At 59.7% G+C, this 55,950-nt stretch carries 51 protein-coding genes; 23 read left to right on the forward strand and 28 right to left on the reverse strand.

The window, feature by feature from the left end; translation table 11 throughout:
• Positions 1 to 31 precede the first annotated feature (31 nt).
• The 6 genes from HNQ83_RS12175 (at position 32) to HNQ83_RS12200 (ending at position 7,578) form a co-directional block, all read left to right on the forward strand.
• On the forward strand, positions 32 to 2,155 hold the full coding sequence (locus tag HNQ83_RS12175) for a TonB-dependent receptor domain-containing protein (RefSeq protein WP_175389182.1): 2,124 nt from the start codon (positions 32 to 34) through the stop codon (positions 2,153 to 2,155).
• Between the two features lies 1 nt (position 2,156).
• Entirely contained in the window at positions 2,157 to 3,089 is a 933-nt protein-coding gene (locus HNQ83_RS12180) for an ABC transporter substrate-binding protein (protein ID WP_175389183.1), read from the forward strand.
• Entirely contained in the window at positions 3,086 to 4,987 is a 1,902-nt protein-coding gene (locus tag HNQ83_RS12185; RefSeq protein WP_175389184.1) for an ATP-binding protein, read from the forward strand. The genes HNQ83_RS12180 and HNQ83_RS12185 overlap by 4 nt, the downstream gene beginning before the upstream one ends.
• A gap of 247 nt (positions 4,988 to 5,234) precedes the next feature.
• The gene (gene fabA / locus HNQ83_RS12190) at positions 5,235 to 5,750 is read left to right on the forward strand and encodes a 3-hydroxyacyl-[acyl-carrier-protein] dehydratase FabA (protein WP_003227150.1); all 516 of its coding nucleotides are present in this window, start codon (positions 5,235 to 5,237) and stop codon (positions 5,748 to 5,750) included.
• A gap of 11 nt (positions 5,751 to 5,761) precedes the next feature.
• Positions 5,762 to 6,982, forward strand: coding sequence for a beta-ketoacyl-ACP synthase I (gene fabB, locus HNQ83_RS12195; protein ID WP_007957797.1), 1,221 nt, complete (start codon positions 5,762 to 5,764; stop codon positions 6,980 to 6,982).
• Positions 6,983 to 7,389: 407 nt separating this feature from the next.
• On the forward strand, positions 7,390 to 7,578 hold the full coding sequence (locus HNQ83_RS12200) for a hypothetical protein (RefSeq protein ID WP_175389185.1): 189 nt from the start codon (positions 7,390 to 7,392) through the stop codon (positions 7,576 to 7,578).
• Between the two features lie 69 nt (positions 7,579 to 7,647).
• On the opposite strand, the gene HNQ83_RS12205 is transcribed toward HNQ83_RS12200, so the two are convergent.
• The 8 genes from HNQ83_RS12205 to HNQ83_RS12240 all read right to left on the reverse strand — a co-directional run bounded on the left by HNQ83_RS12205 (position 7,648) and on the right by HNQ83_RS12240 (position 17,225).
• A complete protein-coding gene (locus HNQ83_RS12205; protein WP_175389186.1) occupies positions 7,648 to 8,190 on the reverse strand; it encodes a DUF2058 domain-containing protein in 543 nt (180 codons plus the stop codon).
• 28 nt (positions 8,191 to 8,218) lie between these two features.
• The gene (gene mazG / locus HNQ83_RS12210; RefSeq protein WP_175389187.1) at positions 8,219 to 9,052 is read right to left on the reverse strand and encodes a nucleoside triphosphate pyrophosphohydrolase; all 834 of its coding nucleotides are present in this window, start codon (positions 9,050 to 9,052) and stop codon (positions 8,219 to 8,221) included.
• 124 nt (positions 9,053 to 9,176) lie between these two features.
• The gene (gene relA, locus HNQ83_RS12215; protein ID WP_175389188.1) at positions 9,177 to 11,420 is read right to left on the reverse strand and encodes a GTP diphosphokinase; all 2,244 of its coding nucleotides are present in this window, start codon (positions 11,418 to 11,420) and stop codon (positions 9,177 to 9,179) included.
• 123 nt (positions 11,421 to 11,543) lie between these two features.
• Positions 11,544 to 12,896, reverse strand: coding sequence for a 23S rRNA (uracil(1939)-C(5))-methyltransferase RlmD (gene rlmD / locus HNQ83_RS12220; protein WP_175389189.1), 1,353 nt, complete (start codon positions 12,894 to 12,896; stop codon positions 11,544 to 11,546).
• Positions 12,896 to 13,798, reverse strand: coding sequence for a cysteine synthase CysM (gene cysM / locus HNQ83_RS12225; protein WP_175389223.1), 903 nt, complete (start codon positions 13,796 to 13,798; stop codon positions 12,896 to 12,898). The genes rlmD and cysM overlap by 1 nt, the downstream gene beginning before the upstream one ends.
• 109 nt (positions 13,799 to 13,907) lie before the next feature.
• Positions 13,908 to 14,930 (reverse strand): YhcG family protein, encoded by a 1,023-nt coding sequence (locus HNQ83_RS12230; protein WP_175389190.1) that lies wholly within the window; start codon positions 14,928 to 14,930, stop codon positions 13,908 to 13,910.
• Between the two features lie 182 nt (positions 14,931 to 15,112).
• Positions 15,113 to 16,516 (reverse strand): sensor histidine kinase, encoded by a 1,404-nt coding sequence (locus tag HNQ83_RS12235; protein WP_175389191.1) that lies wholly within the window; start codon positions 16,514 to 16,516, stop codon positions 15,113 to 15,115.
• The gene (locus HNQ83_RS12240) at positions 16,506 to 17,225 is read right to left on the reverse strand and encodes a response regulator transcription factor (RefSeq protein WP_175389192.1); all 720 of its coding nucleotides are present in this window, start codon (positions 17,223 to 17,225) and stop codon (positions 16,506 to 16,508) included. Before HNQ83_RS12240 ends, HNQ83_RS12235 begins: the two co-directional genes overlap by 11 nt.
• A 215-nt stretch (positions 17,226 to 17,440) precedes the next feature.
• On the opposite strand from HNQ83_RS12240, the gene HNQ83_RS12245 reads away from it, so the two are divergent.
• The 4 genes from HNQ83_RS12245 to HNQ83_RS12260 all read left to right on the forward strand — a co-directional run bounded on the left by HNQ83_RS12245 (position 17,441) and on the right by HNQ83_RS12260 (position 22,297).
• The gene (locus HNQ83_RS12245) at positions 17,441 to 20,194 is read left to right on the forward strand and encodes a response regulator (RefSeq protein WP_175389193.1); all 2,754 of its coding nucleotides are present in this window, start codon (positions 17,441 to 17,443) and stop codon (positions 20,192 to 20,194) included.
• A gap of 194 nt (positions 20,195 to 20,388) precedes the next feature.
• Positions 20,389 to 21,381, forward strand: a complete 993-nt coding sequence (locus tag HNQ83_RS12250; protein ID WP_175389194.1) for a 2-hydroxyacid dehydrogenase — start codon at positions 20,389 to 20,391, stop codon at positions 21,379 to 21,381.
• A gap of 77 nt (positions 21,382 to 21,458) precedes the next feature.
• Positions 21,459 to 21,893 carry a hypothetical protein gene (locus HNQ83_RS12255; protein WP_084321985.1) on the forward strand — a complete coding sequence of 145 codons (435 nt, stop codon included), beginning with the start codon at positions 21,459 to 21,461 and terminating at the stop codon, positions 21,891 to 21,893.
• Positions 21,893 to 22,297, forward strand: coding sequence for an META domain-containing protein (locus HNQ83_RS12260; RefSeq protein WP_121105496.1), 405 nt, complete (start codon positions 21,893 to 21,895; stop codon positions 22,295 to 22,297). Before HNQ83_RS12255 ends, HNQ83_RS12260 begins: the two co-directional genes overlap by 1 nt.
• Before the next feature lie 72 nt (positions 22,298 to 22,369).
• On the opposite strand, the gene HNQ83_RS12265 is transcribed toward HNQ83_RS12260, so the two are convergent.
• Complete coding sequence (locus tag HNQ83_RS12265; RefSeq protein ID WP_175389195.1) at positions 22,370 to 22,837, reverse strand: TlpA disulfide reductase family protein; 468 nt, start codon at positions 22,835 to 22,837, stop codon at positions 22,370 to 22,372.
• Between the two features lie 114 nt (positions 22,838 to 22,951).
• On the opposite strand from HNQ83_RS12265, the gene arsC reads away from it, so the two are divergent.
• From arsC to HNQ83_RS12280, 3 genes are read left to right on the forward strand one after another with little or no spacing between them, the layout of a single operon-like run.
• Positions 22,952 to 23,305 carry an arsenate reductase (glutaredoxin) gene (arsC, locus tag HNQ83_RS12270; RefSeq protein ID WP_175389196.1) on the forward strand — a complete coding sequence of 118 codons (354 nt, stop codon included), beginning with the start codon at positions 22,952 to 22,954 and terminating at the stop codon, positions 23,303 to 23,305.
• Positions 23,302 to 23,898, forward strand: a complete 597-nt coding sequence (wrbA, locus tag HNQ83_RS12275; protein WP_175389197.1) for an NAD(P)H:quinone oxidoreductase — start codon at positions 23,302 to 23,304, stop codon at positions 23,896 to 23,898. The genes arsC and wrbA overlap by 4 nt, the downstream gene beginning before the upstream one ends.
• 2 nt (positions 23,899 to 23,900) lie before the next feature.
• Positions 23,901 to 24,326, forward strand: coding sequence for a DUF2069 domain-containing protein (locus tag HNQ83_RS12280; protein ID WP_175389198.1), 426 nt, complete (start codon positions 23,901 to 23,903; stop codon positions 24,324 to 24,326).
• 88 nt (positions 24,327 to 24,414) lie between these two features.
• Here the strand turns inward: HNQ83_RS12280 and HNQ83_RS12285 are convergent, their stop codons facing one another.
• Positions 24,415 to 25,089 (reverse strand): DNA-3-methyladenine glycosylase I, encoded by a 675-nt coding sequence (locus HNQ83_RS12285; protein WP_175389199.1) that lies wholly within the window; start codon positions 25,087 to 25,089, stop codon positions 24,415 to 24,417.
• Positions 25,090 to 25,249: 160 nt separating this feature from the next.
• Positions 25,250 to 26,074 (reverse strand): tRNA 2-thiocytidine(32) synthetase TtcA, encoded by an 825-nt coding sequence (gene ttcA, locus HNQ83_RS12290; RefSeq protein ID WP_046817736.1) that lies wholly within the window; start codon positions 26,072 to 26,074, stop codon positions 25,250 to 25,252.
• A gap of 372 nt (positions 26,075 to 26,446) precedes the next feature.
• Between ttcA and HNQ83_RS12295 the strand changes: the two genes are divergently transcribed.
• Both HNQ83_RS12295 and HNQ83_RS12300 read left to right on the forward strand, forming a co-directional pair.
• Positions 26,447 to 27,049 (forward strand): Yip1 family protein, encoded by a 603-nt coding sequence (locus HNQ83_RS12295; RefSeq protein WP_175389200.1) that lies wholly within the window; start codon positions 26,447 to 26,449, stop codon positions 27,047 to 27,049.
• Between the two features lie 158 nt (positions 27,050 to 27,207).
• Positions 27,208 to 27,702, forward strand: coding sequence for a SprT family zinc-dependent metalloprotease (locus tag HNQ83_RS12300; protein WP_175389201.1), 495 nt, complete (start codon positions 27,208 to 27,210; stop codon positions 27,700 to 27,702).
• A 117-nt stretch (positions 27,703 to 27,819) separates the two neighbouring features.
• Here HNQ83_RS12300 and HNQ83_RS12305 read toward each other — a convergent pair whose 3' ends face one another.
• Together HNQ83_RS12305 and HNQ83_RS12310 are read right to left on the reverse strand one after the other, a co-directional pair.
• Positions 27,820 to 29,001, reverse strand: coding sequence for a CaiB/BaiF CoA-transferase family protein (locus tag HNQ83_RS12305; RefSeq protein WP_175389202.1), 1,182 nt, complete (start codon positions 28,999 to 29,001; stop codon positions 27,820 to 27,822).
• Positions 29,002 to 29,145: 144 nt separating this feature from the next.
• Entirely contained in the window at positions 29,146 to 30,480 is a 1,335-nt protein-coding gene (locus tag HNQ83_RS12310; protein WP_175389203.1) for a dicarboxylate/amino acid:cation symporter, read from the reverse strand.
• Positions 30,481 to 30,819: 339 nt separating this feature from the next.
• Here HNQ83_RS12310 and HNQ83_RS12315 point away from each other — a divergent pair, with 339 nt between their 5' ends.
• Complete coding sequence (locus HNQ83_RS12315; protein WP_175389204.1) at positions 30,820 to 31,833, forward strand: AraC family transcriptional regulator; 1,014 nt, start codon at positions 30,820 to 30,822, stop codon at positions 31,831 to 31,833.
• 148 nt (positions 31,834 to 31,981) lie between these two features.
• Here HNQ83_RS12315 and HNQ83_RS12320 read toward each other — a convergent pair whose 3' ends face one another.
• Genes HNQ83_RS12320 through HNQ83_RS12330 form a run of 3 tightly spaced genes read right to left on the reverse strand, consistent with a single transcriptional unit; the run spans position 31,982 to position 34,384 of the window.
• Complete coding sequence (locus tag HNQ83_RS12320; RefSeq protein WP_175389205.1) at positions 31,982 to 33,328, reverse strand: ATP-binding protein; 1,347 nt, start codon at positions 33,326 to 33,328, stop codon at positions 31,982 to 31,984.
• Positions 33,325 to 34,002, reverse strand: coding sequence for a response regulator transcription factor (locus tag HNQ83_RS12325; protein ID WP_175389206.1), 678 nt, complete (start codon positions 34,000 to 34,002; stop codon positions 33,325 to 33,327). The genes HNQ83_RS12320 and HNQ83_RS12325 overlap by 4 nt, the downstream gene beginning before the upstream one ends.
• Before the next feature lie 55 nt (positions 34,003 to 34,057).
• A complete protein-coding gene (locus tag HNQ83_RS12330; RefSeq protein WP_175389207.1) occupies positions 34,058 to 34,384 on the reverse strand; it encodes a hypothetical protein in 327 nt (108 codons plus the stop codon).
• A 143-nt stretch (positions 34,385 to 34,527) separates the two neighbouring features.
• Here HNQ83_RS12330 and HNQ83_RS12335 point away from each other — a divergent pair, with 143 nt between their 5' ends.
• Positions 34,528 to 35,319 carry a dienelactone hydrolase family protein gene (locus HNQ83_RS12335; RefSeq protein ID WP_175389208.1) on the forward strand — a complete coding sequence of 264 codons (792 nt, stop codon included), beginning with the start codon at positions 34,528 to 34,530 and terminating at the stop codon, positions 35,317 to 35,319.
• A 195-nt stretch (positions 35,320 to 35,514) separates the two neighbouring features.
• The gene (locus HNQ83_RS12340; RefSeq protein ID WP_218585538.1) at positions 35,515 to 36,240 is read left to right on the forward strand and encodes a 4'-phosphopantetheinyl transferase; all 726 of its coding nucleotides are present in this window, start codon (positions 35,515 to 35,517) and stop codon (positions 36,238 to 36,240) included.
• Positions 36,241 to 36,349: 109 nt separating this feature from the next.
• On the opposite strand, the gene HNQ83_RS12345 is transcribed toward HNQ83_RS12340, so the two are convergent.
• Both HNQ83_RS12345 and HNQ83_RS12350 read right to left on the reverse strand, forming a co-directional pair.
• On the reverse strand, positions 36,350 to 37,960 hold the full coding sequence (locus HNQ83_RS12345; RefSeq protein ID WP_175389210.1) for an ATP-binding protein: 1,611 nt from the start codon (positions 37,958 to 37,960) through the stop codon (positions 36,350 to 36,352).
• Positions 37,957 to 38,679: a response regulator gene (locus HNQ83_RS12350; protein WP_175389211.1), complete on the reverse strand. Its 723-nt coding sequence runs from the start codon at positions 38,677 to 38,679 to the stop codon at positions 37,957 to 37,959. Before HNQ83_RS12350 ends, HNQ83_RS12345 begins: the two co-directional genes overlap by 4 nt.
• Before the next feature lie 731 nt (positions 38,680 to 39,410).
• Between HNQ83_RS12350 and HNQ83_RS12355 the strand changes: the two genes are divergently transcribed.
• On the forward strand, positions 39,411 to 42,305 hold the full coding sequence (locus tag HNQ83_RS12355; RefSeq protein ID WP_175389212.1) for a ribonucleoside-diphosphate reductase subunit alpha: 2,895 nt from the start codon (positions 39,411 to 39,413) through the stop codon (positions 42,303 to 42,305).
• 250 nt (positions 42,306 to 42,555) lie between these two features.
• Here HNQ83_RS12355 and flgE read toward each other — a convergent pair whose 3' ends face one another.
• From flgE to HNQ83_RS12385, 6 genes are all read right to left on the reverse strand, one after another.
• Positions 42,556 to 43,881, reverse strand: coding sequence for a flagellar hook protein FlgE (gene flgE, locus HNQ83_RS12360; RefSeq protein WP_175389213.1), 1,326 nt, complete (start codon positions 43,879 to 43,881; stop codon positions 42,556 to 42,558).
• A gap of 31 nt (positions 43,882 to 43,912) precedes the next feature.
• A complete protein-coding gene (flgD, locus tag HNQ83_RS12365; protein ID WP_175389214.1) occupies positions 43,913 to 44,635 on the reverse strand; it encodes a flagellar hook assembly protein FlgD in 723 nt (240 codons plus the stop codon).
• A 15-nt stretch (positions 44,636 to 44,650) separates the two neighbouring features.
• Complete coding sequence (flgC, locus tag HNQ83_RS12370; protein WP_007937507.1) at positions 44,651 to 45,094, reverse strand: flagellar basal body rod protein FlgC; 444 nt, start codon at positions 45,092 to 45,094, stop codon at positions 44,651 to 44,653.
• Positions 45,095 to 45,097: 3 nt separating this feature from the next.
• Positions 45,098 to 45,505, reverse strand: a complete 408-nt coding sequence (gene flgB, locus HNQ83_RS12375; RefSeq protein ID WP_150772853.1) for a flagellar basal body rod protein FlgB — start codon at positions 45,503 to 45,505, stop codon at positions 45,098 to 45,100.
• Positions 45,506 to 45,857: 352 nt separating this feature from the next.
• Positions 45,858 to 46,685, reverse strand: coding sequence for a protein-glutamate O-methyltransferase CheR (cheR, locus tag HNQ83_RS12380; protein WP_175389215.1), 828 nt, complete (start codon positions 46,683 to 46,685; stop codon positions 45,858 to 45,860).
• A gap of 46 nt (positions 46,686 to 46,731) precedes the next feature.
• Positions 46,732 to 47,664 carry a chemotaxis protein CheV gene (locus HNQ83_RS12385; protein WP_015096472.1) on the reverse strand — a complete coding sequence of 311 codons (933 nt, stop codon included), beginning with the start codon at positions 47,662 to 47,664 and terminating at the stop codon, positions 46,732 to 46,734.
• A gap of 83 nt (positions 47,665 to 47,747) precedes the next feature.
• Here HNQ83_RS12385 and flgA point away from each other — a divergent pair, with 83 nt between their 5' ends.
• The 4 genes from flgA to HNQ83_RS12405 all read left to right on the forward strand — a co-directional run bounded on the left by flgA (position 47,748) and on the right by HNQ83_RS12405 (position 50,370).
• Entirely contained in the window at positions 47,748 to 48,509 is a 762-nt protein-coding gene (gene flgA, locus HNQ83_RS12390) for a flagellar basal body P-ring formation chaperone FlgA (RefSeq protein WP_175389216.1), read from the forward strand.
• Positions 48,510 to 48,688: 179 nt separating this feature from the next.
• A complete protein-coding gene (gene flgM / locus HNQ83_RS12395) occupies positions 48,689 to 49,015 on the forward strand; it encodes a flagellar biosynthesis anti-sigma factor FlgM (RefSeq protein ID WP_175389217.1) in 327 nt (108 codons plus the stop codon).
• A 48-nt stretch (positions 49,016 to 49,063) separates the two neighbouring features.
• Complete coding sequence (locus tag HNQ83_RS12400) at positions 49,064 to 49,531, forward strand: flagella synthesis protein FlgN (RefSeq protein ID WP_175389218.1); 468 nt, start codon at positions 49,064 to 49,066, stop codon at positions 49,529 to 49,531.
• A 92-nt stretch (positions 49,532 to 49,623) separates the two neighbouring features.
• Complete coding sequence (locus tag HNQ83_RS12405) at positions 49,624 to 50,370, forward strand: flagellar brake protein (protein ID WP_175389219.1); 747 nt, start codon at positions 49,624 to 49,626, stop codon at positions 50,368 to 50,370.
• 64 nt (positions 50,371 to 50,434) lie between these two features.
• On the opposite strand, the gene HNQ83_RS12410 is transcribed toward HNQ83_RS12405, so the two are convergent.
• The 4 genes from HNQ83_RS12410 to HNQ83_RS12425 all read right to left on the reverse strand — a co-directional run bounded on the left by HNQ83_RS12410 (position 50,435) and on the right by HNQ83_RS12425 (position 55,621).
• Complete coding sequence (locus HNQ83_RS12410) at positions 50,435 to 51,799, reverse strand: MFS transporter (protein WP_175389220.1); 1,365 nt, start codon at positions 51,797 to 51,799, stop codon at positions 50,435 to 50,437.
• 70 nt (positions 51,800 to 51,869) lie between these two features.
• A complete protein-coding gene (locus HNQ83_RS12415) occupies positions 51,870 to 53,111 on the reverse strand; it encodes a glutamine synthetase family protein (RefSeq protein ID WP_175389224.1) in 1,242 nt (413 codons plus the stop codon).
• A gap of 216 nt (positions 53,112 to 53,327) precedes the next feature.
• Positions 53,328 to 54,020 carry a sensor histidine kinase KdpD gene (locus tag HNQ83_RS12420; RefSeq protein WP_175389221.1) on the reverse strand — a complete coding sequence of 231 codons (693 nt, stop codon included), beginning with the start codon at positions 54,018 to 54,020 and terminating at the stop codon, positions 53,328 to 53,330.
• Positions 54,017 to 55,621, reverse strand: coding sequence for a response regulator (locus HNQ83_RS12425; protein ID WP_175389222.1), 1,605 nt, complete (start codon positions 55,619 to 55,621; stop codon positions 54,017 to 54,019). The genes HNQ83_RS12420 and HNQ83_RS12425 overlap by 4 nt, the downstream gene beginning before the upstream one ends.
• Positions 55,622 to 55,950: the final 329 nt, after the last annotated feature.

A 55,950-nucleotide genomic window follows, 5' to 3' on the forward strand; every position in this document is an offset into this window, starting at 1 on the left:
GCGCGCCATCGATTAATAACAAGGATGTGTTGTGTCATTGGCTTCGCCTCCACCCCGCTCGCCGCTGGTTCTGGCACTGGTGTTCAGCTCACCCTTGCTGGCCGACGACTTGTTCCTCGACAACGACCCGCTGCCGCAAGTGCTCACGGCCACGCGCCTGAAACAATCGCCGGCGGCCGTACCGGGAAGCATGACGGTGATCGACAACACCCTGATCACCGCCAGCGGCGCCCGTGACATCAGCGAAGTGCTGCGCCTGGTGCCGGGCATGATGGTCGGCAATATCAGCGGCAATCAGGCGGCGGTGAACTATCACGGCACCAATGCCACCGAAGCGCGACGCATGCAGGTGCTGATCGATGGCCGCTCGGTCTACCGTGCTGGCTTGTCCACCGTGGACTGGAGCGACATTCCGGTGGCCATGGAAGACATCGAGCGCATCGAGGTTTTCCGCGGCCCGAACACCGTCAGCTATGGCGCCAATGCACTGATGGCGGTGGTCAATATCATCACGCGCAACCCGGCCGACAGCCACGGTACGCGACTGAAAGTCACCCGTGGCCAGCGTGGCATCAACGACTTTTATGCCAGCCAGGGCGTGGGTTGGGATGACGGCGACTTGCGCCTGAGCCTGTCCGGCCAGCAGGACGATGGCTTCGACACCGACCGCAACGGCGCCGATTACCGTGACAGCCGTCGCTTGAATCGCTTCAACCTCGCCGTCAGCCAGACACTCAATGAACAGCAAAGCATTGATTGGCAATTGAACGCCAAAGAAGGCAGCAACCAGCGTCCGTATACCTACCGCCCGGTGTTTTCCGGGATTACCAGTTCGGGGAACAATTCCGACGTCAACGCCAAGGACTACGCTGGTTCGCTGCGCTGGAACTACGACATCAACCCCGATCACAGCCTGTATATCCAGGGCTCGGCCCAGCACTGGGATCGCCAGCAAACCTGGCGCGCCTGCGATGCCGAGGTGTCCTTCAGCCCACAGCTGACCGAACTGTGGCAGCTCAACCCGAACTACACCGAACGCCTGGCACGCAACATTGAGCGTTTCATCGGCCCCGGTGCACCCGCCGGCGATCCTGCCCAACAGGCATTGGCCAATCAGGTCCTCGACCAATGGCGCAACGGCGCCCGGCAGACCGTTTGCGGTGACATCGACCAAAGCACCCGGGAGACACGCTATGACCTTGAGCTCCAGGACACCCTGAGTCTGTCCGATAGCCTGCGACTGGTCAGCGGCTTGAACTATCGTTACGACCGGGCAGACTCAGAGACCTATTTCAATGGCACCCTCGACGACACCACCTGGCGGGCATTCGGCCAACTCGAGTGGCGCGCCAGTGAACACTGGTTGCTGCAAGGCGGCGCCATGTTCGAAGACACACAGTTGATCGGCAGCTCGCTGACCCCGCGAGTGGCGGTCAATTACCTGATCAACCCGCGCCACGGTCTGCGCGCGGTCTATTCAGAAGCCATCCGTTCGCCGGACATGTTCGAGAACAGCGTCAACTGGAGTTACCGGGTCACCAACCTGCAACCCGGCGCGTATGGCCAGTCCAGCGCCCGCTATTTCGTCAGGACACGCGGGCCCGGCGATCTAGACCAGGAACATATGCGTTCCCGGGAACTGGGCTACAACGGCTATTTTGCCGAGTGGGGGCTGGCGGTCGATCTCAAGCTGTTCTACGACGAAATCACCGGCATGATCAGCGAACCGCTGCGCAACAATCAATTCATCGCCAGTAACAGCAACAAGGCACGCTTTTCCGGGGCGGAAACCCAAATCGACTGGCGAATCGGCAATGCCGACCGACTGCGCCTGACCTACGCCTACGTCGATGCGGACGCGAGCAATCCGCAAGATACCCAACAGACCGCGCGCAACAGTGGCTCCGCCGGTTGGCTGCGGGACTGGGGTCATGGCTGGACCAGTGCACTCTTCTATTATGGCGACGACGCCCTGAACGGTTACCGCTTCGAGCGGGTTGATACACGCATCGCCAAACGCATTGGCCTGGGCAAGGCCAGCCTGGAGCTGGCCGGTGTGCTCCAGCAGCGCCTCGACAATCAGCCCACCACCTTCATCGACAACAACTACGACGAGCGTCGCGTGATGTACTTCAGCGCGGAGCTGGCGTTTTAAGATGGCCCATCGTCAGCCGCGCAAGACGCCAGGTATCGGCCGCCTGCTGGCGATGCTGTGCCTGGTGATCGGCGGTTGGTTGAACAGCCTGACAGCCCATGCCGAAGACATTCTATTGACCGGTACCGACGACAGCCCCGGCGTGCAATCCTTCATCCAGGCCTTGCGCGAACTGCGCCCTGGCGACCGCGTACGCTTCCAGCCGCTGGCCGATCTGCCGGCACCGAGCAAACTCGCAGGCGACATCCGTTTGATTCTGCTCGACTTGCCAAGCCTCGACTGGCGCCTGCAAGACGCTCGAGGCCCGGCGACGCTGGTGCTGCGCATCAGCCGACTGCAGGCACGCCAGCATCTGGGGGAAAACCCGCCTCCGTACCTCAGCCTGCTCTGGAGCGATCCGCCACTGGAGCGCCAATTGCACTTGACCCGATTACTGTTGCCCCAGGTCAAGCGGGTCGGCGTGCTGTATGACAGCCACAGTGAATTTCTGTTGAACGAGCTGCGCCGGGCCGCCCGCCCATTGGGGCTTGAGGTGGTGACCGAGCGCTGGGACAACATCCACGACAGTCGCCCTTTGCAAACCTTGCTGAACAACAGCGATGTGTTGCTGGGCCTCGACGACCCTGACTTGTTCAACCCGAAAACCGTAAAAAACCTGCTGCTGAGCAGCTATTCGCGACAATTGGCGCTGATCGGGCCCAACGCCGGGTTCGTCAAGGCCGGGAGCCTGGCCAGCACCTACAGCGATCAGAGCGATTGGCTGGCCATTCTCGATGAACTGCTCGACCAGCCGCCCGCCACGTGGCCGCGCACCTACTATCCGCCTCGCTTCAAAGTCTCAAGCAACCCGCAGGTGGCTCGTTCATTAGGTATTGAACAGATAAACGAAGCGTCTGTCGCAACACTGTTGGCTGAAAGAGAACGCCGCCCATGACCTTCCGTCGCCGTTGGGACATCAACACCCGGACCCAGCTCATCAGCCTCGGCCCTGCCCTGCTGCTGACATTAATGTTGATCAGTTTCTTTACCTTCGTGCGGATCCAGGATTTGCGCCAGGAGCTCAACCATACCGGCCAACTCATTGCCAACCAGCTGGCGCCGGCCACTGAATACGGCGTGATTTCGGGCAACAACGAGGTACTGGAAAGCCTGCTCAAGGCCACGCTGGCCACGCCCAACGTGCGTTTTCTGGAAATACAGGACAGCGCCAACCGGATTCTGGTGTACGTCGAGCAACCCTCGGCCAACCATGCCCGCCCGCATCAGGTTGAGGTGTTCCAGGCGCCAGTGCGGTTGCAACGGATCCCGCTGCACAATGATTTTTTCCAGGACAGCAAGGCCGCCAACAGCGCCCCAGCCGAGGATTACCTCGGTCGGGTGATCGTCGGCTTGTCCAATGATGCATTCAGCCAGCGTCAGCAGGAGATCCTGCTCAAGGCCGCGATCCTGGCGTTGTTCGCCCTGCTGTTTACCTTCGTGCTCGCCCGGCGCCTGGCGGGCAGCCTGTCGCAACCGATCCGCGATATCGGCAACGCGGTCAAGGCCATCCAGGACGGCGACTACAAGACGCCCCTGCCCATTGTCGATGACACCGAACTGGGCGCCCTCTCGCAACACATCAATAACCTGGCCAGCGGTCTGGAGCAGGCCAGCCGCGAACAGCACCAGGCCATGGCGCAGTTGATCCAGACCCGCGAAGAAGCGGAAAAGGCCAACAACGCCAAGTCGGATTTCCTGGCGATGATGAGCCATGAACTGCGCACGCCCATGAATGGCGTCCTGGGCATGCTGCAACTGCTGGAAACCACCGAGATGACCCCGGAGCAGGTCGAATACGCTGCGCTGGCTTCGGAGTCGACCGAGCATCTGCTCAAGGTCATCAATGACATTCTGGACTTCTCGCGTATCGAGCGCTCGGAGCTGGAACTGGAACACATTCCGTTCAACCTCGCCGACCTGATCGGCGCCTGTGCACAGTCGTTCCAGCACAGTGCCGCGCAACGCGGGCTCGATCTGCACTTGCAGATTCCGGAGGATATGCGGGGGTTGCAGGTTCAGGGCGATCCGACGCGGATCCGACAGATTCTGGTCAACCTGATCGGCAACGCACTGAAATTCACCGAGCAGGGCCGGGTGTCCATCGAACCGCAATGGCAATCACTGGATCACGAACTGTTGTGGTTCACCTGCACCGTGCGCGACAGTGGCATCGGCATTGCGGCCGACAGCCTGGAATTGATGTTCAATGCGTTTCAGCAAGCCGACAGTTCTATTTCAAGACGTTACGGCGGCACCGGCCTGGGCCTGCCGATCGCCCGCACCCTCGCCGAACGCATGGGCGGGACCCTGCGTGCCCAGAGCGAAGAAGGTTACGGTTCGGTGTTCACCCTGGAAATCCCGTTGGCGCTTTATCAACAGCCACTGCCTGTACTGACGCCGCGAGCGCCAACAGGTAATGGCGACGGTGACGGGCGCAATGTGCTGCTGGTCGAAGACAATCCGGTCAATCAGACGGTTATCGAAGCGATGTTGCGCAGTCTGGGCTTTACTGTCAGCGTCGCCGTCGATGGCGCGCAGGCGGTGCGCAGTGCCGAAAGTCTGATTTTCGAAGCGATCCTGATGGACTGCCGATTGCCGGTCATCGACGGTTACGAGGCGACCCGGCAGATTCGCCAACTGCCCGGTTGCAACGACTTGCCGATCATCGCGCTGACCGCCAATGCCTTGCAGGGCGATCGCGAAGCCTGTTTGTCGGCGGGGATGAACGATTACCTGGCCAAGCCCTTCAAACGAACTGATCTTCAGCAAATTCTGCAGCGATGGGTGCAGTAGTACAGGCCTTTCGAGCATCTGCGACTGGCGTGAAAGACGAAAGTGCGGCAGTCTTAGGCACCCGAACAGGCCCGAAAAGGGGCTTGAATAAAAATTTCAGTGCACAAGTGTACTTTCATGTCCTTGGTGCTGTGACTTTCACCACAACGCAATAGTCTATGAGTAGGCTGCCGGTTCGAGGCATGAACGCTTCGATCGGCCGGGAAGATTTGCCCCACCTGCCGCATGGGACTATTGAGGAGCTCGCATGACCAAACAAAACGCCTTTACCCGGGAAGACCTGCTGCGCTGCAGTCGCGGTGAGCTGTTCGGCCCAGGTAACGCGCAACTGCCCGCCCCTAACATGCTGATGGTTGATCGCATCACCCTGATCAGCGAAGAGGGTGGCAAGTACGGCAAAGGTGAATTGGTCGCCGAGCTGGATATCAATCCGGACCTGTGGTTCTTTGCCTGCCATTTCGAAGGCGATCCGGTGATGCCAGGCTGCCTGGGCCTTGACGCCATGTGGCAACTGGTCGGCTTTTTCCTGGGCTGGCAAGGCCTGCCAGGCCGCGGTCGCGCCCTGGGTTCGGGCGAAGTGAAATTCTTCGGCCAGGTCCTGCCGACCGCCAAGAAAGTCACCTATAACATTCATATCAAGCGCGTCCTGAAGGGCAAGCTGAACCTGGCCATTGCCGACGGTTCGGTCACTGTCGACGGTCGCGAAATCTACACCGCCGAAGGCCTCCGGGTTGGCGTGTTCACCTCCACTGACAACTTCTAAGGGTTATCCGCATGCGCCGCGTCGTTATCACTGGTCTGGGCATTGTTTCGTGCCTGGGCAATGACAAAGAGACCGTCTCCGCTAACCTGCGTGCAAGCCGCCCTGGCATCCGGTTCAACCCGGAATATGCCGAAATGGGTCTGCGTAGCCAGGTTTCCGGCTCCATTGACCTCAACCTTGAAGAACTGATCGATCGCAAGATTTATCGCTTCGTCGGCCACGCGGCGGCTTACGCCTACCTGGCCATGAAAGACGCCATTGCTGACTCCGGCCTGACCGAAGAGCAAGTCTCCAACCCGCGTACCGGCCTGATCGCCGGTTCCGGTGGCGCGTCCACGCTGAACCAGATGGAAGCGCTGGATATCCTGCGCGAAAAAGGCGTCAAGCGCGTCGGCCCATACCGTGTAACGCGGACCATGAGCAGCACCGTTTCCGCATGCCTGGCCACCCCGTTCAAGATCAAGGGCCTGAACTACTCCATCGCTTCTGCCTGCGCCACCAGTGCTCACTGCATCGGTACCGCCATGGAACAGATCCAGATGGGCAAGCAGGACATCGTGTTCGCCGGTGGCGGTGAAGAAGAACACTGGAGCCAGTCGTTCCTGTTCGACGCCATGGGCGCGCTGTCCAGCAAGCGCAACGACACCCCGGAACAAGCCTCCCGTGCCTACGACGCCGACCGTGACGGTTTCGTCATCGCTGGTGGTGGCGGCATGGTCGTGGTTGAAGAGCTGGAACACGCTCTGGCCCGTGGCGCGAAAATCTACGCGGAAATCGTTGGCTACGGCGCGACTTCCGATGGCTACGACATGGTTGCCCCAAGTGGCGAAGGCGCGATCCGCTGCATGCAGCAGGCGCTGTCCACCGTCGACACCCCGATCGACTACCTGAACACCCACGGCACCTCGACCCCGGTCGGCGACGTCGCGGAAATGAAAGGTGTGCGTGAAGTGTTCGGCGACAAGGCTCCGGCCATCAGCTCCACCAAGAGCCTGTCGGGTCACTCCCTGGGCGCAGCCGGCGTTCACGAAGCGATCTACTGCATGCTGATGATGGAAGGCAACTTCATTGCCGGCTCCGCCAACATCGACGAGCTGGACCCGGAAGTGGCCGACCTGCCGGTGCTGACCAAGACCCGCGAAAACGCCACCATCAACACCGTGATGAGCAACAGCTTCGGTTTCGGTGGCACCAACGCCACGCTGGTACTGAAGCGCTGGGAAGGCAAGTAATTTCCCGCCGCTGAGCCGCACATGAAAACGCCCCGACTGGTTCGGGGCGTTTTTTTTCGTCAGCTATAAACACAACTTCCTGTGGGAGCGAGCCGGTTCCGGGCGGCGTTCCGACGAAAGCGGTGTGCCAGGAGACATTAATGCTTGAAGGTACCAGCCTCTTCGCGAGCAGGCTCGCTCCCACAGGGTCGGTGTATTGCCCGCAGATCTTCGGCGTGAACATGAAGCTTTTGTCATGCGACTCAACGGCCTGCGGCTGAATGTCGCGGATTACGCGGGCTGCAGGACTGTTTCCATTTTTGTAAAAAACCCTTTCCAATCTCGATCATTTACTTAGCAGGCTAACAAAACCTATAACAGAGTCCTGCACATGCCTTGCTGCAGATAACAGAGATTGGAGCTAGCAGATGACTGTAAAAGTAACTGAACGCGACGATTCACATATGTCCCATGAAGGCGTAGCCGCCGGCATCCGGATCTGGGATGTGTACCAGCAAGACCTGCTGGTCGGGATGTTCCACTCCGAGAAAGACGCCCACAACTACAAGGCCGAACTGGAAACACTGGAGCAGCAACGAGAACGACGCTCCGCTTGAATAATGACAGCATTGAAACGACAAACCCCGCCATGAGCGGGGTTTGTCTTTGTTGCAGTCTTCAGTCAATCACCACATCAGATCATCTGGGATCTGATAAGCCGCGTACGGATCGTCTTCGGTAGCGACTTCCTCGGTCTTGACGTTCATCTGCACGATGCGCTGTGGATCGCGCTCCTGAATCTTCAGGGCAGCTTCACGGGGGATGACTTCGTAACCGCCGGCGTGATGCACGATGGCCAGTGAACCGTTGCTGAGCTTGTTGCGCATCAGCGTGTTCACCGAAATGCGCTTGACCTTCTTGTCGTCAACGAAGTTGTAGTAGTCCTCGGTCGTCAACTTCGGCAGGCGCGTGGCTTCGATCAATTGCTTGATCTGTGCGACACGGGCCTTGGCCTCGGCTTTTTCCTGTTGCTGACGATTGAGCTCCTGATCGCGCTTGACCTTCTCGGCCATGGCTTCCTGGGCCGCTCGCTGCTGGGAATCATCCAGTTCGATCTGGCCCTTGTGGGCCAGGCGCTGTTGTTTCTGCTTGTCTTTGCTGACCTGCTTGGCCTGCTTCTGGTTGACCAGCCCTGCTTTGAGCAACTGGTCGCGAAGGGAAATGCTCATGGTGCTTATTACTCACTTAGGCAACTGCTCAACCGCAGCTGGGCACATTCTTTTCCTGACGTTTGGCTTCGCCCCACAGGGCGTCCAACTCTTCGAGGGTGCAATCTTCCATGGGACGGTGGGTGTCGCGCAATGCCTGTTCGATAAAACGGAAGCGTCGTTCAAACTTGCTGTTGGCGCCCCGCAGCGCGGTTTCCGGGTCGACCTTGAGGTGCCGAGCCAGATTGACCACGGAAAACAGCAGGTCGCCGACTTCATCGGCAATTGCCGCCGGGTCGTTGTCGGCCATTGCTTCGAGTATTTCATCGAGCTCTTCACGGACCTTGTCCAGCACCGGCAAGGCATCGGGCCAATCGAAACCAACCTGCCCTGCGCGCTTTTGCAATTTGGCCGACCGGGACAACGCCGGCAGTGCGGCGGGGACGTCATCAAGCAAGGACAGCTGTTGCGGCGCGGCGGACTTCTCGGCACGCTCCTCGGCCTTGATCTCTTCCCAGCGCTGCTTGACCTGCTCCTCACTCAGGCGCGGGACATCCAGCGGAGCGTACAGATCACCGGTGGGAAACACGTGGGGATGACGGCGGATCAGCTTGCGGGTGATGCTGTCGACCACGCCATCGAATTCGAAGCGCCCCTCTTCCCGGGCCAACTGGCTGTAATAAACCACCTGGAACAACAGATCGCCCAGCTCACCCTGCAAGTGATCAAAGTCACCACGCTCGATGGCGTCGGCGACTTCGTAGGCTTCTTCAAGGGTGTGCGGAACGATGGTGGCGTAGGTTTGCTTGATGTCCCACGGGCAACCGTACTGCGGATCACGCAGGCGGCTCATCAGGTGTAGCAAATCTTCAAGGCTGTACATTATTTATGTCTCACCACAAAAACCTGTGGGAGCGAGCCTGCTCGCGAAGGCAGACTGTCAGGCAACACGGATGTCGACTGGCGGATCGCATTCGCGAGCAGGCTCGCCCCCACATTAATCATCTTCAAGGCGTACGGTTACGCCGCGTTTCGATGATGTTCGGCAATTGGGAAATCCGCCCCAGCAACCTGCCCAACGCGTCCAGCCCCGGAATCTCGATGGTGAGGGACATCAACGCCGTGTTGTCCTCCTTGTTCGAGCGGGTGTTGACCGCCAGCACGTTGATCCGCTCGTTGAGCAGCACCTGGGAAACGTCACGCAGCAGGCCCGAACGGTCGTAGGCACGGATGATGATGTCCACCGGATAGGTGAGCACCGGCACCGGCCCCCAGCTGACCTGAATGATCCGCTCCGGTTCCCGACCGGACAGTTGCAGCACCGAGGCGCAATCCTGGCGATGGATACTCACGCCACGGCCCTGGGTGATGTAACCGACGATTGCATCCCCCGGCAGCGGCTGGCAGCAGCCGGCCATCTGGGTCATCAGGTTGCCGACGCCCTGGATCTGGATGTCGCCGCGCTTGCCCGGTTTGTAGCCGGTGGCCTTGCGCGGAATCAGCTCCAGCTGTTCGTTGCCGCGCTCCGGTTCCACCAGTTGCTGCGCCAGATTGACCAGTTGCGCCAGGCGCAAGTCACCGGCACCCAGGGCGGCAAACATGTCTTCGGCGGTTTTCATGTTGGCCTTGTCGGCCAGCTTGTCGAAATCCACCGCCGGCAGGCCGAGGCGATTGAGCTCACGCTCAAGCAGGGTTTTACCCGCAGCGACGTTCTGATCGCGCGCCTGCAATTTGAACCAGTGAACGATCTTCGCCCGTGCTCGCGAGGTGGTGACATAACCCAGGTTCGGGTTCAGCCAGTCACGGCTCGGGGTGCCGTGCTTGCTGGTGATGATCTCGACCTGTTCACCGGTTTGCAGGCTGTAGTTGAGCGGCACGATGCGCCCGTTGATCTTGGCGCCACGGCAGTTGTGGCCGATTTCGGTGTGCACGCGGTAGGCGAAGTCCAGCGGTGTCGCGCCCTTCGGCAGGTCGATGGCGTGGCCGTCCGGGGTGAAGATGTACACACGGTCGGGTTCGATATCGACTCGCAGCTGTTCCGCCAGGCCACCAATGTCACCCAGCTCTTCGTGCCACTCGAGCACCTGGCGCAGCCAGGAAATTTTCTCTTCGTAGTGATTGGAACCGGACTTGACGTCGGTGCCTTTATAGCGCCAGTGCGCACATACGCCGAGTTCTGCCTCTTCGTGCATCGCGTGGGTACGGATCTGCACTTCCAGCACCTTGCCCTCGGGCCCGATCACCGCCGTGTGCAGCGAGCGGTAGCCGTTTTCCTTGGGGTTGGCGATGTAGTCGTCGAACTCTTTCGGGATGTGCCGCCACAAGGTGTGGACGATGCCGAGCGCGGTGTAGCAGTCGCGCATTTCCGGCACCAGCACGCGAACGGCGCGCACGTCATAGATCTGGCTGAACTCCAGACCCTTGCGCTGCATTTTGCGCCAGATCGAATAAATGTGTTTGGCCCGGCCGCTGATGTCCGCCTCGACACCGGTGGCCTGCAATTCGTTTTTCAGTTGGCTCATCACGTCGCTGATGAAGCGCTCGCGATCCAGTCGCCGCTCATGGAGCAACTTGGCGATCTGTTTGTACTGGTCGGGCTCGAGGTAACGGAAGGACAAGTCCTCCAGTTCCCACTTGATGTGACCGATGCCCAGGCGATGGGCCAGCGGCGCATAGATGTCGAAGACTTCGCGGGCGACGCGATTGCGTTTTTCGTCGTCGGCGGTTTTCACCGCACGGATCGCGCAGGTGCGTTCAGCCAGCTTGATCAGGGCGACGCGAACGTCGTCGACCATGGCCACCAGCATCTTGCGCAGGTTTTCTACCTGACCTTGAGTGCCCAGCACCAGGGATTTTCGGGGGCTCAGGCTGTCGCTGATCGCCGCCATGCGCTGCACGCCGTCGATGAGTTTGGCCACCACCGGACCGAAGCGCTGGCTGACCGCCGGCAACTGGATCTGGCCTTCGCGTACGCCCCGATACAGGACCGCGGCGACCAGCGAATCCTGATCGAGCTTGAGGTCGGCGAGGATCTCGGCGATCTCAAGGCCGGTGCGGAAACTGGAGTTGCCTTCGGACCATAAATTCTTCGCCGCATTGGCTTGTTGCTCAGTCTCGCGAGCGTACTCGCAGGCTTCTTTCAAGGCTTCGCGATCCAGTGCCAGATCGACACTGACCGCATGATCGAGCCAAGCCTCGAGATTGATACTGCCGTCGGTGTTGATCGGCTGGTGTGCTCTCACCTGTACCATCTTGCTTACCTTCCCTACGACGCAGATTCAATGCGTCAGAATCGCTGACCTTCGTTGCCCGTGAGCCGACGTCGGGCTGATGCGCGGCTGCACGGGCGGGCCAGTCGGACCAGACGAGCCATCCTAGCTCGCTTCAAATAACGCCATGGCCTCGACATGCGCCGTCTGAGGAAACATATCGAGAATCCCGGCACGTTTTAACCGGTAGCCCTGCTTGATCAATTCAACCGTATCGCGCGCCAGCGTTGCCGGGTTGCACGACACATACACCAACCGCTCGGCGCCCAGCGATTTGAGTTTGCGCACCACCTCGAAAGCACCGTCACGCGGTGGGTCCAAGAGTACCGCACAAAAGCCTTCACGCGCCCATTCGGCATCGGTCAAAGGCTGGGATAAATCGGCCTGAAAAAAATGCACGTTATGCAGATTGTTGCTAACGGCATTCGCGGCTGCCCGCTCGACCATCACCTGCACCCCTTCCACCGCCACCACTTCGCGAACGGTTTGCGCCAGCGGCAAGGCAAAGTTGCCCAGACCGCAGAACAGGTCGAGGACTCGCTCATCCGCCGTCGGCTTCAACCATTGCAATGCCTGGGCCACCATGGCTTCGTTGACCCCGGCGTTGACCTGGACGAAATCCCCGGGTCGATACGCCAGATCCAGGCTCCACTGTTCCAGACGATAGCCCAAGGATTGACCGGCCTCGACCGGCTGAGGTTCACCGTCGCCGTGCAGCCACAACTGGGCTTCATGGAACGCGCAGAAATCCTTGAGGATCGTCAGGTCGGCATCGGACAACGGCGCCATGTGCCGCAGCAAAACCGCCAGCGAAGAACCGCTGAACAATTCCACATGCCCGAGTGCCTGCGGCTTGCTCAAACGCCGCAGCATCTCCGGCAAGCGGGTCATGATCGGCTGCAAGGGTTGTACCAGCACCGGGCATTCATCGATGCCGACGATGTCCTGGCTGCCGGCGGCGCGGAACCCGACTTCAAGCTTTTTCGCTTTCATGTCCCAACGCACCGCTATACGGGCGCGACGACGGTAAGCGAATTCAGGACCACTCAGAGGCGCGGCCCATTCTTCGGGCTCGACACCGGCGACCCTGGACAGTTGCTCGGCGAGCATGCGCTGTTTCAGGGCGAGTTGTTCATTGTGAGGCAGATGCTGCACGCTGCAACCGCCGCAGCGGCCAGCATGGGCGCAGGGTGCCGGGCGGCGCAGTTCGCTGGCCTTCAAGACCCGCTCGGTACGCGCCTCGACCACTTTGCCGTGGGCACCGAGCACGCGCGCCTCGACTTCTTCACCGGCCAAGGCGCCGATGACGAACCAGGTACGGCCTTCAAAAAACGCGATACCACGGCCGTCGTTAGCCAGGCGCTCGATGGTCAGGCGCTGCTTTTTACCGGTCGGGACTTGCGGGGCCTTGCTGCCGCCCGTGGGCTGGAAGCGCAGGCCTCTCTCATGCTTGGCCATCAGTTGGGCGCGTCGAAAATGCCGGTCGACAGGTAGCGGTCGCCTCGGTCGCAGATGATCGCGACGATCACCGCGTTTTCAACTTCCCTGGACAGACGCAACATGGCAGCCACCGCACCACCCGACGACACACCACAGAAGATGCCTTCTTCGCGGGCCAGACGACGGGTCACGTCTTCGGCCTCGCTTTGCGCCATGTCGACGATCCGATCCACGCGATCGGCCTGGTAGATCTTCGGCAGGTATTCCTGGGGCCAGCGACGAATGCCTGGAATCGCCGAACCTTCCATGGGTTGCAGACCGATGATCTGCACGTTGTCGTTCTGCTCTTTCAAGTAGCGCGAAACGCCCATGATGGTACCGGTGGTGCCCATGGAGCTGACGAAGTGGGTGATGGTGCCTTCGGTCTGACGCCAGATTTCCGGGCCGGTGGTGGTGTAGTGCGCTTCCGGGTTGTCACCGTTGGCGAACTGATCCAGCACCTTGCCGCGGCCTTCGGCTTCCATCTTCTGCGCAAGGTCTCGGGCGCCTTCCATGCCTTGTTCCTGGCTGACCAGGATCAGTTCGGCACCGTAGGCGGTCATGGCGGCCTTGCGTTCGGCACTGGAGTTGTCCGGCATGATCAGGATCATCTTGTAACCCTTGATCGCGGCGGCCATGGCCAGCGCGATCCCGGTGTTACCCGAGGTCGCTTCGATCAGCGTATCGCCGGCATGGATCTGCCCGCGCAGCTCGGCGCGGGTGATCATCGACAGCGCCGGACGGTCCTTGACCGAACCCGCCGGGTTGTTCCCTTCGAGCTTGAGCAATAGGGTGTTGCTGGTGGCGCCGGGCAGGCGCTGCAAACGAACCAGCGGAGTGTTGCCGACGCAATCGGCGATGGTTGGGTACTGCAAGGTCATGGCGTAATTCGCAATCCAGACTGCGGGGGCGCCTATCATACCGGCAAACCTTGCCAGCCCATATCACGCAAAGTGTGGTGCTTATGGTTTATGGGAATAAGCGGCTGAATCAGCCCTCTCCTGTTTGTGCGACATTCAAGGCATAAAATTCATGCAGCTTGGCCTGCAGCAACTGTTTGTCCGGCAGTTGGACCTGATACTCGGCAATCAGCGCTGGTGACAGACTGCGGTTAAGGGCGTATTCGACGACTTCATCATCCTTGCTGGCACAGAGCAAGACACCGATTGCAGGGCTCTCATGAGGTTTGCGTTCTTCGCGATCCAAGGCTTCTAGATAGAAGCCCATCTTGCCCAAATACTCTGGTTCAAAACGCCCGACCTTGAGCTCGATGGCCACCAGGCAGTTGAGACCGCGGTGAAAGAACAGCAAGTCCAGCGCAAAATCACGCCCGCCGACTTGCAACGGGTATTCGGAGCCGACAAAGCAGAAATCGCGACCAAGCTCGATCAAAAACTCCTTGAGACGCGCCAGCAAGCCCTGATGCAGATCCGTTTCGGCGTGGGCGCCGGGCAGGTCGAGAAACTCGAGCATGTAGGCGTCACGGAAAATCTCAAGTGCCGAGGGGTGGGTGTGTTTCAGAATTGCGGAGACTTTTGCCGGCTCGGTCACGCTGCGTTCAAACAGCGCCGCCTTGAACTGGCGCTCCAGCTCGCGCTTCGACCATTTTTCCTGGATAGCCATATGCAGGTAAAACTCCCGCTCTTCCGGGAGTTTGCTTTGACTGAAGATGACCAGATTATGGGTCCAGGGTAATTGTCTCACCAGCGGTGAGACTTTCTCGTCGTTCCGGTAAGTCTCGTAGAACTGACGCATGCGAAACAGATTGGGCCGGGTAAAACCACGCAGCCCCGGCTGAGTCTGAGCCAGATGCTCGGCCAGTTGACCGACCACGGAATCACCCCATTCGGCTCTCTCCAGCTTGCGGCTGATGTAAGCCCCAACCTGCCAGTACAACTCGATCAGTTGGGTATTGACCGCCTGCATGACCTGTCGCCTGGCGCTTTGAATCAGTGCAAGCACTTCATTGAAGCGATCGTCGGTTGTACGGCCGGGCACCTGGGGTACGGTCATGCATGACTCCTTGAACATGAGGAAAGCGTGAGCTTAAACCGCCAAGGATGTTTGAAATGACCGGTGAAACCCTTTGGGAAAAGTCGTACAGAATCTCGGGAGCGCTCCGGTAAAATCAGGGTACTTGTTGTTGCGAGGGCCCCTTCGCGAGCAGGCTCGCTCCCACATTTAATCCTGGTTGTTCACACTCTCTGTGGTCGACACACATCCACTGTGGGAGCGAGCCTGCTCGCGAAGGCATCATCCGCCACCAGGCGCATATTCATCCGCAACCCCCTCCCGGTGTTCTCAGCCCAAAGTCTGCCGCCCTGTCGCTGCACGGCATTCCTGGCAATGCTCAAGCCCAACCCGAACCCGCCATCCCCCGGCCTCGAACCATCGAGACGGGTGAAGGGCAAAAAGATCCGCTCCAGATCCGCGTCCGCCACACCGCCGCCCTGATCCTCCAGCCACAGATGCCAGTACTTGCCATCACGTTGTCCACCCAGCGTGACCACGCCGCCCTCGGGTGAATGTCGAATCGCGTTACGCAACATGTTTTCCAGCGCCTGGGCCAGGGTATTGAGGTGACCGCGCACCCAGCAGGACGAATCCACCAGACACTGCAACTGCCCGTCCGGCCAGCAACTTTCATAGCAGGCGTTTTCCGTGAGCATTTCCCACAGGGCCTGGACCTGAATGGCTTCGTCGGGCAAACGGGTTCGCTCGGTGTCGAGCCAGGCCAGCTGCAGCGTGTCTTCCACCAGCCGTTGCATGCCATCGACTTCGCGGCCAATGCGTTCGCGCAAGGCATCCAACCCCTGCTCGCTTTCGCTGGCCACCCTCAGGCGACTGAGCGGCGTGCGCAATTCGTGGGACAGGTCGCGCAGCAATTGCTGCTGCAAGGCGACGGTGCTTTGCAGACGCTCGGACATATGATCGAACGCCCTGCCCAGTTCGCCCAACTCATCTGAACGTTTGGTCGTGCGAATCGACAATCGGACATTCAATTGGTCGGCACGCCAGGCATTGGCCTGGGCGCGCAGGTGGTTCAGCGGCACCACCAGCAAACGATAAAGGCCGACGCAGAGCAGCAAGGTGAACAACCCTGGAATCACGCCGTTGGTGATCACGCGCCAGAACACCCGATAGTGCCCGGGCACAAAACGGTCGGGCAATTCGATCACCAGACTGCCGGCAGACGGGTCGCCAGGAAACGGCACACGCATCCATGGCCGGCCTTTCTTGTGGATGGGCCAATCCAGGCCCCGCAGAAAGGTCAGGCGCTCGATTTCCTTGTCCGTCAGCGTATAGCTGCTCAACGACTGTAAATCACCGCCGATGACACCCACCCAACTCGTTTCACGGTGGCGCATGCTCTGCAACCAGTTATCGACGCCCACCTGTTGGCGCTGCTGCCACGCTTGCTCGGCTTCGGCGGCATAGCGCGTCAGCGTGCCGCGCGCTTCATCCGACAGGAACTGGTTGCGTTGTTCCATGTAACGGCCCCAGGACCAGCTCAGCCAGATCATCAGCAGACAGAACGCCACCAGCAAACAGGCCAGCTTCCAGAACAGCGAATGCCGCCCCGGCAATTTACATTTCATCGCCGGCACTCAGGATGTAGCCCTTGCCCCACACCGTGCGCACTTCGCGCTCGGTGTAGCCGATGGCCTTGAGCTTGCGACGGATCTGACTGATGTGCATGTCCAGGCTGCGGTCATGGGCTGCGTAGCCCCGTTGCAACACATGCTGATAAAGGAAGGCCTTGCTCAACACTTCATCGCCATTGCGATTGAGGGTTTCCAGCAACCGATACTCGCTGCGGGTCAGGCCGGCCGCCCTTGCGCCATAGAAAACCTCGAACAGCTCATCGTCGAACCGCAGGCTGTCCGCCACCGGCGCAATGACCGTCGGCGTCGGTCGACGATCCAGCGCCACCCGGCGCAGGATCGCCTCGATGCGCACCCGCAGTTCAGCCATGCTGAAGGGCTTGGGCAGGTAATCATCAGCCCCCAGGCGAAAGCCGCTGATGCGGTCCGCCTCGGCACCCAGCGCCGACATGAGCAGCACCGGCGTGGAATGGCTCTGGCGTAGTTGCGTCAGCACGGACAACCCGTCCAGGCCAGGTAGCAGAATGTCCATCAGTACCACATCGAAGGCTTGCTGGCGGGCAGCATCCAGGCCTTCCTGGCCGTTCTGGCACCAGGTCACCTGAAAGCCGCTACGGCCCAGGTGCTCGTGAACATAAGCACCGAGCACAAGGTCGTCTTCGATGGAAAGGATGCGGGGATGGCCGACGGCGTTGGGAGTCATGAGTATCTGCAAATAATTCTCAGTTGGTAATTATTCAAGATTGCGTCGCCCGGGGCAAGCCAGAGGACCGGCCGAGACTTGAAAGTGCCGATTCGACCGACGAATGACGACTTCAATTTTACGGAGATTGCCTGCCTTCAAATCGCTACACTGCGCAAGTGGCGCGTGCCGGATGCATGTGCAGGTCTATAGATAGCCGGATGCAGGAGAGAGGCGTGCTCAAGAAACTGGGAATCAAAGGCCGCGTGCTGTTGCTGACGCTGTTGCCGACCAGCCTGATGGCGTTGGTCCTGGGCGGCTATTTTACCTGGATGCAGCAATCGGACCTGCAAACCCAACTCATGCAGCGCGGCGAAATGATCGCCGAGCAACTGGCGCCGCTGGTGGCGCCGGCCATGGGACACAAGAACACCGAACTGTTGGAGCGCATTGCCACCGAGTCGCTGGAACAACCGGACGTGCGTGCCGTGACGTTCCTCGCGCCGGACCGCACGCCGCTGGCCCACGCCGGGCCGACCATGCTCAATCAGGCGCCTCTGGGCGACGGCTCGCAGATGCTGCGTCGCAGTGGCAGCGACGCGACACGTTACCTGCTGCCGGTGTTTGGCAAACACCGCAACCTGGCCGGTGACCTGATTCCCGATGAAGCCGACCGCCTGCTGGGCTGGGTCGAACTCGAACTGTCCCACAACGGCATGCTGCTGCGCGGCTACCGCAGCCTGTTCGCCAGCCTGATGATGATCGCGGCGGGCCTGGGGGGCGCTGCATTGCTGGCCTTGCGCATGGGCCGCACGATCAATCGGCCGTTGAGCCAGATCAAGCAGGCCGTGGCCCAGCTCAAGGACGGTCATCTGGAAACCCGCCTGCCGCCCCTCGGCAGCCAGGAGCTGGATGAACTCGCGTCCGGCATCAATCGCATGGCCGGCACCCTGCAGAACGCCCAGGAGGAACTGCAGCACAGCGTCGACCAGGCCACCGAAGACGTGCGCCAGAACCTGGAAACCATCGAGATCCAGAACATCGAGCTCGATCTGGCGCGCAAGGAAGCGCTGGAGGCGAGCCGGATCAAGTCGGAATTCCTGGCCAACATGAGCCACGAAATCCGCACGCCGCTCAATGGCATTCTCGGCTTCACCCATCTGCTGCAAAAAAGCGAACTGACCCCGCGCCAACTCGACTACCTGGGCACCATTGAAAAGTCCGCCGACAGCCTGCTGGGGATCATCAACGAGATCCTCGACTTCTCGAAAATCGAGGCCGGCAAACTGGTACTCGATCACATTCCGTTCAACCTGCGCGACCTGCTGCAGGACACGCTGACCATCCTCGCCCCCGCCGCCCACGCCAAGCAGCTGGAACTGGTGAGCCTGGTTTATCGCGACACGCCGCTGTCGCTGGTGGGCGATCCGCTGCGGCTCAAACAGATCCTCACCAACCTGGTCAGCAACGCGATCAAGTTCACTCGCGAAGGCACCATCGTTGCCCGCGCCATGCTGGAAGAAGAGCACGAAGACAGTGTGCAGCTGCGCATCAGCATCCAGGACACAGGCATCGGCCTGTCGAACCAGGATGTGCGCGCGTTGTTTCAGGCGTTCAGTCAGGCCGACAATTCGCTGTCCCGGCAACCCGGTGGCACTGGCCTGGGGCTGGTGATTTCCAAGCGATTGATCGAACAGATGGGCGGTGAAATCGGCGTCGACAGCACGCCGGGCGAAGGTTCGGAGTTCTGGATCAGCCTGAGCCTGCCGAAAACCCGCGACGACGCCGAGGATCTGCCCGGCCCGCCCCTGTCCGGCCGACGCGTGGCGGTGCTGGAAAATCACGATCTGGCTCGCCAGGCGTTGCAGCACCAACTGGAGGACTGCGGTCTGGCGGTCACCCCGTTCACCACCCTCGAAAGCCTGACCAATGGCGTGACCGCCGCACATCAGACCGATCAGGCGATTGACCTGGCGGTGCTGGGTGTCACCAGTAATGACATGCCCCCGGAACGCCTCAACCAGTCCATCTGGGACCTCGAACACCTGGGCTGCAAAGTGCTGGTGCTGTGCCCGACCACCGAACAGACCCTGTTCCACCTCTCGGTGCCCAACCCCCACAGCCAGCTCCAGGCCAAACCGGCCTGCACGCGCAAGTTGCGGCGCGCGCTGTCCGATCTGGTCAACCCGCGCCAGAACCGCAGCGAACCCGGTGAACCGGTCTCCAGTCGCGCACCGAAAGTGCTTTGTGTCGACGACAACCCGGCCAACCTGCTGTTGGTGCAAACCCTGCTCGAAGACATGGGCGCCAAGGTGCTTGCGGTGGAAAGCGGTTATGCCGCCGTCCGAGCGGTGCAGACCGAGACCTTCGATCTGGTGCTGATGGACGTACAGATGCCGGGCATGGACGGACGCCAGAGCACCGAAGCAATCCGCCAGTGGGAGAGCGAACGGCATTGCACACCGCTGCCGATCGTCGCCCTCACCGCCCATGCCATGGCCAATGAAAAACGTGCGTTGCTGCAAAGCGGTATGGACGACTACCTGACCAAGCCGATCAGCGAACGGCAACTGGCACAAGTGGTGTTGAAGTGGAGTGGCCTGGCCCTGCGCAACCAGGGTCCGGAACGCACTGGCGAGAGCCATGGTGGCGCCTATGACCTGCAGGTACTGGATCACGAAGAAGGTTTGCGCCTGGCCGCCGGCAAGGCCGATCTGGCCGCGGACATGCTGGCGATGCTGCTGGCATCGCTGGAAGCCGATCGTGAAGCGATCCGCCAGGCGCAGGAAAGCCGTGACCACAACGCCCTGATCGAGCGCGTTCATCGCTTGCATGGCGCCACCCGCTATTGCGGCGTACCGCAACTGCGCGCCGCCTGCCAACGCAGCGAAACCCTGCTCAAGCAACAGGATCCGAAGGCTTTCGGCGCCCTTGAAGAACTCGACCGGGCGATCAATCGCCTCGCCGCCCAGGCACGCATCAATGCCTGACGCAGCGCAAGTGCGCCATGATCCCTTAGCGCTAAGCTCACCGCGAAACTTGTAGGAGCGAGCTTGCTCGCGATGGTCGACAACGATAACGCGTACATACAGGATGAACGCGTCGTCTTTGACTCCATCGCGAGCAAGATCGCTCCTACAGAATTGGAAGAAAGCCTTCAAGACTCACTCGCCCGGAGGACAGCATGCGCACGATTCTTTTCAGCAGCCAGACCTACGACCGCGACAGTTTCCTCGCCGCCGACCTGCCAGCCGGCATCGAGCTGCACTTTCAAGCGGCGCGCCTGAGTCTGGACACGGTGGCATTGGCGGAGCATTTCGAGGTGGTCTGCGCTTTCATCAACGATGACCTCGGCGCCCCGGTGCTCGAGCGCCTGGCCGCTGGCGGCACGCGCCTGATCGCCCTGCGCTCGGCCGGTTACAACCATGTCGACCTGGCGGCGGCGAAACGCCTGGGAATAGCCGTTGTGCGCGTACCGGCCTACTCGCCTCACGCTGTGGCCGAGCACGCGGTGGCGCTGATCCTGGCGCTGAACCGCCGCTTGCACCGCGCCTACAACCGCACCCGCGAAGGCGATTTCAGCCTGCACGGGCTGACCGGTTTCGATCTGGTGGGCAAGACCGTCGGCGTGGTCGGCACCGGGCAGATCGGCGCGACCTTCGCCAAAATCATGAACGGCTTCGGCTGCCAGTTGCTCGCCTACGACCCATACCCGAACCCACAGGTCGAAGCACTGGGTGCCCGGTATCTGAGCTTGCCGCAACTGCTGGCCGAAGCGCAGATCATCAGCCTGCACTGCCCGCTCAACGAACAGAGCAAGCATTTGATCAACCGCGAATCGCTGGCGCACATGCAACCCGGTGCGATGCTGATCAACACCGGCCGCGGTGGCCTGGTGGACACGCCTGCGCTGATCGACGCCTTGAAGGAGGGTCAGCTCGGTTATCTAGGGCTGGACGTGTATGAAGAAGAGGCACAGTTGTTCTTCGAGGACCGTTCCGACCTGCCCTTGCAGGACGATGTACTCGCGCGACTGCTGACCTTCCCCAATGTCATTGTCACCGCGCACCAGGCCTTCCTGACCCGCGAAGCCCTGGGTGCGATTGCTGCGACCACCTTGCACAACATCGCGGCCTGGAGGGCGGGCAAGCCCGAGAATCGTGTAGAAGGCGACTGAACCTGATCGAAGGTCATCTGCCCGCGTCATGCTGCGCGTATGCCCGTGCTAGCATATCGCGCATATTTGGAGGACCCATGGTCGAACACGATTTCCGCTACAGCCTGATGAACCCGCAACACACCCTCACCGAATGCCGCGCCCTGGTGCCGGGGCGCTATCAAGTCACCGGCAACGGTGGCTCGATTCGCAACAATGACGTGCTGGTCGTGACCCTCAAAGGTGCCAAGGACTTGTCCATGCGCCTGACCGTCGAAACGGTGCGCCACTTGATCAATCCGCCCGGCCAATGGGTCGCGGTGGCCAGTGGTCCGGTGTTCGGCGAACTGGCGATTCACACGTGGCAAGTGAACTGCGACAGCTGCGCCAAGGAGCTGAGTTTCGAGTTCGCGGTTGATGCCAAACTGGGCAACAAGGCTGAAAAACCAGCGGCCACCGCGCGGATTGCCGAGTTGGGCTGGAAGTCCGTTGGCGAGAAACATCTTTGCCCGAAATGCCAGGAGCCCGCGTGATGAAACGCCTCGCCCTGGCCGGTATGGTCGGTGCAAGCCTGCTGGGTTGCGCCGCCGAGCCTGTGCAATTGCAACAAAACCGCAGCTACATCCTGGAATGGATCGGCGAGCGCCCGCTGATGGATTACAGCCACCTGACCATCACCCTCGGTGAAGACGGTCGCGCCTACGGCAATGGCGGCTGCAACCACTGGTTTGCGCCGTACACGCTCGAAGGCAACAAGCTGAGCTTCGGCAAGATTGGCAGCACCCGCAAACTCTGCGCGCCGGCCCTGATGGAGCAGGAAAAACGCTTCCTTCAGGCCCTGGAAAACGTGCAGCGCTGGGACGTCTCGTCGATCGAGCAGATGCGCTTCTGGCCAGCTGAAGGCAAGCCGCTGCGTTGGTGGCTCGAAGAGGGTTGATCGACCCACTTCCTGGTGAAATCTGTGGCGAGGGAGCTTGCTCCCTCGCCACAAAAGCTCTCTCGCCACAGGTCAGTTTTTAGCCTGCAACGCCTCCAGCTTCGCCATTACCCCCGCCGCCGTCTGCTCCCCCATCAACTGTTCCCGCACCTTGCCCTTGTTGTCGATGATGTAGGTCACCGGCAATGCCTCGCTGCGCGGCAATTCGAACAACTCGGCCGGGTCCTGCGCCAGCACAGTGAATTTGATGCCTAGCTTCTCGCTCGCGCTCTTGAGCTCTTCGCCCTGCACATTGTCGAAGTTGACCCCGAACACACCGATCCTCTTGGCCTTGAGCTGCTCGGCCAGAGTGTTCAGTTCCGGAATCTCGGTACGGCACGGGCCGCACCATTCGGCCCAGTAATTGAGTACAAGCCATTGCTTGTCCAGGCGCTCGGCAGCGACCTTCTGCCCATTCTGATCGATCCCGTAGTCGTTACCGCAGCCCCCCAGCATCAACGTTCCGATGATCGCCAATGCCGCTGCCAGTCGCCTTGTCATGTCGTGATCCTTGTGGAAAAAAGAATACTGCCGCGACCCATTGCCTCCCAAGGTTCTGGATTACGCGTTGCACAGTTAGAATAGCCGCCACCTTACACAAGATGCGACCCGCTCATGACCGATCTGACGCTTTATCACAACCCGCGCTGCTCGAAATCCCGCGGTGCGCTCGAACTGCTCGAAGCCCGTGGCCTGACACCGACTGTGGTTCGCTATCTGGAAACCCCGCTGGATGCCGCACAAATCCAGAACCTGCTGACCAAGCTGGGGATCAGCGCCCGGCAACTGCTGCGCACTGGCGAGGACGAGTACAAAGCCCTCAACCTGGCTGACAGCAGCCTCAGCGAAGCACAACTGATCGCCGCCATCGCTGCGAATCCGAAACTGATGGAGCGACCGATTCTCGAAGTCGGCGACAAGGCCGTCATCGGCCGTCCACCGGAGCAGATCCTGGAGCTGTTGCCGTGAGCGCGCCGTACATTCTGGTGCTGTATTACAGCCGCAGCGGCTCGACCAACGAGATGGCCCGGCAGATTGCCCGTGGTGTGGAACAGGCCGGCCTTGAAGCGCGGTTGCGCACGGTGCCGGCGATTTCCACCGAATGCGAGGCCGTGTCCCCGGACATTCCGGACGAAGGCGCGCTCTACGCCAGCCTCGACGACCTGAAAAACTGCGCTGGCCTGGCACTGGGCAGTCCGACCCGTTTCGGCAACATGGCAGCACCCCTCAAGTACTTCCTCGACGGCACCAGTAACCTGTGGTTGACCGGCGCCTTGGTGGGCAAGCCGGCCGGCGTGTTCACCTCCACCGCGAGCCTGCACGGCGGCCAGGAAACCACCTTGTTGTCGATGATGCTGCCGTTGCTGCACCACGGCATGCTGATCACCGGCCTGCCCTACAGCGAGTCGGCATTGCTGGAGACCCAGGGCGGTGGCACGCCTTACGGCGCCAGCCACCACGCCGGGGCCGATGGCAAAAGCGGTCTGGATAGCCACGAAGTGGCGCTGTGCCGCGCGCTGGGTATGCGCCTGGCCAAGACAGCCCAGAAACTGGAGGGCTGAGCATGGCCAAGAAGCCAAAGATCCTGCCCGCCATCGAATGGCTTGAACCCCGTGTCCGGGCCATGCGCGTCATCAGCCTGCTGTGTTTTTTCGGTCTGGTAGGGCTGCTGTGCATCTACTACCTGCTGGTCGCCGACTTGCACGGCGCCCGGCCTTGGGTGATTTTGCTGATCGAACTGGTGCCGCTGCTGCTGTTGGCACCCGGCATGATCGTCGGCAGCCCGCGTGGGCATTCGTGGATGTGTTTTGTGGTGAACCTGTATTTCATCAAGGGCGCATTGGCCGCGTATGACCCGAATCGACAGATCTTCGGTTTGCTGGAGATGGGCGCGAGCCTGGCGGTGTTCTGCTCGGCACTGCTGTATGTGCGGTGGCGGTATCAGTTGAATCGAAAGTTGGCGGGTGAAGGCGAAATTTCCGTCGCCTGACACATCGCTTTCGCGAGCAGGCACGCTCCCACAGGGACCACGTGAAATCTGTGGGAGCGAGCCTGCTCGCGAATGGGGCAACCCCGTCTTAATGGTTGACGGTATAAGCCAGCATCATCGAGATCTGGCTCATCGGCCGTCCGCCACTCTCCTCGTACCACTGATTGAACACGTCCTGCACCAACGCCAGGTCGCGCAGGCTGCTCGGCACCTTGTCGATGATGTTCTGTGCATTCAACGCCGCCACGACGTCGTAGCTCGGCACGAAAGTGTCCTTGCCGACCATCCGCAGAAAACGCGGAGCCGACAGACCGCCCAATTGATGGCCGCGTTTCTTCAGGAACGTCCACAACCCGACAATATCGGTCACCGGCCAATCGGCGATCATCGCGCCAAAGCTGCCCTTTTCATGGGCCACATCCAGCACGAACTGTGCGTTGCGCGGCACACTCTTGAGCTTGCCCAGGTGGCGGATAATCCGTGCATCCTGCATCAGGCGCTCCAGGTGTTCGGCGCTCATCAGCACGACTTTTTCCGGGTCGAACTTGAAGAAGACTTCCTCGAAGGCCGGCCACTTGGCGTCCACCAGGCTGTGCTTGAGACCGGCACGGAATACACGCAGGGCCATGGTCGACAGGTAGCGATCATCGGTGATGTCACGCAATTGCGCCGGTGTCCTGGGAACGGGCAGATGGGCTTCCAGCTCAGCCGCCGAACCGAAACGGTTCAGGCAGTACTCGTTCAGCCACTTGTAGTCGCGCATGCCCTCTCCCGGGAAACTGAAAACCTATACCTGTGAACAAAAACCTGTGGGAGCGAGCCTGCTCGCGAAAGCGTCGTGTCAGCCGACATCAATGTTGAATGACACACCGCCTTCGCGGGCAAGTCGAATCGTCGCACCGCCGCTCCCACAGTGATGGTGTTTAAAGATTGACGACGTTGACGAAGCGCGAAGCCGCGCTTTCATCGATTTTCAGACTGGTGAAGTCAAACAAATTGCGGTCCGCCAGTTGCGACGGAATCACGTTCTGCAGGCTGCGGAAGATGCTTTCGGTGCGGCCCGGGGTCTTGCGTTCCCAGTCCTGCAGCATTTCCTTGACCACCTGACGCTGCAGGTTTTCCTGGGAACCGCAAAGGTTGCACGGGATGATCGGGAATTGCTTGAGGTCCGAATAGGCCTGGATGTCTTTTTCGTTGCAGTAGGCCAGTGGACGAATCACCACGTTGCGACCGTCGTCGGCGCGCAATTTTGGCGGCATGGCTTTGAGCGATCCGTTGAAGAACATGTTCAGGAAGAACGTCTCGACGATGTCGTCGCGATGGTGGCCCAGGGCCATTTTGGTCGCGCCGATTTCGTCGGCAAAGGTGTAGAGCGTGCCGCGACGAAGGCGCGAGCACAGCGAGCACGTGGTTTTGCCTTCCGGAACCAGCTCCTTGACCACCGAATACGTGTCTTTCTCGACGATGTGGTACTCGATGCCCAGCTCTTTCAGGTAGGCCGGCAGCACGTGCTCGGGGAAGCCCGGCTGCTTCTGGTCCATGTTCACGGCCACGATCTCGAACTTGATCGGTGCGACCTTCTGCAAGTGCATCAGCACATCAAGCATGGTGTAGCTGTCCTTGCCGCCGGACAGGCAGACCATGACCTTGTCGCCGTCTTCAATCATGTTGAAATCGGCGACAGCCTCACCGGCCTGGCGGCGAAGGCGCTTTTGCAGTTTGTTCTGGTTGACCGTAAGAGTGCCCATGACGCGAAATCCGTGAGGTGTGACGAAAGGCGGGCATTTTACGCAAAAACACCGCCAGGGCGAAGTGCCCGCTATCTCCCTGTGGGAGCGATCTCGCTCGCGAATGCCGTGTGTCATCCAATTAAGATGTCGACTGACATATCGCTTTCGCGAGCGGGCTCGCTCCCACAAAGATCCATTGACAGTCCCGGTAGCGATTAGCAACAGGCTTTACAGCGCGATTTGCTCTAAGCCCTATCACCTGTAGGGTTAACTCCTTCCTATACTGCGTCTTAAGGTCGCATACAAATCCAGACCTATTACTTACTTGGCCGCATTGGCCCGTAGGCGCTCCACTGGGGGGCGACGGTAAAAACAAGAGGAGTGACTGGCATGATCCATCACGTAGTGGGGCTCTTCACCCACCCTGACCAAGAATGGAAAGAAATCCGTGGCGACCAGGAGGAAAGCATCAGCCACATGTACCTGACGCACACGCTGATTCTGGCGGCGATCCCCGCCGTGTCCGCGTTCATCGGCACCACACAGGTCGGCTGGGTGATTGGCAATCGAGCGCCGGTGATGTTGACGATGGAAAGCGCCCTATGGATGTCGATCATGTCGTACCTGGCGATGCTCGGCGGCGTTGCCGTAATGGGTGCGTTCATCCACTGGATGGCTCGCACTTATGACGCCAACCCTAGCCTGGCCCGCTGCATTGCATTTGCGACCTATACCGCAACACCGTTGTTCATTGGTGGTCTGGCGGCGCTGTACCCACACTTGTGGCTGGGGATGATCATCGGCACCGCCGCGATCTGCTACACCGTCTACCTGTTGTATGTCGGATTACCGACGTTCATGAACATTCCAACTGACGAGGGCTTCCTGTTTTCCAGTTCGGTGCTCGCCGTAGGCCTGGTGGTGCTGGTGGCCATCATGGCGTTTACAGTTATTGTCTGGGGACTCGGCGTGGGGCCGGTCTACACCAACTAGCAACTCACCACCCAAAAACTAGATCTGCCAACACAGGCCGCCGCAAGGCGGCCTTTTAATGCTTGAACAACAGGCGCGGCAACGACCATTCGGCGCTTGGGCGATTCGCAAGGCCCGGGGGTTGCGGCATACTCGACGTCTCTGGAGATCCATCAAGCATGCTCGAGCAACTCAATACCCGCGTCGAAGACTGTTTCCAACAAGCCGAATCCTTTTTCAAACGACCTTTCAAACGCCCCGTGGTGAGCCTCAAGCTGCGCGGGCAAAAAGCCGGCGTTGCGCACTTGCATGAGAATCTGCTGCGCTTCAACCCGCAGTTGTACCGCGAGAATACCGAAGACTTCCTCAAACAGACCGTGGCCCACGAAGTCGCGCACCTGATCGCCCATCAACTGTTCGGCGACCGCATCCAGCCCCATGGCGAAGAGTGGCAATTGATCATGCGCGGCGTGTACGAACTGCCGCCCAATCGTTGCCACACCTACGACGTCAAACGCCGCAGCGTGACCCGCTACATCTACAGATGCCCATGCCCAGACAGCGATTTCCCGTTTTCGGCCCAGCGCCATGGCCTGGTGCGTCAGGGGCGGCGGTATTTATGCCGGCGGTGCCGCAGCACGTTGGTGTTCAGTGGGGAAATGCGGGTCGAGTAAGCATTGCTTTGCTTGTAACGGCCCCTTCGCGAGCAGGCTCGCTCCCACACTGGATCTATGTCTCACTGAAGATCCCCTGTGGGAGCGGGCTTGCCCGCGAAGAGGCCGGTCCAGGCGCTAGAGAATCACCTTGGCGCGCCGCAATGCTTCAATCCGCTCAGCCCCAAACCCCAACTCCCCCAACACCTGATCCGTATGCTCCCCCAACGCTGCGCCAATATGCCTGGGCTGCGGCAATCCTTCGGAAAACTTCAACGGGCAAGCCATCTGCGCCTGGCTCGAGCCATCGCCACGCGGCACCTGGGTCACCAGTTCCCGTGCCCGCAACTGCGGATGTCCCACCGCTTCCCCAAGGCTCAACACCGGCTCGACACAGGCATCCAGCTCGGCAAACAGCGCGCTCAACTCGGTAAAGTCATGCTTCTCGAATTCGACCCTCAGCGCATCCTTGAGCTTCTTCTGCTGCGCCGGTTGTGGTGACAGGCCCAGGCTCGCCAGTTCTTCCAGCCCCAAGGCCACACACAACTGCTTCATAAAGCCCGGTTCCAGGCTGCCCACCGAGAGCCAGCGTCCATCCCGCGAGCGGTAATAGTCGTAGAAGCTGCCGCCATTGAGCACCTGGTCTTCCCGCCCCGGTTCGATACCGCAGGCCAGGTACCCGGCACCGGCCATGGCGTTCAGGCTGAAAGCGCAGTCGGTCATGCTCACATCCAGATGCTGCCCTTGCCCGGTTTGCTGCCGGGCGATCACCGCCGCCAGCAGACCGATCACGCCGTGAAGCGAACCTCCGGCCACATCCGCCACCTGCGCGCCCAAAGGCAACGGACCACTGTCGACGCGGCCGGTGTAGCTCGCCAGCCCGGCCAGTGCCAGGTAATTGATGTCATGGCCAGCGCGATCCTTGTAGGGACCGGTCTGGCCATAGCCGGTGATCGACACATAAATGAGCTTCGGATTGATCGCCTTCAAGGCCTCATAACCCAGGCCCAGGCGCTCCATGACGCCGGGGCGGAACTGCTCCAGCACGATGTCGTAGTCCTTGAGCAGCTGCTTGATCACCTCCAACGCCTCAGGTTGCTTGAGGTCCAGGGCCAGGCTGCGCTTGTTGCGATTGAGGTAGGCGTGGCTGGCCGATACGCCTTGATCATGGGGTGGCAGCACGCGCAGCAGGTCCATGCGGGTCGGCGATTCAATGCGCAGCACCTCGGCGCCCATGTCCGCCAGCAATAACGAGGCGAATGGCCCCGGCAGCAATGTCGAGAAATCCAGAACCTTGAGTGATGCCAGTGGACCGAGCATGAATGTTCCCCCTGAATGATGCCCCCAGACTAGGCAGCCCGGCGCACAGGAGCAATCACCTTATGTGCCAGTGACGCTGACAGTTGCGCTCACGTCGCAGGCAATAAAAAACCCGCCGAAGCGGGTTTTTCATGACATCAAGGCTTACTTGGCGTTCGACGGGGTTGCCCCTTCGACGTGGCCCAGAACATCGTCTTTAGGCTCGTCGGCAATGCCGCGACCGCCAGATGCCAGCTCCGCTTGCAGCACGTCGGTGTCCAGCTCCTTGACCCACTTGGCCACAACGATGGTGGCAACGGCGTTACCGATCAGGTTGGTCAGCGCGCGGGCTTCGGACATGAAGCGGTCGATACCCAGGATCAGCGCCAGGCCGGCAACCGGCAGGTGGCCAACGGCGGACAGGGTGGCCGCCAGAACGATGAAGCCCGAACCGGTCACGCCAGCGGCGCCTTTGGAGGACAGCAGCAGCACCACCAGCAGGGTGATCTGGTGGGTGATGTCCATGTGGGTGTCGGTGGCCTGGGCAATGAACACGGCCGCCATGGTCAGGTAGATCGCCGTACCGTCGAGGTTGAACGAGTAACCGGTCGGGATCACCAGACCCACGACGGATTTCTGCGCGCCCAGACGCTCCATCTTGATCAGCATGCGTGGCAGCACCGATTCCGAAGAAGAAGTACCCAGCACGATCAGCAGTTCTTCACGGATGTAGCGGATCATTTTCAGCACGCTGAAACCGTGCATGCGGGCAATGCCACCCAGCACGATCAGGATGAACAGCAGGCAGGTGATGTAGAAGCAGGCCATCAGTTGACCCAGTTGCACCAGCGAGCCGACACCGTAGGCACCGATGGTGAAGGCCATGGCACCGAAGGCACCGATGGGCGCTAGCTTCATGATCATGTTGATGATGTTGAACATCACGTGGGCGAAACGATCGATGAAGTCCAGGATCGGCTTGCCATAGGCGCCCAGGCGATGCAGGGCGAAACCGAAGATCACCGAGAACATCAGCACTTGCAGGATGTCGCCCGTGGCGAACGCACCGACGATGGTGCTCGGAATCACGTTCAGGAGGAATCCGACGACGCTCTGATCAGCACCGGCAGCGACATATTGAGCGACTTTCGAGGCATCGAGCGTGGTGACGTCGATATGCATGCCATTGCCCGGCTGCACGATGTTGACCACCACCAGACCGACCAGCAGGGCGATGGTGGAAACGATTTCGAAGTAAAGCAGCGCATAACCGCCGGTCTTGCCGACCGATTTCATGTCCTGCATGCCAGCGATACCGCTGACGACGGTGCAGAAGATGATCGGCGCGATGATCATTTTGATCAGCTTGATGAACCCGTCACCCAGCGGCTTTACGGCCACACCGAGTTGTGGATAGTAGTGACCGAGCAAGATACCGATGACAATTGCAACGATCACCTGGAAATACAGGGATTTGTACAGTGGCTGACGAGTCGTCATTGCAAAGTTCCTCAAGAGTGCACGCTGACAACATCCATCTGTTGCCCACGCCACCTCATTTGCGAACCCTCCTGCACTGGAGGGATTTGTTTTTTCGAGCTGCGCGACGGCAGGCATCTGCCAGTTGTATCGCAAAGCCCGTGCCACCTTCCGCGAATCCCCTGCAAGCCTTTTGATATCAGGGGTTACAGGTTTTCTCTTGCCACCGAACGGTCACGACGCAGTGGCGGATTTCCGCCCTTGAGCCAAAACACATCCTGCAATTTGGCGGATATCCGCCTTGTTCATCATCTGAAACCACGGCTACCATCCGTCGTTCAATGGACGGATTTGCCGGTTATGCGCGAACGCACCATCGCCAGTCATTTCGCCCGTGCTGTCCTGCGCGGCGCGCAACGCAAGGGCTACGATTATTCGGGTCTGTTACAGCAATTGGGGATCAGTCCCGAATTGCTCGACGAGCCGCGGGCGCGTATCGCACCGGAGCAGTTCACCCAACTGATCCAGGCACTTTGGCTGGCACTGGACGACGAATACCTGGGTTTTGGGCAAGCGCCGAGCAAAGCGGGTAGCTTCGCGATGATGTGCCATGCGGTGATTCACTGCCGCAATCTGGAGAAGGCACTCAAGCGCGGCATATTGTTTTATAGCCTATTCCCCGGCGCCCCGCGCCTGACCCTGACGCGCGAAGACGAAATGATTCGCCTGAGCCTGGACGATTCGCCGCTCTGGGACCCGGACCACTTCCTCACGGAATATCTGTTGGTGATCTGGCACCGTTTCGGCAGCTGGCTGATCGGCCAACGCATTCGCCTGGAGCAGGCCACATTCAGTTATCCGCGGCCTGAACACGGGGCGGAATACGATTTGCTGTTTTCCTGTCCGCTGTATTTTCTTACCGAGCAAAACACCACGACGCGCAGCAGCCTGCTGTTTCACAGTCGCTACCTTGATATGCCGCTGCTGCAGGACGAGCGCACCCTCAAGCATTACCTTGAGCGCTCGCCGGCCGATCTGCTGTCGCGACCGGATGACGGCCACAGCCTGAGCAGTCAGTTGCGGCGTTTACTCAGCCGCGACAGCTCGCCCTGGCCAGACCTGGAAGCCGTGGCCGCGCACCTGCACATCAGCCCACAGACATTGCGTCGGCATCTGCGCGAAGAAGGCACCAGTTTTCAAGAATTGAAGGATCATTTGCGCCGCGACATCGCGATCTACCACCTGAGTCGCAACGATCTGCCCTTGCAGCAGATCGCCGAGCAGCTGGGTTTTTCCGAGCCGTCGGCGTTTCATCGGGCGTTCAAGAAGTGGACGGGGCTGACACCGGGGGCTTACCGGGCGCAGGAAAGCTGAGATTTGCGGAGGATTGACGGGCCCCTTCGCGAGCAGGCTCGCTCCCACAGTAGATCTCCAGTGTTCACATATTTTGTGTTCACAGCAGATCAAATGTGGGAGCGAGCCTGCTCGCGAAGAGGCCAGTGAGAGCACAATCCATTCAGGATCACACCACCGGAAACTGAATCCGGAACGCCGCCCCGCCCATGGGTGAATCGCCCAACGTCAGTTTGGCGCTGTAGCTTTCGATGATGTCCTTGACCACCGCCAGGCCAATGCCTTGCCCGGGATGTTGCCGATCCAGCCGCTCACCTCGTTGCAGGATTCGCGCACGCTGGTCGGGCGGTACGCCGGGGCCGTCGTCTTCGACGCACAGCTCTATACCACTCATCGTCTGCCGCACGCTGATGCGCACTTCGCCCAGGCACAGGCGATAGGCGTTCTCCAGCAGGTTGCCCATCATCTCCAGCAAGGCGCCCTGCTCGATCGGCACGTAACACTCCTGCGGCAAATCCAGCGCCACGCGCACGCGCTTGTCACGGTAGACCTTGTCCAGCGTGTCGCACAGGCTTTGCAGCACCGGTTGCAGGCGTACCTGATGACGCACCAGACCGCTTTTACGCAGGCTGGCGCGCTGTAATTGGTAGCTGATCTGCTGGCTCATGCGCTCGATCTGGGTTTGCAGCACCCAGGCCTGATCGCGGTCTTCGGGGCGTTGCGCCATGTCTTCGCTGACACCCTGGAGCACCGCCAACGGAGTTTTCAGGCTGTGCGCCAGATCGTCCAGGGAATCACGGTAACGACTGCGCTGTTCGCGTTCACTGTGCAACAGGCGGTTCAGAGAGCCGGTCAGGCGCAGCAGTTCGCGGGGATGTTGTTCGCTGAGGCTTTCGCGGGCACCGCTTTCGATTTCGTCCAGTTCCTGGCTGAGCCGGCGCAATGCCTGCAAACCCCAGGTCAGGCCGATCCAAAGCAGCGCCAGCAGCACCAGCAACGCCGCGCCGAAGCCCAGATAAAGGTTTTCCCGCAGGCCCTCGAGGGTCTGTTCGTACTCGCGAACCGGTTGCAGCGCGACAATACTGAATGCCGCACTCTTGCCGCCCAGCAGCTTGACCTCGACGTCATAGACGAAGAATTCCTGCCCATTGGCTTCACTGATTCGCGCGAACTCATTACCGCGCCCGTCGTAACGCGGTTTGTAATTGATGTGCTCTTCCTGCGTGGCCTTTGAACGCCAGACCAGGTGACCTTCACGGTCGTAGATATAGCCGAGCAAACGACTGTCAGTGAGGTTGAAGCGTTCGTCGGGCAATTGCGCCGGCATCTGCAGGTGATTGTTCTCCACCCGGGCGGCAGAGATCAGGGTGGTCACGTCGGACGCCAGGCGCTGCTCGATGGAATCCTGCAACGCCAGGCTGAACGCACCCTGCATCGCCGGCAGCAACGCCAGCATGAACAACACCGCCAGGAGTGTGGCGGCGAGCATCAAGCGGACGCGAAGAGAACGAATCAAGTGCAGCGCTCATTGAACAGGTAGCCGAGGCCGCGAACGGTATCGATCGGCTTGAACCCGGCCGGCCCATCGAGTTTGCGCCGCAGGCGACCGACCAGCACTTCGATCACGTTCGGATCGCGCTCGTCGTCATCCGGGTACAACTGCTCCATCAGGCGGTCCTTGGCCACCACTTGCTGGTGATGACGCATCAGGTATTCGAGGATGCGATATTCATAGGCCGTCAGCGCCAACGGCTGATCGTCGAGGGACGCCTGTTTGCGATTGAGGTCGAGGACCAACGGCCCGGCGACGATAGTCGACTGGGTGAAGCCACTGGAACGGCGCAACAGCGCATTAAGTCGAGCGTCGAGCTCCTCGAACTGAAACGGTTTGACCACGTAGTCGTCGGCCCCGGCGGCAAGGCCTTCAACCTTGTCCTGCCAGTTGCCGCGCGCGGTGAGGATCAGGATCGGAAAAGTCTTGCCCCGCGAACGCAACTGGCGGATCAGATCGAGGCCACTCATACCCGGCAGACCGAGATCGATCACCGCCAGGTCGTGGTTGAACTGCTCGGTCTGATACAACGCCTCCTCGGCATTGGCCACGGACTCGACCACATGACCGCTTTCCGTAAGGCGGGTTTGCAGGTGATGGCGCAACAGCGCTTCATCTTCGACGACCAGCAATTTCATAACGTTCTCCTGCAACCCAACCACGCCAGAGGCACACACGCTTCGGCGGTAAACATCACGACGGCTGGGTGACAGCTGTCGGGTAAGACACATCGTAGCGGCCCATGAGGTCCTCCTGAAGTTTAATGCCATTGTGCGAGACCGACACCTTGTCATAGGTGGCGCAGTAACTGTTCTGCCGGCTTTGTTGGGCCAGATGCACACCCCAGGGACTGTCATGAGCGACCACACCGCCCACGTTCGAATATTTCAGGACACCGGACTTTTTGACTTTATCGCCGGTCTGTCCAGATATAAGCCTGGGGTTATCGTCAGTCGCATGGGCGGCAACACTGACGCCCAGGACGGTGAACGCCAGAATCAGGTTTTTCAAGCCAGTCATAGGGAGTTACCTCATGCGCGGTTCGCTTTTTGGTAGCGCCAAGGTTACTGGCCCCGCCCTGAACTCCCCCTGAACGCAATCTGAACCTAAGCTGAATCAACCCGATCCGATTGTTCCGACTAGAATCAACAGGAGATCCAATCATGCGCATGTTCCTCGCTTTCCTCTTGCTGGCCTTGAGCGGGCTCAGCCAGGCCGCGATCAAAACCCAGGAAATCCCCTACCAGAGCGCCGACGGTACGAAGCTGATCGGCTATTACGCCTACGACGACGCGATCAAGGGTCAGCGTCCCGGTGTCGTGGTCGTGCATGAATGGTGGGGCCTCAACGACTACACCAAGCGCCGCGCCCGCGACCTGGCCGCCCTGGGCTACAGCGCCCTGGCCATCGATATGTATGGCGATGGCAAGAACACCGAACACCCCAAGGACGCCATGGCATTCATGCAGGCGGCCACAAAAGACAGTGCGGCATCCAGTGCGCGCTTTCTCGCGGGGCTCGATTTGCTGAAGAAACAACCGCAAACCGATCCGAACAAAGTGGCCGCCATCGGTTACTGCTTCGGCGGCGCGGTTGTACTGAATGCCGCGCGCCAAGGCGTGCCGCTGGCCGGGGTGGTGAGTTTCCATGGCGCGCTGGCGACCACTGCGCCGGCAACGCCGGGCAATGTGAAAGCGAAAATCCTGGTCGAACATGGCGCGCTGGACAGCATGGTGACGCCCGATAGCGTTGCCGCCTTCAAGGCCGAAATGGACAAGGCCGGCGCCGACTACAAGTTCGTCAGCCTCGACGGCGCCAAGCACGGTTTCAGCAACCCTGACGCCGATCGCTTGAGCCATGGCGATCATGGCGGGCCGGACATTGGTTACAACAAAGCGGCGGATGAAAAGTCGTGGGCGGATATGCAGGCGTTTTTCAAAAAGATCTTCAGTTGATTGGCTAAACCCTGTGGCGAGGGGATTTATCCCCGTTCGGCTGCGCAGCAGTCGTAAATCCGGCGATCGCAGTTTCCTTGCCAAAACGCGGTTGCAGGTTTTAGGGCTGCTTCGCAACCCAACGGGGATAAATCCCCTCGCCACAAAAGCTCTCAGTACTACCCAGTCTCAAGGCAACCCGGCAAAATGCCCGACATGAATTCCGTCCCCGCCCTGCCCGCCTGCTGCACGCCCCTCGATGCCCACTGGCCGCTGCCGTTTGTGCTGCCCGATACTGTGCTGTTGAGTACCCATTTCAATGCTTCGCAACTGCTCAGCGATGATTTCCAGCGCAGCGCCATCGAGGCGCCAGCGAGCATCCAGCGCTCCGTCGCCAAACGCCAGGCGGAATTCCTCGCCGGGCGAATCTGCGCCCGGGCCGCATTACAGCAGCTGGAAGGCCTGAACTTCAGCCCCGCCATCGGCGAGGACCGGGCCCCGCTCTGGCCTGCGCATATCACAGGGTCGATCACCCACAGCACCGGCCGCGCCGCCGCCATCGTCGCCAGGAAAAACCACTGGCGCGGCTTGGGCATGGACCTGGAAAACCTGCTCAACGCCGAACGCGCCGAACGCCTGACCGGGGAAATCCTCACACCGCCCGAGCTTGCGCGCATGTCCGCTGGCCGTCGCGATCAATTGGCGCTGCTGGTCACCCTGACCTTTTCAGTGAAGGAAAGCCTGTTCAAGGCGCTCTATCCGATCGTCCGGCAGCGGTTCTACTTTGAACATGCCGAAGTACTGGAATGGAGCGAGGCCGGTGAGGTGCGATTGCGACTGCTGACGGACCTGTCCAGTGAATGGCGCAACGGCACTGAGCTGGATGCGCAGTTTGGGGTCAAGGATGGGCAGTTGTTGAGTCTGGTCAGTATCAAGGCCTGAAAATCTTCAGTGTCCATTTCGGCCCCTTCGCGAGCAGGCTCGCTCCCACACACAATTCACTGTGGGAGCGAGCCTGCTCGCGAAGACGGCGGAACATTCACCGCACCTCTCAACGCCTCTCCTGATTCCTCGGCCAGCTCAAGCTGAAACAGGCCCCGCCCAGGCTTTTGCTCTTGCCGATCAACGCCCTTCCGTCATGCCAATGGATGATGCGGCGAACAATCGACAAGCCCAATCCGTGCCCACCTGAAGCGCGGGTGCGGCTGTCATCCAGGCGCAGGAATGGAGTGAAAATTTTTTCCCAGGCGATTTCCGGCACGCCCGGCCCATCATCCTCGACATCGACACGGCAACGCTGTTGTCCCACCTGGTAGCTGATGGTCACCCGTGACTGCGCGTGGCGCATGGCGTTGCTGACGAGGTTTTGCAGCGCCCGATGCAGGTAGCGCGGCTCGGCCTCGACCCAGGCATCGTCACAATCGGCGGCCGACAGACACAAGCCCCGCTGCACCGTGACATCGGCGCGCAACGGCGCCAGTTCCTCGATCACCTGATTGACCAGCGCATCCAGGTCGATACGCTGAAAATTCAAGGCCGGCGAGCCTTGCTCAAGTCGCGCATAGGTCAGCATCTCGTCCACCAGACGGTCGAGATCCTCGATGTCGTGATCCATGCCCTCGCAGTACTTTTCCAGGGCCTGTGGCGTGGTGGCCGAGCCGATCATCTCCAGGCCAAAGCGCAAGCGCGCCACCGGCGTGCGCAATTCGTGAGACACAGCGCGCACCAGTTCACGCTGGATCGCCAGCAGTTGCTGCAGGTGCTCGGCCATGCCGTTGAATGCCGACGCCAGGCGCCCCACGGAATCCGCGCCGCGCGTTGGCACGCGGGTTTCTAGGCTGCCCTTGGCGATGCGCGTGGCCGCGGCTTCCAGACCGCGCAAGCGGCGCTCCAATTGACGCACCAGCAGGTAGACAATCAAACCGATCAGGGTCAGGCCCAGCGCGGCGATCAGCACCAGCCACTCCGGCGGATAAGGATTCATCTGATACAGCGGGCCGATTTCCAGCACCCACGGCGTGCCAACCATGCCGGCGAACACCCGGATCGAGTCACCGCCCTTGCCCAGGGCCATCACCGTATCGCCTTCAGAGATCCGGCGACTCTGGTCTTCGTCCATGTCGGCGTCCTGCACCGTGACCAGCCGCAAGTCGAAACCAAAGCCCTTGTCCTGCTTCAATTGCGCCAGGCGCACCGGTTGCTCGCCCACCGGGTAACGCACCAGTTCGTCGGTCAGCAGGTAAATCGTCGCCCGGGCCAGTTGCTCGCTGATCTGCTGCACTTCCCCCGTGAGTACCAGCTGTTCCTTGTCGCTGACCAGGCGGTAAACCTTTGCCGCGTGCGGACCGGTCTGCTCCACCAAGGCCTGGCCACGCAGCACGCGGGTACGCTGGGTGAGATCGAGGTCGGTCTCGTTGAACGTCTTCAGCGCCAGCGGAATCCCCAGCAACCGCTCCCACACCAGCAGCGCCCGGTGGCGCTCGGTCTGGTTCATCGGTTGCAGGTTGTCGGCCATCAGCGAGAAGGTGCCGTGGGCCAGGCGCTCGCGATATTGTTCGCTGCGCACCTGGTTCAGCATGTGCAACGCCAGCACCCCGAGCACCGCCACCAGAATCAGCGCAGCACACATGCCGCCGTAAATACGCAGGAAGATCGAGTTCACAGGGACGGGTCTACGCAGGCCTCGGGAACAAACAGGTAGCCTTTGCTGCGCACGGTCTTGATCAGCCGCGGATGCTCCGGGTCATCGCCGATTTTCGGGCGGATGCGCGAAATGCGCACGTCGATGGAACGGTCCTGGCCGTCATAGCCGATGCCGCGCAATGCGGTGAAAATCTCTTCCCGCGACAGAATTCGCCCGGCGTTGGCCACCAGCAGCCACAGCAAATCGAATTCGGCGCTGGTCAGTTCGATGCCGTTGTCGTTCAGCCAGGCTTCGCGTAAAGCGTTGTCCACCACCAGCGGGCCGAACTGCAGGCGCCGTTGTTTTTCCGGGGCGGCTTCGGGCGCTTCGCTGCGTCGCAACAACGCCTGGATGCGTGCCAGCAACAAGCGCGGGCGCACCGGTTTGCATACGTAGTCGTCCGCGCCCAGGTCCAGGCCAAGGATCTGGTCGGTGTCGTCGCTGCGCGCGGTGAGCATCAGGATCGGGCCGTCATAACGATCGCGGACCTTGCGGCAAATGCTCAGGCCGTCTTCGCCGGGGAGCATCAGGTCGAGGATCACCAGGTCCGGTTGCTCCTTGATGATGCGCGCCGCCGCCAGGGCGCCATTGCCCTCGATCGACACACGCAGGCCATTGGCTTGCAGGTAATCACGGGTCAGTTCGGCCAGACGCTGGTCGTCTTCGACAATCAATACCTGCCAGGCTTCTTGCTCCACGGATGACCTCTGCTTGCCAATAACACTAATAAGGAAGGATCCACCCGTCTTTTTGTAATGATGGGGTGGTTAAATTGACTGAATGCTGGCCGATTGTATAAACGTCGCCCGCACAGAACACAAGCCGGTAAATGCGTTCGGACACCGTCGTTTTTTGTGATAGGGTTCGCGCCCTTAAAAATCCGTCCGGCCGTTTTCGATCGTTGAAAAATGATGAAAAAAGGCCCGGTCCAGCAGCATCGCGGCCTACACGCCGATTCGCTCTTTCACACACAATTTACGCACAGGTTTATCCACAGGTAGTACGTTGCAATCCCCCCCTAAAACGCATTATCTTGTAGCCCAGCGCCAAAAAAACCCTAGATGTAGGGTTTCGCGCAAAAAACCAAACACAAACCGAACACCAATTTCAAGCGCTTTTCTTGCCACTGTCCGGTTGAACCAAACGTATTTTCGAAAGACCAAACCGCGCGCGCGGATGGCTACTGTATTTCGGCCCTTAGCGGTGAAAACGGTACGGGTGTTGCAGTCCCAACTGTCACCTAAAAGGACCCCGGTCTCATGCCCCAGGCACGAGACCAAAGACTTCGGCATGGAAGCGGCGCCCAATAGCACCCCTTCCTACTGTCCCGAAGTTGTTATGCCCGGCATTTGCCGGTTGTAGTGCTTCAGGACGGAACGGTGGGCACCTCGATGGTGCCCAAACAAACATAGAGAACGTGGAGACACCCATGCAAACCGACACAACTCGCGAGAACCCGCAGGGCACCTTGCCGCAGGCCGCCGATTCGAATTCGGATCTGTCCGCCACCGCGCCTGGCCAACTGCGCGTGATCAAGCGTAACGGCACTGTCGTTCCTTACACCGATGACAAAATCACCGTCGCCATCACCAAAGCGTTTCTCGCAGTTGAGGGCGGCACCGCTGCCGCTTCGTCGCGAATCCACGACACCGTTGCCCGCCTGACCGAACAGGTCACTGCCACCTTCAAGCGTCGCATGCCATCGGGCGGCACCATCCACATCGAAGAAATCCAGGACCAGGTCGAACTGGCCCTGATGCGTGCCGGCGAGCAAAAAGTGGCTCGCGACTACGTGATCTACCGTGACTCCCGCGCCAAGGAACGTGCTGCGCACACTCCGGCCGAGGAAGCGGTCAACGCTCACCCTTCGATCCGCATCACCCGCGCCGACGGCAGCCTGGCGCCGCTGGACATGGGCCGCCTGAACACCATCGTCACCGAAGCGTGCGAAGGCCTGGAAGAAGTCGACGGCGAGCTGATCCAGCGCGAAACCCTGAAGAACCTGTACGACGGCGTGGCCCTGAACGACGTCAACACCGCCCTGGTGATGACTGCCCGTACCCTGGTCGAGCGTGAGCCGAACTACTCGTTCGTCACCGCCCGCCTGCTGATGGACACCCTGCGTGCCGAAGGCCTGGGCTTCCTCGGCGTCGCCGAAAGCGCTACCCACCACGAAATGGCCGACCTGTACGCCAAGGCCCTGCCTGCCTACGTCGCCAAGGGTGTGGAATACGAGCTGCTGAACCCTGAGCTGGCCAGCTTCGACCTGGAAAAACTCGGCAAGGCGATCAACCACGAGCGCGACCAGCAGTTCACCTACCTGGGCCTGCAAACCCTGTACGACCGTTACTTCATCCACAAGGATGGCGTGCGTTTCGAACTGCCGCAGATCTTCTTCATGCGCGTGGCCATGGGCCTGGCGATCGAAGAGAAAGACCGCGAAGCCCGTGCCATCGAGTTCTACAACCTGTTGTCGTCCTTCGACTACATGGCCTCGACTCCAACCCTGTTCAACGCCGGCACCCTGCGTCCACAGCTGTCGAGCTGCTACCTGACCACCGTGCCGGATGACCTGTCGGGCATCTACCACGCGATCCACGACAACGCCATGCTGTCGAAATTCGCCGGTGGCCTGGGCAACGACTGGACGCCGGTTCGTGCGCTGGGCTCGTACATCAAGGGCACCAACGGCAAATCCCAGGGCGTCGTGCCGTTCCTGAAAGTGGTGAACGACACCGCCGTTGCCGTTAACCAGGGTGGCAAGCGCAAAGGCGCTGTGTGTGCCTACCTGGAAACCTGGCACATGGACATCGAAGAGTTCATCGAGCTGCGCAAGAACACCGGTGACGATCGTCGTCGTACCCACGACATGAACACCGCCAACTGGATCCCTGACCTGTTCATGAAGCGTGTCTTCGATGACGGCAAGTGGACCCTGTTCTCGCCATCGGAAGTGCCGGACCTGCACGACCTGACCGGCAAGGCCTTCGAAGAGCGCTACGAGTACTACGAAGCCCTGACCGAATACCCGGGCAAGGTCAAGCTGTTCAAGACCATCCAGGCCAAAGACCTGTGGCGCAAAATGCTGTCCATGCTGTTTGAAACCGGCCACCCATGGCTGACCTTCAAAGACCCGTGCAACCTGCGCAGCCCGCAGCAGCACGTTGGCGTGGTCCACAGCTCGAACCTGTGCACCGAGATCACCTTGAACACCAACAAGGACGAGATCGCCGTTTGCAACCTGGGCTCGATCAACCTGCCGAACCACATCGTGGGCGGCAAGCTCGACACCGCCAAGCTGCAACGTACCGTGAACACCGCCGTGCGCATGCTCGATAACGTGATCGACATCAACTACTACTCGGTGCCGCAAGCGAAGAACTCCAACTTCAAGCACCGTCCGGTCGGTCTGGGCATCATGGGCTTCCAGGACGCGCTGTACCTGCAGCACATCCCTTACGGTTCCGATGCTGCCGTCGAGTTCGCCGACAAGTCGATGGAAGCGGTCAGCTACTTCGCGATCCAGGCTTCCTGCGACCTGGCCGACGAGCGCGGCTCGTACGAGACGTTCCAGGGTTCGCTGTGGTCCAAAGGCGTCCTGCCACTGGATTCGCAACAGATCCTGATCGAGGCCCGTGGCCAGAAGTACATCGATGTCGACCTCAACGAAACCCTGGACTGGGCACCTGTGCGCGCCCGTGTGCAGAAAGGCATTCGTAACTCGAACATCATGGCCATCGCACCGACCGCGACCATCGCCAACATCACCGGCGTTTCGCAGTCGATCGAACCGACCTACCAGAACCTCTACGTGAAATCGAACCTGTCGGGCGAATTCACCGTGATCAACCCGTACCTGGTTCGCGACCTCAAGGCTCGCGGCCTGTGGGACTCGGTCATGATCAACGACCTGAAGTACTACGACGGTTCCGTGCAGCAGATCGAGCGCATCCCGCAAGAGCTCAAAGCGCTCTACGCAACCGCGTTCGAAGTGGACACCAAGTGGATCGTCGACGCGGCAAGCCGTCGTCAGAAGTGGATCGACCAGGCTCAATCGCTGAACCTGTACATCGCTGGCGCATCGGGCAAGAAGCTGGACGTGACCTACCGCATGGCTTGGTACCGTGGCCTGAAAACCACTTACTACCTCCGTGCCCTGGCCGCGACCAGCACCGAGAAGTCGACCATCAACACCGGTAAGCTGAACGCTGTTTCCAGCGGCGGCAACCACGGTGACGACTCGGTCCTGGCTGCTCCAGCCGGTCCTGCTCCAGTGCCGAAGGCCTGTGCCATCGACGAGCCGGATTGCGAAGCTTGCCAATAAGCTGAGCCGGTAAGCGCTGAAAGGCGCTGCCCCCAACCCCCCGATGAGCCTTTGGCTGATCGGGGGTTTTCTTTTGCCTGTCGGAATGTGGTGTCTGCCCCCACATTTGTGAACGCCAGAGATCCACTGTGGGAGCGAGCCTGTTCGCGAAGAGGCCAGCACAGACAGCCGAAACCTCAGCCCCTGACAAAAATCACGACCATAAAAAAACCCCTCTTGCGAGGGGCTCTTTATGCAGCAGTACGAACCATCAAGTCATCTGAATGATGGTCTGCATGATGGTGCTCTGGGTGGAGATCGTCTTGGCGTTCGCCTGGTAGTTACTCTGCGCCTTGATCAGGTCGACCAGTTCATTGGTCACGTTGACGTTGGACTCTTCCAGGGAGTTGGACGCGATCGAACCCAGGGTGCCGGTTTCCGGGGCGTCGTAGCCCGGAATGCCCGACGCGTAAGTTTCTTTCCAACTGGTGCCGCCTACAGGCTGCAGACCCTGTTCGTTGGTGAAGCTGGCCAATGCCAGCTGACCGATCGGCTTGGTCTGGTAGTTGCTGAAGTTGGCCAGCATCACACCGCTGCCGTCGATGGTCAGGTTGGTGATCTGGCCTGTGGCGTAGCCGTTCTGCGCAGGAATCGAACGCGCGGTGTCGGCGTTGAACTGGGTGGTGTTGGCCATGGAAATGGTCACACCCGCCGGGTCGGCGGCGGCGCCGTTGGCTGCCCATACACCATTGGTCACTTTGCCCGGCGTCCAGTTCGTGATCTTCAAATCACTGCTGATTACCGGAGCACCCGGCGGGTTCGGCGTGCTGACCGATACCAGCTTACCGCTGGTATCGAAGGACATGGTCGACGCAACCGGCGGTGTTGCTACGGCCTTGGGATCGCTGCCATCGGGGTTGCGACCATCAATCAGGGTGTAGGTATCCCAAGTGTTCGGCCCCGTCTTGACCATGTATTGATCCATGGTGTGCTGGTTGCCCTGAGTGTCAAAAATCGGGGTGCTGAACTGGTGGGTGAAGGTTTCCTGCTTGGACGGATCAAACTTGTTGGCTGCAACGGTCTGATCGATGATCGGTGCCGTCGAGTTCAGGTTGATCGTCGACGAAACCGAGGTAGTGGATTTCGGCGCCAGGTTGGACGTGTCAATGCGCAGATCGGTCAACACGCCGTTGACGATCTTGCCATTGGCATCCACGCCATAACCTTGCAGGCGCGCGGTGCCGTCGGTGTTGGTGACGTAGCCTTCCTTGTCGACCTTGAACGTACCGGCACGGGTATAGGACAGCGAACCGTTGTTGTTCAGTACGAAGAAGCCCGAACCGTTGATGCCCATGTCCAGCACGTTGCCGGTGTTGCTGATGTCACCCTGGGTGAACTGCTGGGAAACGTTGGCCAGACGCACACCGCTACCGGTGGTCTTGCTGCCCGAACCCAGTTTGGTCGCCGAGTACACATCTTCGAATTCCGCACGGGACGACTTGAAACCGGTGGTCGCAACGTTGGCGATGTTGTTGCCGGTTACGTCCAGTTGTTTGTTGGCTGCATAGAGACCGCTAAGGCCGATGTTGAAAGACATATTCCACTCCTTTATGCCGCGTTAGTCGGCTCTATATACCAATGGTTTGCACTTTGGACAGGGCAACACTGCCCAGCCCGGCCAGATTGAGCATCAACTCACCGCCGGTCTGGCTGATGGTCACGCTGTTGACGGTCGCCGGCAGGTTAGTGACCAGCGCCACGCTCTGGTCATCGATGGTCGAGTTCGCTGCGAAGGTGTAGGTACCGGATGCCACCGGGTTGCCGGCATCGTCCTTGCCATCCCAGGTGAAGCTGGCATTGCCGGCTTTCTGGTCGGTCAGCTCGATGGTACGAACGACTTTGCCGTCCTTGTCCGTGATCTTCAGGGTGGTCGAGGCCACCGATTGCGGGATTGAGATCGACCCGGTCAGGCTCTTGCCACTTTCGATCACAGCCTTGTCGCCTGGCGCAATGACCGAACGGCCCACCAGCGACGAGGCCTGCAATGCCTGGGACGAGCCATAGTTGCTGGCGATGCCGGAGACAGTAGTGTTGAGCGTGGTAATGCCTTCCAGACTACTGAACTGCGCCAGCTGCGCCACGAACTCGCCGTTGCCCTGGGGCTCCAACGGGTTCTGGTTTTTCAGTTGCGTCACCAGCAATTGCAGGAACGCGTCCTTGCCCAGGGCCTTTTTGCCGGTGGCACTGTTCGCCGCCGAACCCAGGGCGTCAGTATCCTTGGTCGTCTTGATCGAGGAATTGGCCAGGATGTCGTTGAGGCTCAAGCCACTGGTGGTATCGGAAACACTCATCTGAGTCGCCCCTTATCACTGACCGAGGGTCAGGACTTTCTGCATCATGGTTTTGGCGGTGTTCATCATTTCGGCGTTGGTCTGGAACGAACGGCTCGCGGAAATCATGTCGGCCATTTCTTCCACCACATTGACGTTCGGGTAGTAGACGTAGCCCTTGGCATCGGCCGCCGGATGGTTCGGCTCGTAGCGCGCCTCAAGGTTGCTCTGGTCTTCGACCACGCCCAGCACCTGAACGCCTTGACCGGCCGCGTCCTGGTTCTGGAACAGCGAATCGCTGCCGCCACTCTGGCCGCCCTGGAACATGGTGGCGAATACCGGGTGACGCGCACGGTAGGTCTGGTCGATGCTCGACGAGACCGTCTCGGCGTTGGCAATGTTCGAAGCGACGGTGTTCAAGCGAGTGGTCTGGGCACTCATGCCGCTACCGGCAATGTTGAAAACACTGGATAGAGACATGACTCACTCTCCGCGAAGGGCCGATACCAGCCCTTTGAATTTGCTGTTGAGCAGGGTGAAGCTGGCCTGGAAGTTGACCGCGTTTTCCGCGTAGTTCGACTGTTCCAGCTGGGCGTCCACGGTGTTCTGGTCGATCGAAGGTTGCATCGGCGTGCGGTACATCAGCGACTCGTCGCCATTGCCCAGGCCTTCGGCTTCGATATGACGGCTGTTGGTCATGTTCAAGGCGAACGTGCCGTTTTTGGCTTTATCGCTCTGGGCCTCGAGCACTTTCGAGAATTCCAGATCCCGCGCCTTGTAGTTCGGGGTATCGGCGTTGGCAATGTTGTTGGCCAGGACTTCGGCACGCTGGGCGCGGAAGCCCAGCGCCTTTTCGTGAATGCCGAGCGCGTTATCGAAGCTGATGCTCATGTCGGGAAACCTTCGGGTGACCTGAATTTTCGTGCGATGAACATAGCAAGCGTCATGCCAAATAAAAGAAAGCCCGTAATCCGGGGCTTTGCGGGGAGTGGCAACGCGGCAATGCCAGAAAAGCGGCAACCGGTTTCCGCCAGATGCCGCTTTTCTGCCGCTTTACGCGTCCGACAGAACACCGTCCGCCCTGTGGGAGCGAGCCTGCTCGCGAATGCGTTGTGTCAGCCAACATTGATGTCGATGGGTATGCCGCTTTCGCGAGCAGGATCGCTCCTACAGGGGAGGAATTCACCAGGCATAAAAAAACGGGAGCCCTTGAGGGCTCCCGTTCTTCGATGACGCCAACCCGTCATTTAGCCTGGTAAATGATCCCCGGGCTGCACTGAACCATCTGGTAATGATCCGGTAATCCGTTCAGTGCTTCGGAAGCACCGAGGAACAGATACCCCCCCGGTTTCAACGTACTGTGAATGCGCAACAGAATGTCCTTCTTCACTTCGGCAGAGAAGTAGATCAGGACGTTGCGGCAGAACACGATGTCGAACTTGCCGAGGCTCGCGTAGCTGTCCAGCAGGTTGAAGGAACGGAACTCCACCCGGCTCTTGATCGGCGCCTTGACGGCCCACCGCCCCGGCCCTTTCGGGTCGAAATAACGTTGCAGGCGTTCCGGCGACAGGCCGCGACCGATGGCCAGGCTGTCGTACTCGCCGGTCTTGCAATTGGTCAGCATGGTGCCGGAGAGATCGGTGGCCACAATCTGCACCCCCATCCTCAATTGCCCGGCATTGGCTCGCTCGAACTCGTCGATGGACATCGACAGCGAGTAAGGTTCCTGACCCGACGAGCACGCCGCCGACCAGATCCGCAGACGCTGGCCGGGACTGGCCTTGATCGATTCAGGCAGCACCTTGTTCTTCAAGACTTCAAACGGATAGGTGTCACGAAACCACAGGGTTTCGTTGGTCGTCATCGCGTCCACCACCATCTCGCGCAACCCGCTGCGCGGCTGGGTCTGGATGCGTTGGACCAACTCACCCAGGGACTTGATGCCTTGTTGCTCCATCAGCTTGTTGAGACGGCTGGAGACCAGGTATTGCTTGTTTTCACCGAGCAAAATGCCACAGGCTTTTTCCAGGAACACCCGGAACTGTTCGAAATCCAAATTACCCGTAGACAATGCTGCCGCCTCTTAAATCGTGTTGAAAACCAGGGGCCAAACGCCCCTAGCTGATGTCTGCTGCTTTGATTCGGTCGACTACCCGGGACGCCAGGTCATCAGGGCGGAATTTGGCCAGGAAGTCATCGGCGCCGACTTTCTTGACCATCGCCTGATTGAACACGCCCGACAACGAAGTATGCAGAATGATATGAAGCTTCTGCATGCGAGGGTCGTTGCGAATTTCAGCCGTCAAAGTGTATCCGTCCATCTCCGGCATCTCGATGTCCGAGATCATCATCAGGAACTCTTCTTCCGGTTTCTTGCCCTCGTCGACCAGCTTGCGAAGGTAATCCAGCGCTTGCCGACCGTCGTTCAACGCCACCACTTCGACGCCGACCGTTTGCAGGCAACGCGTGACCTGCTTGCGCGCCACCGACGAGTCATCGACCGTCAGCACACGCAGCGAAAGCGCCTTGTGCTGGGTTTCAACGTCCACCACGCCCACGGAAATCGCTTCCGGTGTCGGCGCCACTTCCGCCAGCACCTTCTCGACGTCGATGATTTCGACCAACTGATTGTCGACCCGCGTCACGGCTGTCAGGTAGTGATCGCGACCGGTGCCCTTGGGTGGCGGATGAATCTCCTCCCAGTTCATGTTGACGATGCGTTCCACCGAGCGCACCAGGAATCCCTGGGTCTTGGTGTTGTACTCCGTGATGATCACGAAGGGGTTGTTCTTGTCCTTCAACGCACCGGAGCCGGTTGCCATTGCCAGATCCAGGATCGGAATGGTTGCTCCCCGAATATTTGCCACACCGCACACGACGGGACTGGACTTGGGCATCAGCGTCAGTTGAGGGCATTGCAGCACCTCACGCACCTTGAATACGTTGATCCCATACAGCTGCTGGCCGTCTAGACGGAACAACAACAGCTCAAGGCGATTCTGCCCCACCAGTTGCGTGCGCTGGTTCACCGAATCCATTACACCAGCCATGCCCAGACTCCTACACCAACGCTAAGTGTTGTTGCGACGCACATTCATCTCTAAACGGCACGGCGCTTGCTATTTACGTTCTCATGAACACAGAACCGACATTTTTTCGACGTCCGACCACACGCTGCCGTAAATGGCTGGGTGTCATGGCGGCCGTTTGCTTTTTCAACGCTGGCAGCTCTGCGTTTGCTGACACCGTTACCTTGCCTGACATGCTTATCGGCGTCACTCAGGGCTTTCTTGAATTCACCGTAGAGGACTATCTGGCCACCAGTCAAACGGAAGGTCGCTACGAAATCCAGGTCAACCAGCTTGACCCGCGCATGCGCATGCCGATGTGCGACAAGGAATTGACAGCCTCGCTGGAGAGCCCGGCCAAGCCGCTGGGCCGGGTCACGGTCAAGGTTCGTTGTGAAGGCAGCTCCCCCTGGACCGTCTTCGTACCCGCTCAAGTCCGCCTGTTTCGAGACGTCGTGACGACCTCGCGGCCGCTGCGGCGCGAGGGCATTGTCGAGCCTCAAGACGTGATCTTGCGCGAACGCGATATCAGTGCGATCAACCAGGGCTATCTGACCTCTCTGGATCAGGCCATCGGGCAACGACTTACCCGACCAATGGTCGCCGATCAGGTCATCACGCTGGTACACCTCGAACAGGCGGAAGTCATCCGCAAGGGCGATCAAGTGGTGATTACGGCTCGCAGCGGTACGCTCAGCGTGCGTATGCCCGGCGAAGCGCTGTCCAATGGCGGCATGAGCGAACAGATCCGGGTGAAAAACCTCAACTCCCAGCGGGTCATCAAGGCGCAAGTCACCGCGCCGGGACAGGTGGAAGTTTCCATGTAAGGGGAAAATGCAGAGATCTCTGTACGTGAAAATGTGGCGCCGACCATGGCTGTTCCCTAAACTGTGCCCCATGCAGGGCAAGCGCTGACGCGCGCGAGTTCATTGATAAATGGGCCTAAAGTTTTTTAGGGAATGGCCGAAAACATGGCAAGCGTCCAAATTCCCAGAGGTTTTTTATCATGGTCATCGATTTCAGCCGTTTGAACAGCTCCTCGTCACTTACGGGCAGTACACGTACCAGCGTTGCCAAGGAAACCGCCGATGCCGGCAAATCCGCGCCGCTGAATACCCCGGCCGAACAGGTCGGTACCGCTACAGTCGGGGAATCGGTACATCTCAGCAATGAGGCTCAACAGTTGCAGAAGGTCACTGATACGCTGCGCGATCAGCCTGTCGTCGACAAAGCCCGAGTGGCCGAGTTGAAAGCAGCGATTGCCGATGGCAGCTATAAAGTCGACAGCAACCGTGTAGCCAGCAAACTGCTCAACTTCGAAGCCCAGCGCTAGGCTACGGCCCGCGCCAGGCTTTTGGACGCTTAAAACCCAAGGCCAGCCATGCACGACACTAATTTACTGCAACTGATCACTGACGATTTTGCTCCAGCGCAACAACTGCTGGAGTTATTGCGTACCGAATCCCTCGCCTTGCATGGTCGCGACATGTACCTGCTGGAAGACATTCTGGCGCAGAAGCAGGCATTGATCATTTTGCTTGAACAGCATGGCCGCAAGCGCAGCGAACTCCTCGCCAGCCTCAACCTGCCAACCAACCGCAGCGGCCTGGAGCAACTGGCCAGCCAGTCGGGCGTGGGCGAAGCGCTGCTGGCGCAAAGCGATGTACTGACCGATCTTCTGGCCCAATGTCAGGCCGCCAATGCCAACAACGGCCAGTCGATTCGGGTGCAGCAGGCCGCTACGGCCACCCAGCTGAAAATCCTTACCGGCGGTGAACCTCCAGCACTCTATGACGCCAGCGGAACATTTTCCAAGCTTGTGAAACCGCGCCCGCTCAGTCAGGCTTGAGCCCGTCGATGAGCCCGCTCTATCAAGACTCGAAACATGCTGGCAAAATGCTGGCTAGCCGTAGTCAAAATTTGTCTGGAGATTGATTAACCGTGTCCAATGCCTTAAATGCGGACGATGCTCCGCAGCCACCCAAGGTGCTCAGCACGCCCCTGGAAATCTCCGGCAACCTTCGCCAACTGCAAGAAAGCCATGACCCGCTGATCATCACGTTCCACGAGCGCAGCCAGCGCTTCCAGAGTTATCTGGTGGACATTGACCGCGATAGCAACATGATTGCCCTGGACGAAATGATTCCCCGAGACGGCGAACGCTTCCTGCTGGCTGGCGAACCGTTCAAGGTTGAAGGCTTCCACGAAGGCGTTCGCATCGCCTGGGAAAGCAACGGCCCGCTGACCATCGATGAGTCCGGCGGAACTCGCTGCTACCGTGGCAAGTTGCCCGACGAAGTCGTCTACCACCAACGCCGCAACGCATTTCGTGCCGCGCTGAAGCTGGCACAGTTGGTCGACGTCGAGCTGGATGGCGATAAGCTCAAGGCATCGCTCAGCGGAAAACTGCTGGATATCTCGGCCACCGGTTGCAAGTTGCGCTTTTCCGGCGACATCACCGGCAGCCTGCAATTGGGTCAGGTGTATGAGCGCTTCATGGCCGCCCTGCCCTTCGGCAAGATGACGGCGCCGGTAGAACTGCGCTACCTGCACTTCGAAGAAAAAATCTCCACCACCTTCGCCGGTGTACGCTTCCATAACATGAGCGGACTGGTGCAACGGCAGGTCGAGCGGTTCGTCTATCAGCTGCAACGCGAAGCACGGCGCTTCGACAAAGACGACCTCTGATACAACGTCACAACAAAAAACGGGCAGTCCCTTGCGGTGACTGCCCGTTTTTTTATGCCTGGGGTTATGGCCTGGCCTCGGTGAAACCTTGCTCCCTACCCGAATCCGGGTCCTCAGGAGGCGTATCGGATTGCGCCTCCGGCTCGGGAGCCGGTTCAGAAGGTACCGGGTTCTGCATCTGATCCTGAACCACTTGCTCGTCGACCCGCGGATCAAGGCAAGCGACCAGCGGCGAACTCGACATGCTGTCCGGCATGGCCACGTGATGCAGCGGCGCATCGTCGACCTGATGCAGATTGGTGACCGCTTTCGGACGAATTCGCCACACAAGCACCAACGCAAAGAAACTGAAGAAGGCATACAGCATCTGGCTGCCGAACAACTTCATCAGCACCCCCGCCGCCAACGGCCCGACACTGGCACCGACGCCATAGGTGACCAACAGCATCGCCGTCAGCGACACCCGACGATCCGCCTCGACATGGTCATTGGAGAACGCGACCGCCAGCGGGTACAAGCAGAACTTCACCAGCGAACAGAGGAAACCGGCGATAAACAGCACCTCTAGCGGCACCTGCTTCAGGATCGCCAGTGGCAATGCAGCAAGCGCCAGAACCAAGGCAAAACAGCGGATCAACAGGGCCCGATCATAGCGGTCGGACAACCAGCCCAACGGCCACTGCACCACCAGCCCGGCGAAAATGCAGCTACCCATGAACAGACCGACCTGCTCCGTAGACAACCCTTGTTGCGAGGCATACAGCGGTGCCAGACCGTAGAACGAGCCAATGATCAGCCCCGCCCCCAGCACAGTGCTCAGGGACTGCGGCACGCGATTGATGAAGAATCGCGGCTCCATCGGCGCCGGATGCAGCGGCGCCGGGTGAATCCGTCGCGTCAGGGCCACTGGCACCAGACACAAGGCAAAGCACAGGGCCACCAGCATCAACAGCTCCAGGCCCAGCCCCGGATGCATGACCAGAATCAGCTGCCCCAACACCAGGCCCAGGTACGACGCGATCATGTACCCACTGAAAACCGTGCCGCGCTGCGAAGCTTCGGCCTGCTCGTTAAGCCAGCTCTCGATGACCATGTATTGGCACATCATGCCCAGACCGACGATAACCCGCAGAAATATCCAGGCCGGCAGCCAGTCCACCAAACCGTGACCAAGCACCGCCGCACCGACGATCCCGGCACAGGCCGAATAAGCGCGAATGTGCCCGACGCGGGCAATCAACCGGTGACCAATCTTGCCGCCCAGCACCAGGCCGAAATAGTTGGCAGCCATCAACGCACCGACCCACAGACTGTCGACGTGATCGGCCGCCAGACGCAAGCCCAGGTAGGTACTCAGCAAGCCGGAGCCGATCAACATCATCAGCGAGGCGAAATACAGCGCTCGAAAGGGTTTCCAGATTTGGCGCATCGGCGTTCCGAGCGGCTCCTTGCGGTGAGAAATCGGACTACCGAAACGATAGCCCGAGATGGATGATGCGTCAGGCCTGGGCGGCTAGAACACGCCGTTCCCAGGGAGTAATTTCATCATGGAAGCTGGTCAACTCCATGGTCTTCGAAGCAATGTAACCTTCGATGAACTCGTTGCTGAACAGTTCCTTCGCCAATTGGCTACGCTTCAGACGCTCAAGGGCAGCGTGCAAGGTACAGGGTAGTGAAAGATTATCCGGTACCTGAAATTCACCCTGAATCGGTTCGCTCGGATCCAGCTTGTTTTCAATGCCATACAACCCCGCGGCCAGGCTGGCGGCAATCGCCAGGTATGGATTGGCGTCAGCGCCTGGCAAGCGGTTCTCGACCCGACGAGCAACCGGCGAACTGGCTGGAATGCGCAAACCCGCTGCCCGGTTGTCATGGGACCAGCAGGCATTATTCGGTGATGCGTAGGGATGGCACAAGCGCTGATACGAATTTACGTTCGGCGCAAACAGTGCGGTGAAATCCGCCATGCAGGCCTGCTGACCACCGATGAAATGGCGGAAAGCCGCCGTGGGCTGGCCGGTCTCATCACTGAACACGTTACGTCCCGTTCCGGTGTCGACGATGCTCTGGTGAATATGCATCGAGCTGCCAGGTGTATGTGCCAACGGCTTGGCCATGCAGACCACCGTGAGGCCCTGCTTGAGTGCGACTTCTTTCAGTAAATGCTTGAACAGAAAAGTCTGGTCGGCCAGCAACAACGGATCGCCGTGCAACAGGTTGATCTCGAACTGGCTGACGCCCATCTCATGCATGAAGGTATCGCGAGGCAGGCCCAAGGCCGCCATGCATTCATAGACTTCGCTGAAAAACGGCCGCAGGCCGTTATTGGAACTGACGCTGAACGCCGAATGGCCGTCTTCGCGACGACCGTCCAGGCCAAGCGGCGGCTGGAAGGGTTGCGTCGGGTCGGTGTTGGGCGCGAAGACAAAGAACTCCAGCTCCGTCGCCACGACCGGTGCCAGGCCGAGAGCCTTGTAGCGCTTGATAACCGCCTTGAGTTGGCCGCGGGTCGACAGATTGGAGCTCACACCGCTCAACTCATCTGCGTCGCAAATGGCGAATGCACGTGGTGGCTTGCTCCAGGGCAAGCGATGGATTTGCTCCGGGTCTGGAACCAGTGCGAGGTCGCCGTCATCACTGCCGTAAAAACGCGCTGGCGGATATCCGCCCATGATGCATTGCAGCAGCACACCCCGCGCCATCTGCAAACGCCGTCCCTCGAGGAAACCCTCGGCGGTCATCACTTTACCCCGTGGCACGCCATTCAAATCCGGCGTGACACATTCAATCTCATCAATGCCCGTCAAACGCTCCGCGAATGAACTCAGGCCATCGCTTGTCATGACGCAATCCTTGTTATTGTGCGAGCCGCGAACGGCGACCTGTACAAAATAGGCTCCGCGTGTTCGGAATATCAAGCAGCGTCAAACAAAAAGCTTCAAGTCCAAGCAATAACATCAGGGCAAATAGAGGCGGAAGACGCCACCGCCCAATGGGCCACCATTGCTGATTTCGGTACGCCCGCCAATGCCATTGCGCTGATGCAACGCCGCTATCCGACCGGCAAAATACAACCCCAGCCCAGTGCTGCCACTGCTGTGGTTGATGCCTTGCACATAGTCCGCCTGACGCTCGATCATTTCGGCAGGGTAACCTTCGCCATCGTCATTGATGGTCAACACCACTTGCCCAGCCTCGTCGCTGACGCTGATCAACACCGCATGACGGGCGTAACGGATGGCATTGTTGATGCTATTCGCAAGAACCGAAGCGATCAGCTCTCGATCGAAGAAACCCAAAGGGCTCAAGGGATCGACTTCGAAGGTCGCGGCAATACCGCGACTGGCAAAGACATCCTGATGACAAGCCAGCTGCGCTTCGATGAAGTCATCGAGCTCGTGATAAGCCGGTTGCAGCGGCATCTGATTGACACCGAGCTTATACAGGCCCAGCAACTGCACGAGCATGCCGTTGAGATGCGCAAACTCGAACTCGATCACGCCCTGCTCCGGCGTCTGCCGTGTCGGGTCGGGAAGGTTTGCCAACCATTGACTGTGGGCCTGCATCAGCATGGCTAACGAGTTCTTCATATCATGCACGGTGGATGCGATCACCGTAGAGAAATCCAGGCTCTGCTGATTGTCGTTCATTCGCCAAACGCCTTGCTTTTCAGCTTCTGATAACGCGGATAACGCGCATCGGTATCAGGCATCAAACCGACCATTTTCAGGCAGGTTCGACACTCCTCAAGTTCGGCCGACGGCACACTGGTATCCGTGCCATGCAGCAGTGCCTGTGCCATGTTCAACGCAATGCTGATGTTCTTCGGCTGCAGTGCCAAGGCTTTGCGGAACACGTCGCGGGCTTCGACCAGGTTGCCGGTCTTGTACACGCGAACGCCTTGCCGGTTGAGATCGGCGGCGGCGTTACCGGAGTTGAGGATGGTTGGGTCATCCGTGAGCTTGGCGATGTCCTTCATGACGGCCGGATCGTCACCGTAAATTTCCGCACAGTTTTTCAGCATTGAGGTGCCGGCTTCCGCCTGACCCAGCATTTGCAACTGCTTGGCCACCAATAGCGCCGCCTCGGCACTCATAAACTGCTCCATGCCGTCGAGACGCATCAACGCCTGCTCGGTGAGCTTTTCAGCGGTCTCGGCATCGTTGAGCAACAGACTGGTGGCCTTCATCAACCGTGCGCGGATTTGCAGTCCGGGGTCAGACGGATTCTCCTTGGCCACCGCACTAAGCGTTGTATTGATTTCCAGTCGGGTCCGGGTATCAAGGCCTTTTTCGCTACCTTTGCTGATCAAGGCATGGGCTAGCCCAAGGTTACTTTCAGCGTCCTTGAAACGCGATTGAGCGCCCTGGTTAACCGCCTGACGATAGGCTTTGGAAGCAGTGTCAAAATCTTCGTTAGTCATCGCCAACTTGCCCAACTGCGCCTGACGACGTACTGCCAACGGTGACAGACGAATCGCCTCTTCCAATACTTTCTGGGCAGCCCTGGTATCCCCTTCGGCGACCAATACATCCGCCATGCCATCGTAGAGCGCCGGCATCATGGGGAAAACTTTCAGCGCCTTCTCATAGACGCCCTTGGCCTGCGCAACCTGGCCACGCTTGAACAATAACTTGCCTAGCCCGGCAAATGCCCAAGGCAGAGGTCGATCAGCAATGATGCTGTCGTAAAGACGCTCCAGCGCTTCATTCTGATTAAGGTCGCGCAGCGCATCCGCGCGGTAGCGCAGGCACAAGGGCGAATAACGAATATCTTGCTTGCACAGCGCAATGCAGGCATTGAGCACTTCAACCGGTTTTCCACGGTCGAGGGCCTGCAGAATGGGCTTGAGCAAGGTCTTGCGCTGCTCCAGGCGCTCAAGGCGCTGGGCCAGCCCGGAACGGTTGAAGGGTTTGGTCAGATAAGCGTCGGGTTCGTGCTCCAACGCACTGAGCACCATAGCCTGGCTGGTTTCGGCGGTGACCATGACGAATACACTTTCATGGCTGATCAGCTTCTCAATCATCAGGTCTTCGAGCACCTGCTGACCGTTCTTCTTGCCATCGCCCAAATGGAAATCCTGCAGGATGAAATCGTAGGACTTCTGCGAACACATTTTCAGTGCCTGCTCGCCGGTGTCGGCCGTATCCACATCCTTGACACCCAACTCCCGCAACATGGACCTCACGGAACTGCGGAAATCCGAAAAATCATCGACGATCAGAAAACTCTTTTGGTGATACGACAGCATCGAAGATTTCCAGGCAATTTAAGAAGAAGTACCGAAAGGCAACTAAATGGACAAGATCAGCTTCACTGCCCCTTCACGCGCGCAGATGATAGCTAGTAGCCATATGCTATCAAGCGATTTCTCTTGAGCAGAGACTGCGAGAAATGAAGACCTTGTGACTGTATGGTTATCGGCCAGTGGTGGCGTTCTCTTGAAGCAAGAGATGCGTAATCGTGTTATTTGCCTTGCGATAGAGCCTTGGACATAGGGGGAGAAACCGAGCTTTCGACACGCCACTTTCCTGCGGGCAAAACAAAACCCCAACTGCTTTCGCAATTGGGGTTTCGGAA

Source organism: Pseudomonas sp. C2B4, from assembly GCF_013359695.1.
In the GTDB taxonomy this organism is placed as follows: domain Bacteria; phylum Pseudomonadota; class Gammaproteobacteria; order Pseudomonadales; family Pseudomonadaceae; genus Aquipseudomonas.

Bases quoted from the DNA above. Each gene is read 5' to 3' on its own strand.
- HNQ83_RS12180 (WP_175389183.1), top strand. From the start codon at position 2,157: ATGGCCCATCGTCAGCCGCGCAAGACGCCAGGTATCGGCCGCCTGCTG.
- HNQ83_RS12185 (WP_175389184.1), top strand. From the start codon at position 3,086: ATGACCTTCCGTCGCCGTTGGGACATCAACACCCGGACCCAGCTCATC.
- fabA (WP_003227150.1), top strand. From the start codon at position 5,235: ATGACCAAACAAAACGCCTTTACCCGGGAAGACCTGCTGCGCTGCAGT.
- fabB (WP_007957797.1), top strand. From the start codon at position 5,762: ATGCGCCGCGTCGTTATCACTGGTCTGGGCATTGTTTCGTGCCTGGGC.
- HNQ83_RS12200 (WP_175389185.1), top strand. From the start codon at position 7,390: ATGACTGTAAAAGTAACTGAACGCGACGATTCACATATGTCCCATGAA.
- HNQ83_RS12205 (WP_175389186.1), bottom strand. From the start codon at position 8,190: ATGAGCATTTCCCTTCGCGACCAGTTGCTCAAAGCAGGGCTGGTCAAC.
- mazG (WP_175389187.1), bottom strand. From the start codon at position 9,052: ATGTACAGCCTTGAAGATTTGCTACACCTGATGAGCCGCCTGCGTGAT.
- relA (WP_175389188.1), bottom strand. From the start codon at position 11,420: ATGGTACAGGTGAGAGCACACCAGCCGATCAACACCGACGGCAGTATC.
- rlmD (WP_175389189.1), bottom strand. From the start codon at position 12,896: ATGGCCAAGCATGAGAGAGGCCTGCGCTTCCAGCCCACGGGCGGCAGC.
- cysM (WP_175389223.1), bottom strand. From the start codon at position 13,798: ATGACCTTGCAGTACCCAACCATCGCCGATTGCGTCGGCAACACTCCG.
- HNQ83_RS12230 (WP_175389190.1), bottom strand. From the start codon at position 14,930: ATGACCGTACCCCAGGTGCCCGGCCGTACAACCGACGATCGCTTCAAT.
- HNQ83_RS12235 (WP_175389191.1), bottom strand. From the start codon at position 16,516: ATGAAATGTAAATTGCCGGGGCGGCATTCGCTGTTCTGGAAGCTGGCC.
- HNQ83_RS12240 (WP_175389192.1), bottom strand. From the start codon at position 17,225: ATGACTCCCAACGCCGTCGGCCATCCCCGCATCCTTTCCATCGAAGAC.
- HNQ83_RS12250 (WP_175389194.1), top strand. From the start codon at position 20,389: ATGCGCACGATTCTTTTCAGCAGCCAGACCTACGACCGCGACAGTTTC.
- HNQ83_RS12255 (WP_084321985.1), top strand. From the start codon at position 21,459: ATGGTCGAACACGATTTCCGCTACAGCCTGATGAACCCGCAACACACC.
- HNQ83_RS12260 (WP_121105496.1), top strand. From the start codon at position 21,893: ATGAAACGCCTCGCCCTGGCCGGTATGGTCGGTGCAAGCCTGCTGGGT.
- HNQ83_RS12265 (WP_175389195.1), bottom strand. From the start codon at position 22,837: ATGACAAGGCGACTGGCAGCGGCATTGGCGATCATCGGAACGTTGATG.
- arsC (WP_175389196.1), top strand. From the start codon at position 22,952: ATGACCGATCTGACGCTTTATCACAACCCGCGCTGCTCGAAATCCCGC.
- HNQ83_RS12280 (WP_175389198.1), top strand. From the start codon at position 23,901: ATGGCCAAGAAGCCAAAGATCCTGCCCGCCATCGAATGGCTTGAACCC.
- HNQ83_RS12285 (WP_175389199.1), bottom strand. From the start codon at position 25,089: ATGCGCGACTACAAGTGGCTGAACGAGTACTGCCTGAACCGTTTCGGT.
- ttcA (WP_046817736.1), bottom strand. From the start codon at position 26,074: ATGGGCACTCTTACGGTCAACCAGAACAAACTGCAAAAGCGCCTTCGC.
- HNQ83_RS12295 (WP_175389200.1), top strand. From the start codon at position 26,447: ATGATCCATCACGTAGTGGGGCTCTTCACCCACCCTGACCAAGAATGG.
- HNQ83_RS12300 (WP_175389201.1), top strand. From the start codon at position 27,208: ATGCTCGAGCAACTCAATACCCGCGTCGAAGACTGTTTCCAACAAGCC.
- HNQ83_RS12305 (WP_175389202.1), bottom strand. From the start codon at position 29,001: ATGCTCGGTCCACTGGCATCACTCAAGGTTCTGGATTTCTCGACATTG.
- HNQ83_RS12310 (WP_175389203.1), bottom strand. From the start codon at position 30,480: ATGACGACTCGTCAGCCACTGTACAAATCCCTGTATTTCCAGGTGATC.
- HNQ83_RS12315 (WP_175389204.1), top strand. From the start codon at position 30,820: ATGCGCGAACGCACCATCGCCAGTCATTTCGCCCGTGCTGTCCTGCGC.
- HNQ83_RS12325 (WP_175389206.1), bottom strand. From the start codon at position 34,002: ATGAAATTGCTGGTCGTCGAAGATGAAGCGCTGTTGCGCCATCACCTG.
- HNQ83_RS12330 (WP_175389207.1), bottom strand. From the start codon at position 34,384: ATGACTGGCTTGAAAAACCTGATTCTGGCGTTCACCGTCCTGGGCGTC.
- HNQ83_RS12335 (WP_175389208.1), top strand. From the start codon at position 34,528: ATGCGCATGTTCCTCGCTTTCCTCTTGCTGGCCTTGAGCGGGCTCAGC.
- HNQ83_RS12340 (WP_218585538.1), top strand. From the start codon at position 35,515: ATGAATTCCGTCCCCGCCCTGCCCGCCTGCTGCACGCCCCTCGATGCC.
- HNQ83_RS12355 (WP_175389212.1), top strand. From the start codon at position 39,411: ATGCAAACCGACACAACTCGCGAGAACCCGCAGGGCACCTTGCCGCAG.
- flgE (WP_175389213.1), bottom strand. From the start codon at position 43,881: ATGTCTTTCAACATCGGCCTTAGCGGTCTCTATGCAGCCAACAAACAA.
- flgD (WP_175389214.1), bottom strand. From the start codon at position 44,635: ATGAGTGTTTCCGATACCACCAGTGGCTTGAGCCTCAACGACATCCTG.
- flgC (WP_007937507.1), bottom strand. From the start codon at position 45,094: ATGTCTCTATCCAGTGTTTTCAACATTGCCGGTAGCGGCATGAGTGCC.
- flgB (WP_150772853.1), bottom strand. From the start codon at position 45,505: ATGAGCATCAGCTTCGATAACGCGCTCGGCATTCACGAAAAGGCGCTG.
- HNQ83_RS12385 (WP_015096472.1), bottom strand. From the start codon at position 47,664: ATGGCTGGTGTAATGGATTCGGTGAACCAGCGCACGCAACTGGTGGGG.
- flgA (WP_175389216.1), top strand. From the start codon at position 47,748: ATGAACACAGAACCGACATTTTTTCGACGTCCGACCACACGCTGCCGT.
- flgM (WP_175389217.1), top strand. From the start codon at position 48,689: ATGGTCATCGATTTCAGCCGTTTGAACAGCTCCTCGTCACTTACGGGC.
- HNQ83_RS12400 (WP_175389218.1), top strand. From the start codon at position 49,064: ATGCACGACACTAATTTACTGCAACTGATCACTGACGATTTTGCTCCA.
- HNQ83_RS12410 (WP_175389220.1), bottom strand. From the start codon at position 51,799: ATGCGCCAAATCTGGAAACCCTTTCGAGCGCTGTATTTCGCCTCGCTG.
- HNQ83_RS12415 (WP_175389224.1), bottom strand. From the start codon at position 53,111: ATGACCGCCGAGGGTTTCCTCGAGGGACGGCGTTTGCAGATGGCGCGG.
- HNQ83_RS12420 (WP_175389221.1), bottom strand. From the start codon at position 54,020: ATGAACGACAATCAGCAGAGCCTGGATTTCTCTACGGTGATCGCATCC.
- HNQ83_RS12425 (WP_175389222.1), bottom strand. From the start codon at position 55,621: ATGCTGTCGTATCACCAAAAGAGTTTTCTGATCGTCGATGATTTTTCG.